Raw genomic sequence first — 42695 nt, 5'->3', positions numbered from 1 at the left:
ACAACCTGGCTCTTGTTGTTTTTGTACATGGCGATAGCCGCCATGCCGTAGGTGATGGAGCTGAATAACAGCAGTGCGGTTTCAACCAGAACGAACGGCAGTTCAAAGATGTCCTTGCCGGTCGGGCCGCCCGCTGTGCCGTTCACCAGAACGGCATAGGTTGCGAACAGACAGCAGAACAGAATGCAGTCGCTCATCAGGTAGATCCAGAAACCGAAGACTTTGGTCGGTCCTGTATCGTGGTGCGCATGCTCATGCGCGTGGGCAGTTGAGTGCGCCAGAGTATCAGTTGCCATTTTTCAGCCCCGCTTTAGAAATCTCGTCGAAATGCTGATTTTCCAGCTTCTCAACTTCACGGACTGGTACGTAGTAGTCCACGTCCTCGTCAAAGCTCTTCACAATCCAGCTGATTACGATGCCGGCGAAGCCAACAATCGCCATCCACCAGATGTGCCAGATCATTGCGAAACCAAATACCGTTGCGAAGGCGGCAATCACGATGCCCGCACCGCTGTTTTTCGGCATGTGGATCTCTTCGTAATGAGCAGGTTGCTTGTACGCTTCACCTTTCTCTTTCATTTCCCAGAATGCGTCACGTTCATGAACCTGCGGCACAATGGCGAAGTTATAGAAAGGAGGTGGAGAAGAGGTCGCCCACTCCAGCGTACGGCCACCCCATGGGTCACCGGTCAGGTCACGGTTCTGATCGCGGTCGCGAATAGACACGTAGAACTGAATCAGCTGAGACGCGATACCACAGGCAATCAGCACGGCACCGCCCGCTGCAACCATCAGCATTGGGTGGAACTGCGGATCGATCTGCTGGCTCAGGCGACGGGTCATACCCATGAAGCCCAGCACGTACAGCGGCATAAATGCTACGAAGAAGCCGATGATCCAGAACCAGAACGCGCGTTTACCCCATTTTTCGTTCAGCGTGAAGCCGAACGCTTTTGGCCACCAGTAGGTTACGCCAGCGAAGCAGCCGAAGACCACGCCACCGATGATAACGTTATGGAAGTGCGCAATCAGGAACAGGCTGTTGTGCAGAACGAAGTCAGCGCCCGGTACCGCCAGCAGTACGCCGGTCATCCCACCTACGGAGAAGGTTACGATGAAGCCGATGGTCCACAGCATCGCTGAGTGGAACACGATACGGCCCTGGTACATGGTGAACAGCCAGTTGAAGATCTTCACCCCGGTAGGGATGGCGATAATCATGGTGGTGATACCGAAGAAGGCGTTTACGTTCGCGCCCGCACCCATGGTGAAGAAGTGGTGCAGCCAAACGATGAACGACAGAACGGTAATACACACGGTTGCCCACACCAGAGAGGTGTAACCAAACAGACGTTTACGCGAGAAGGTTGCCGCGATTTCGGAGAACACACCGAACACAGGCAGAACCAGAATGTACACTTCCGGGTGACCCCAGGCCCAAATCAGGTTGATGTACATCATCATGTTGCCACCCATATCATTCGTGAAGAAATGGGTGCCCAGATAGCGATCCAGGGTCAGCAGCGCGATGGTGACGGTCAGAATTGGGAAGGAGGCAATAATCAGGATGTTGGCGCACAGAGATGCCCAGGTAAATACCGGCATCTTGAACATGGTCATGCCAGGGGCACGCATCTTGATAATGGTCACGAAGAAGTTGATACCGGTCAGGGTTGTACCAACACCGGAGAGCTGAAGCGCCCAAATCCAGTAGTCGACGCCAACGCCAGGACTGTACTCAATTCCTGACAGCGGTGGGTAAGCCAGCCAACCGGTCTGCGCGAATTCGCCCACACCCAGTGACAGGTTAACCAGGATAACGCCGACAACCGTGAACCAGAAGCTCAGGTTGTTCAGGAACGGGAACGCCACGTCGCGCGCGCCGATTTGCAGCGGAACGACAACGTTCATCAGACCGATAACCAGCGGCATCGCCACGAAGAAGATCATGATAACGCCGTGGGCGGTAAAGATCTGATCGTAGTGGTGCGGCGGCAGGAAGCCGGCTTCACCCGCAGAAGCGAGTGCCTGCTGGCTACGCATCATGATCGCATCCGCAAAGCCACGAATTAACATGACGATACCGACGATGCAGTACATGATACCGAGTTTTTTGTGGTCAACCGAAGTCAGCCACTCGTTCCACAGGTAGCTCCACTTACCGAAGTAAGTGATCAGGGCCAGTAAGGCCGCGCCACCAATGATAATTGCAGCCACCGTAACCACGATAATCGGTTCATGGTAGGGCACTGCATCCAGTGTCAATTTTCCGAACATTTTCTTCCTCGGCCCCTTAGTGAGCGGTTTCCGCGTGGCTCATGTCCATGCCTTCCATACCTTCGTGCGCGCTGTGCTCGCCTTCTGGCTGGGTCATGTCCATGCTCTTGCCGTGATCCATAAATTTGCCAATAACATCTTTGAACAAATGAGGTTTCACATTAGAGAAGTACTCCACCTTGTTGTATTCGCTTGGTGCAGCCACTTTTTCGAACGCCGCCATGTCAGACATGGTGTTTGGAGACTGCTTCGCTTTTTCAACCCACTGGTCGAAAGCGGCACGGTCTGGCGTCGCAATAGCTTTGAACTTCATACCTGAGAAGCCCGGGCCGCTATAGCTGGCGGAGATACCATCATAGGTGCCTGCTTCATTCGCGATCAGATGCAGGTTGGTCTGCATACCGGCCATCGCGTAAATCTGGCTACCCAGACGTGGGATGAAGAAGGAGTTCATTACGGAGTTGGAGGTCACTTTGAACTGAACCGGAGTGTTCGCCGGGAAGGCGATTTCATTCACGGTAGCAATACCCTGCTCTGGATAGATGAAGAACCATTTCCAGTCCATGGAGACCACTTCAATGGTAATAGGTTTCTCATCGTGAACCAGCGGTTTGCTTGGCTCAAGTGCGTGAGTGGTTTTCCAGGTCAGCACGGCAAGGAACAGGATGATCAGAATAGGTACCGTCCAGACCACAGCTTCCACTTTATTGGAGTGTGACCAGTTAGGGCTATACTTCGCATCTTTATTGCTCGCACGATACTTCCAGGCGAAACCAACAGCCATCAAAATGGCAGGAATAACCACAATCAACATCAGGCCAAAAGCCGTCAATATCAGTGAACGTTGTTCCAGTCCAATCTGTCCTTTGGGGTCTAGTAGTGCAGAATCACAGCCACTGAGTAATACAGTGCCCGCGAATAATGACAACCATCCCAAACTTTTATTGTATTTCCCGAGTCTCATTTAACGACCTCAATTCCACGGAGTCTGGTGGCGTTTAAAGTGTGCGGGCATTTTACGGGAAGGTTACATTACTGTAAACATCATTAGGCCTGTGTCAGGAAGGTGTTACCGGGTTCTGCCGCACGTGTCACAAGTGTTGCAAATTATGTCGGTTTTTATGACCGAAGCCGCACGGCATGGGCTTTATAACGAAAGGACCCCCAAGCATACCCTAAAAGGGGCAATTGGTATAACCATTGTTGAAAATAAACAAAAAATTAACAATTAATTATCAATAAAAAGACATATAAAAAACGAAAAATCAAACTCTCGTATGCTGAATCGTTTAATGAAAAATAGCGTTTTGGAATAGGAGCCAATAATTTCCAAATCCTATCCCGCACAAAACAACAAATATTTTTTTTGCGCCTGGCGGCTATTTCGTCGTTATAATTTCGGTTAGTGATTACAACGGGAAATAACCTTTCGCATTTTTCTTCAGGTCATCTGCGTTTTACGCAACGCCATGAAATCAAGCAGACCTCCGATCAGGATCCCGGCGATAGCAAGCAGGGCGCCTGCGTCCAGCAGAAGGGCTTCGAAAGGGAGTGCCAGAGAGGTGCTGGCATTGATAATAAGCACCACGAGCCAGAGCGCCAGAGCACTGCAGCCCGCCATTAACAGACGTAACGCAAAACGGTAGGCGCGGTGATATTCGGTGCGCGGCATAAAGTGTTCTGTTCGCTGGGTATATTCCAGCGTCTGACGGCAGACCAGCAGCAATAAAATTCCCGGCACGGCAGCTACGACCGAGAAGAGATAAAATGTTGGCCAGCCGTGGGCTTCCACGAACCAGCCGGCAATCGGGCCAACGTACACTCGGCCAACGGCTGAGAGCGCCGAGAGCAGAGCGAACTGGGTGGCTGAAAACGACTTATTGCACAGGGTCATCAGCAGGGCGACAAACGCCGCAGTGCCCATGCCGCCGCAGAGGTTTTCGAAGAATACCGCTGTGGCCATGCTGATCGTATGTTTGTCGGTAACCGACAGCAGCCAGTAGCCTGCGTTAGAGGCACCCTGAAGGATGCCGAAAATTAGCAGCGCGCGAAACAGGGTCAGACGCTGCATCAGCACGCCGCCATAAAGCGCGCCGACGATGGTCGCAAACAGCCCAAGCGTTTTATTCACCACGCCTACTTCACCGGCGTCAAAACCGACGCCGCGGATCAGGAAGGTGGTGGTCAGGCTCATGGCGAAAGCATCGCCCAGCTTATAAAGGACGATAAGCAACAGGATCAGCCAGGCGTTGTTGCGGCCAAAAAAGTCACGCAGCGGTTCGGCGACGGCCTGCTCCAGCGAGCGGGGTACCGGAATAACGTCACTCGGTTCGGGCGCGAACAGCGTCGCGATAATGCAGGGGACAAGCAGGGCGGCCATCAGCCAGTACATACCCTGCCAGCCGAGGTACCTGTCGGCGAGCCACAGCGCCAGCCCGCCGGAAACCAGCATCCCGAGGCGATAGCCCAGCACGCTGATTGCTGCACCAGCACCGCGCTCTTCTGCAGGTAACACGTCCGTCTTCCAGGCGTCGAACACGATATCCTGAGAGGCGGAACAGAAAGCAATCACTACCGCAAGTGCGGCCATCCAGCGAAGCTGGGTGGTGGGTTCAAGAAGGCCCATACCCGCAATAGCCAGCAGCAGCAGAATCTGCGTCATCACTAACCAGCCGCGCCGACGCCCGAGGAAAGGCGGCGTGTAGCGATCCATGACCGGAGACCACAGGAACTTAAAGACATAGGCCTGGCCGACAAGCGAGAAGAACCCAATGGTTTTAAGATCGATGTTTTCAACCGTCATCCACGCCTGAAGCGTGCCGGAAGTGAGCGCGAGGGGTAAACCCGAGGCAAAGCCGAGGATCAGCAGAATCGCTGATTTCGGTTGCTGGAAAATGCGTAAGTAATGGCTGGACATGTTCTTATAAAACTGACCCGGTGATACACCGGGTCAGCGAGCGGGATTAACGCGCGTTCTGCTTGATGAAGTCGTGAATGCTGGTGTCCTGCGCCATATCGGCGATGGTATCGGTCAGCACGCTGTTAACGGCGTTAGCAATGTTCTGGTTGGAGGCCTGGAACGCACCTTCAACAGAATAGCTGGCGCGGTAGTTTTTGGTCATCTTGTTGCCATTCTTCGCGGTGGCAATGATGGCGATATCCGCTTTGGTCGCGATGTTGTAGCGCACGTTGCCCTGAGACACGTCAGCGTACAGGTTGTTCACGATGATCTGCAGATCGACCGCGCCGCTTGGGCCAATCATATACCCGCGAGCGGTCATCTGTTTCTCCAGCACTTCCTGCAGCAGGAAGCGCAGGTCACGGGACGCGGTGAGGGTAACCTGCTGGTTATCGCGGGTCACTTTAGCCAGCGCCTGATCCTGACGCTGATCGGCGCCGTTAATGCTCACGGTGACGCCCATCAGGCTTGGGTCCTGCTGAGGCAGGGTGATTTTTGGTGAGACATCAATAGTGGTAGGCGGGGTAGCGCAGCCTGCCAGCATAAAAAGGGCTACCAACGGAAAGAAGAGTTTTTTTAACATTTTCGGGTTCTCAACGAATCGTAAGCATTTAAAGAGAAAAATTGTCGTCATCATAACATCGCCAACGGCGAGGGGAAGTGGTCAACGCATGTAAATTCATCGCCTTGTCCGAAAACTGACCAGTTCACCGTTTTTCCCAAACCGTGTATGACAAAACGTATGAGTCTCACAGTGAACTTCATTCGTTTGAATGAGAAAATCAGACGAAAGCTAAATATTTGTTGTCAAGGTGTAATGGAAACGGTAAAAGCGGCTAACATTTAAAGGGATGGGTGACATCCTGGCGTTGTCGGAGGAGTAATTTCATGATGATACGTGAGCATATAGAAGATAAATTAAGGGCAGCGTTCAACCCTGTGTTCCTCGAAGTCGTCGACGAAAGCTATCGTCATAACGTGCCGGCAGGTTCTGAAAGCCACTTTAAAGTGGTTCTGGTTAGCGATCGCTTCACGGGAGAACGTTTCCTGAATCGACACCGCTTGATCTACAGCACCTTGACGGAAGAACTCTCCACGACCGTGCATGCGCTGGCACTGCATACCTACACCATTAAGGAATGGGAAGGTCTGCAGGATACGGTTTTCGCATCGCCACCTTGTCGCGGTGCAGGCACTATCGCCTGATAAATCGGATTTGCAACGGCTGGAGCTTTTCCAGTATGTTGCTTAGAGATTTCCTCAAAACGGCCTCCGGGCCGTTTTGTTTTGTCTGAGTTTTGAGCGGATGGTGCGATTTTAAGGCTAAAAATAGCCTTAAAGTGTGAAAAAAGCCGCAGCAACATGCCCCAACCGTTCTCGACTCACCTAAGTGATGCCGCTATAATGCCGCGTCTTATTGAATGTCTTCGGGATGATTCTGGCGACAGGGAATGTGAATCTGCACTAAGAGAGCATCCCGGTATAACAGACAGATTCAGAGTTGACCGAGCACTGTGATTTTTTTGAGGTAACAAGATGCAAGTTTCAGTTGAAACCACTCAAGGCCTTGGCCGCCGTGTAACGATTACTATCGCTGCTGACAGCATCGAAACTGCTGTGAAAAGCGAGCTGGTCAACGTAGCAAAAAAAGTACGTATTGACGGCTTCCGCAAGGGCAAAGTACCAATGAATGTTGTTGCTCAGCGTTATGGCGCTTCCGTGCGTCAGGATGTGCTGGGTGAACTGATGAGCCGCAACTTTATCGATGCGATCATCAAAGAAAAAATCAATCCGGCCGGTGCGCCGAACTACGTTCCAGGCGAATACAAACTGGGCGAAGACTTCACCTACTCTGTAGAGTTCGAAGTGTACCCGGAAGTTGAGCTGAAAGGTCTGGAATCTATCGAAGTTGAAAAACCAGTTGTTTCCGTGACTGACGAAGACGTTGACGGCATGCTGGATACCCTGCGCAAGCAGCAGGCGAACTGGAAAGAGAAAGAAGGCGCTGTTGACGCTGAAGACCGTGTCACCATCGACTTCACCGGTTCTGTAGACGGCGAAGAGTTCGAAGGCGGTAAAGCGTCTGACTTCGTACTGGCAATGGGCCAGGGTCGTATGATCCCAGGCTTCGAAGACGGTATCAAAGGCCACAAAGCTGGCGAAGAGTTCACCATCGACGTGACCTTCCCGGAAGAATACCACGCTGAAAACCTGAAAGGGAAAGCAGCGAAGTTCGCTATCAACCTGAAGAAAGTTGAAGAGCGCGAACTGCCAGAACTGACTGAAGAATTCATCAAGCGTTTCGGCGTGGAAGATGGTTCTGTAGCGGGTCTGCGTACCGAAGTGCGTAAGAACATGGAACGCGAACTGAACGGCGCGGTGCGTAACCGTGTGAAATCTCAGGCGATCGAAGGTCTGGTTAAAGCCAACGAAATCGACGTTCCAGCTGCCCTGATCGACAGCGAAATCGACGTTCTGCGCCGTCAGGCTGCACAGCGTTTCGGTGGCAACCAGCAGCAAGCGATGGAACTGCCACGCGAGCTGTTCGAAGAGCAAGCGAAACGCCGCGTTGTTGTTGGCCTGCTGCTGGGCGAAGTGATTCGTACCCACGAGCTGAAAGCTGACGAAGAACGTGTGAAAGGCCTGATCGAAGAGATGGCTTCTGCATACGAAGATCCATCAGAAGTGATCGAGTTCTACGGTAAGAACAAAGAACTGATGGACAACATGCGCAACGTTGCCCTGGAAGAGCAGGCTGTTGAAGCGGTACTGGCGAAAGCGAAAGTGACCGAAAAAGCGACCTCTTTCAACGAACTGATGAACCAGCAGGCGTAATTTCGCCCCAACGGTTTAAAGTTTGAACAGAAAACCCGTTGCCTTGCGGCAACGGGTTTTTTTTATCGCAGCTATAGCCCAGGAAGAGTGCTAAAACGCCCTTTCGGTGTTAGCGTAACAACAAAAGGTTGTTATGCTTGAAATAGGGCACTGTAAACCCCATAAGTACGTAATCACGATGAATGAGACTGGCTGATAATCCGTCCGTAAGGTTACAATCAGTACAGCAGGTGTTTTCAATTTTGATCCAGGAGACGGAAATGTCATACAGTGGCGAACGAGATAACTTTGCACCCCATATGGCTCTGGTGCCAATGGTTATTGAACAGACCTCACGTGGTGAGCGTTCTTTTGATATCTATTCCCGTCTGCTCAAGGAACGCGTTATCTTTCTGACTGGCCAGGTGGAAGACCATATGGCTAACCTGATCGTGGCGCAGATGCTGTTTCTGGAAGCGGAAAACCCGGAAAAAGACATTTACCTGTACATTAACTCCCCGGGTGGCGTGATTACAGCAGGGATGTCCATTTATGACACCATGCAATTCATCAAACCTGATGTAAGCACTATCTGTATGGGTCAGGCTGCATCTATGGGCGCGTTCCTGTTAACAGCAGGAGCGAAGGGTAAGCGTTTCTGCTTGCCAAATTCCCGCGTGATGATTCACCAGCCGCTGGGCGGTTATCAGGGGCAGGCGACGGATATCGAAATCCACGCCCGCGAAATTCTGAAAGTAAAAGCGCGCATGAATGAACTTATGGCGCAGCATACGGGTCAACCACTCGAGCAGATCGAGCGCGATACCGAGCGCGATCGCTTCCTCTCTGCTCCAGAGGCAGTTGAGTACGGCTTAGTCGACTCCGTGTTGACCCATCGTAATTGATGCCCGCGACGCGAGTGTGCCGCTATACTAAGGTAGGGCGGCACGCTGCTCATTGCAGCTTGCGTCTTAGAATGGCATTTGCGTCGTCATGTGCGGCACAAAGAACTTAAAAAGAGGTTTGGACTCATGACAGATAAACGCAAAGATGGTTCGGGCAAACTGCTGTACTGCTCTTTTTGCGGCAAAAGCCAGCATGAAGTGCGTAAACTGATTGCCGGGCCGTCCGTGTATATCTGCGACGAATGTGTCGATTTATGTAACGACATTATTCGCGAAGAGATTAAAGAAGTCGCACCGCACCGTGAGCGCAGCGCGCTGCCAACGCCGCATGAAATTCGTCATCACCTTGACGACTACGTCATCGGACAGGAGCAGGCCAAGAAAGTGCTGGCGGTAGCGGTCTATAACCACTACAAACGTCTGCGTAACGGCGACACCAGCAATGGCGTAGAACTGGGTAAAAGTAACATTCTGCTGATCGGCCCAACCGGTTCCGGTAAAACGCTGCTGGCTGAAACCCTGGCGCGTCTGCTCGATGTTCCGTTCACGATGGCGGATGCCACCACCCTGACCGAGGCCGGTTACGTGGGTGAGGACGTTGAAAACATCATTCAGAAACTGCTGCAGAAGTGCGATTACGACGTACAGAAAGCCCAGCGCGGGATTGTTTACATCGATGAGATCGACAAGATCTCCCGTAAATCAGACAACCAGTCCATCACCCGTGACGTATCGGGTGAAGGCGTACAGCAGGCACTGCTGAAACTGATTGAAGGTACGGTTGCCGCCGTTCCGCCACAGGGTGGTCGTAAACATCCGCAGCAGGAGTTCCTGCAGGTTGATACCTCCAAGATCCTGTTCATCTGTGGTGGTGCGTTTGCTGGTCTGGATAAAGTCATCTCCCACCGTGTTGAAACCGGCTCCGGCATTGGTTTTGGCGCAACGGTGAAATCGACGTCCGAAAAACCAAACGAAGGCGAGCTGCTGTCTCAGGTTGAACCGGAAGATCTGATCAAATTCGGTCTGATCCCTGAGTTCATCGGCCGTCTGCCGGTTGTGGCAACGCTGAATGAGCTGAGTGAAGACGCGCTGATCCAGATCCTGAAAGAACCGAAAAATGCGCTGACCAAGCAGTATCAGGCGCTGTTCAATCTGGAAGGCGTTGACCTGGAATTCCGCGACGAAGCGCTGGATGCTATTGCCAAGAAAGCGATGGTCCGTAAAACCGGTGCTCGTGGTCTGCGTTCAATTGTTGAAGCAGCACTGCTCGACACCATGTACGATCTGCCGTCGATGGAAGATGTTGAGAAAGTGGTGATTGACGAGTCCGTTATTAGCGGTCAAACCAAGCCGCTGCTGATTTACGGCAAACCTGAAGCGCAGCAGGCATCTGGCGAATAATTCACCAAACCATACAAGCAGTTAATCAAAAAGGGGGGATTTTATCTCCCCTTTACTTTTTCCGTATTCATAGCGTTGAATGTGTGGGAAACATCCCCATATACTGGATACATGTTAATGGTTATGTGAAGCACAGTGACATGACCAGCTTACCTGGCGGACACTAACTAAGAGAGAGCTCTATGAATCCTGAGCGTTCTGAACGCATTGAAATCCCCGTATTGCCGTTGCGCGATGTGGTGGTTTATCCGCACATGGTCATACCCTTATTTGTAGGGCGGGAAAAATCTATCCGTTGCCTTGAAGCCGCCATGGATCATGATAAAAAAATCATGCTGGTGGCGCAGAAAGAAGCATCAACGGATGAGCCGGGTGTAAACGATCTTTTCACCGTCGGGACCGTGGCCTCTATTTTGCAGATGCTGAAGCTGCCTGACGGCACCGTGAAGGTGCTGGTAGAAGGCCTGCAGCGTGCGCGTATTACCACTCTGTCAGACGACGGCGAACACTTCTCTGCCAAGGCAGAGTACCTTGATTCGCCTGAGCTTGATGAGCGCGAGCAGGAAGTACTGGTTCGCACCGCGATTAGCCAGTTTGAAGGCTACATCAAGCTGAACAAGAAAATCCCACCAGAAGTGCTGACGTCGCTGAACAGCATCGACGATCCTGCGCGCCTGGCGGACACCATCGCTGCACATATGCCGCTGAAGCTGGCTGACAAGCAGTCCGTGCTGGAAATGTCCGACGTTAACGAGCGTCTGGAATACCTGATGGCGATGATGGAGTCTGAAATCGATCTGCTGCAGGTTGAGAAGCGCATTCGCAACCGCGTGAAAAAGCAGATGGAGAAATCTCAGCGTGAGTACTATCTGAATGAGCAAATGAAGGCCATTCAGAAAGAACTGGGCGAGATGGACGACGCGCCGGACGAAAACGAAGCCCTGAAGCGTAAGATCGACGCGGCGAAGATGCCGAAAGAGGCGAAAGAGAAGGCCGAAGCAGAACTGCAGAAGCTGAAAATGATGTCTCCAATGTCGGCTGAAGCGACCGTTGTACGCGGCTACATTGAGTGGATGGTGCAGGTTCCGTGGAACGCCCGCAGCAAGGTCAAAAAAGACCTGCGTCAGGCACAGGAAATCCTGGATACCGACCACTACGGCCTGGAACGCGTGAAAGACCGCATTCTTGAGTACCTCGCGGTACAAAGCCGTGTAAACAAAATTAAAGGGCCAATTCTGTGCCTGGTAGGACCGCCGGGGGTGGGTAAAACCTCTCTGGGTCAGTCCATCGCCAAAGCGACCGGACGTAAATATATCCGTATGGCGCTGGGTGGCGTGCGCGATGAAGCGGAAATCCGCGGTCACCGCCGTACCTACATCGGTTCTATGCCGGGTAAACTGATCCAGAAGATGGCGAAAGTGGGGGTTAAAAACCCGCTGTTCCTGCTCGATGAGATCGACAAAATGTCGTCGGACATGCGTGGCGACCCTGCATCTGCACTGTTGGAAGTGCTTGATCCAGAACAGAACGTGGCGTTCAGCGATCACTACCTGGAAGTGGACTACGACCTGAGCGATGTGATGTTCGTAGCGACCTCCAACTCCATGAACATTCCGGCCCCGCTGCTGGATCGTATGGAAGTGATCCGTCTCTCGGGCTATACCGAAGACGAGAAGCTGAATATTGCTAAGCAGCACCTGCTGCCGAAACAGATTGAGCGTAACGCGCTGAAAGCCAACGAGCTGACCGTTGAGGACAGCGCGATTATCGGCATCATTCGTTACTACACCCGTGAAGCGGGCGTGCGTAGCCTTGAGCGTGAAATCTCAAAGCTGTGTCGTAAAGCGGTGAAACAGCTGCTGCTGGATAAGAGCCTGAAACACATTGTGATTAACGGCGACAATCTGCATGCCTATCTCGGCGTTCAGCGCTTCGACTACGGCCGCGCGGACAACGAAAACCGCGTTGGTCAGGTGACCGGGCTCGCATGGACGGAAGTGGGCGGCGATCTGCTGACCATCGAAACCGCCTGTGTACCGGGTAAAGGCAAACTGACCTACACCGGCTCGCTGGGTGAAGTGATGCAGGAATCCATCCAGGCTGCGCTGACCGTGGTACGCGCGCGTGCGGAGAAACTGGGAATTAACCCTGATTTCTACGAAAAACGCGACATCCACGTGCACGTACCTGAAGGGGCGACGCCAAAAGATGGTCCAAGCGCGGGTATTGCCATGTGTACCGCTCTGGTTTCCTGCCTGACCGGGAACCCGGTGCGTGCCGATGTGGCAATGACCGGTGAAATTACGCTGCGTGGCCAGGTTCTGCCGATTGGTGGTTTAAAAGAAAAACTGCTGGCGGCACACCGCGGTGGGATCAAAACCGTATTGATCCCTTACGAAAACAAACGCGATCTGGAAGAGATTCCGGACAACGTGATTGCCGATCTGCAGATCCATCCTGTTAAGCGAATTGAGGAAGTTCTCAGTCTCGCTTTGCAGAATGAACCCTCCGGAATGCAGGTTGTAACCGCAAAATAGTGACCTCGCGCAAAGAGCGTCAATAAAAACAAGGCTGGTAAGTGATTTCGCACTTGCCAGCCTTTTTTTGTATAGCTAATTTAGATTGCTGATTAGGTCAGCCATCAACAACGGGTGTTGTAAGGTCATGGCAGGCCTGATATAACTGCTGCGCGGTCGCGTTGTGAAGGATTCAGGCGCGATATAAATTATAAAGAGAGGAAGAGAACAGTGAATAAATCTCAACTGATTGACAAAATTGCTGCTGGTGCTGATATTTCTAAAGCTGCAGCTGGACGTGCGTTAGATGCATTAATTGCTTCTGTTACTGAATCTCTGCAGGCTGGGGACGACGTTGCACTGGTAGGCTTCGGTACTTTTGCTGTTAAAGAGCGTGCTGCCCGTACTGGCCGCAACCCTCAGACCGGTAAAGAGATCACCATTGCTGCTGCTAAAGTGCCGGGTTTCCGTGCAGGTAAAGCGCTGAAAGACGCAGTAAACTGATTGCTCTCCCGTTTCAGGGAAGCCGGAAAGTACAAGGGCGCATCATTTGATGTGCCTTTTTTGTTTGTCCAGACCTGATTTGTGCGAGTTTATGCGAGTTGTGGGCTGACAATCGCCCCGTTTTCTTGTCACAATACGCCTTCACGCGCGACGGGCAGGATTTTCCGTCAGCGTCAGGTAACCAGTCACCTACAGCGGAGTGTTGTTACACCATGATGGACAGCTTACGCACGGCTGCTAACAGTCTCGTGCTCAAGATTATTTTCGGTATCATTATCGTGTCGTTCATATTGACCGGCGTGAGCAGTTACCTTATTGGCGGTGGTGCAAACTACGCCGCAAAAGTGAATGGCCAGGAGATCAGCCGCGGTCAGTTCGAGAATGCTTTTGCCGGTGAACGTAACCGTATGCAGCAACAGCTGGGCGACCAATTCTCTGAACTGGCGGCGAACGAAGGGTACATGAAGACTCTGCGCCAACAGACGTTGAACCGTCTTATCGACGAAGCGCTGCTCGATCAGTATGCCAAAAAACTCGGCCTTGGCATTAGTGATGAGCAGGTGAAAAAAGCCATCTTCTCCACCCAGGCCTTCCAGTCTAACGGTAAATTCGACAACGCGCGTTACAACAGTATCGTCAACCAGATGGGGATGACGGCCGATCAGTACGCTCAGGCGCTGCGTAACCAGCTGACCACCCAGCAGCTCATCAATGCTGTCGTGGGCACCGATTTCATGCTCAAAGGTGAAACGGACGAACTGGCCGCGCTGGTGGCACAGCAGCGTGTTGTACGCGAAGCGACCATTGATGTTAACGCCCTGGCGGCGAAACAGCAGGTGAGCGACGCTGACGTTAACGCCTGGTACGAACAGAACAAGAATTCTTTTGTTTCTCCAGAGCAGTTCCGCGTGAGCTATATCAAGCTGGATGCGGCCGCGCTGCAGGAAACCGCGTCTGATGCAGAGATCCAGTCTTACTACGATCAGCATCAGGATCAGTTCACTCAGCCCCAGCGTAACCGCTACAGCGTGATTCAGACGAAAACTGAGGCTGATGCTAAAGCGGCGCTCGATGAGCTGAACAAAGGCGCTGATTTCGCGACCGTTGCGAAAGCGAAATCCACCGACATTATCTCGGCGAAAAACGGCGGTGATATGGGCTGGCTGGAAGACGCGACCACGCCTGACGAGCTGAAAAATGCCGGTCTGAAAGAGAAAGGCCAGCTTTCTGGCGTCATTAAGTCTTCCGTTGGTTTCCTGGTCGTGCGTCTGGACGACATCACCGCGGCGAAAACCAAGCCGCTGGCTGACGTCCGCGATGATATCGCAGCGAAAGTGAAACAGGAAAAAGCGCTGGATGCCTACTACGCGCTGCAGCAGAAGGTTAGCGATGCTGCCAGCAACGACAACGAATCTCTGGCAGGTGCAGAGCAGGCGGCGGGCGTGAAGGCGGTTGAAACTGGCTGGTTTGGTCGTTACAACCTGCCGGAAGAGCTGAACTTCAAGCCGGTTTCTGATGCCATCTTCAACGGTGGTCTGGTGGGCGAGAACGGCACGCCGGGCAGTAACTCTGACATCATTACCGTCGACGGCGATCGTGCATTTGTGTTGCGCGTCAGCGAGCATAAGCCAGAAGCGGTCAAACCGCTGGCGGAAGTGAAGGATCAGGTCGTCGCTCAGGTTAAGCACAACAAAGCGGAACAGCAGGCGAAACTGGATGCTGAGAAGATTCTGTCCGATCTGAAAGCGGGTAAAGAAGACGCGCTGAAAGCGGCTGGCCTGAGCTTCGGTGAAGCGAAAACGCTGAGCCGTACCGGTCAGGACCCTATCAGCCAGGCCGCGTTTGGTCTGACTCTGCCTGCGAAGGACAAGCCAAGCTTCGGTACCACCACCGATGCGCAGGGTAACGTCGTTCTGCTGGCGCTGGATGAAGTGAAAGCCGGCACCTTACCAGAAGCGCAGAAGAAAGCCATGGTTCAGGGAATTACCCAGAACAATGCCCAGATTGCCTTCGAAGCCATGATGAGCAACCTGCGTAAAGAAGCCAAAATCAAGCTGGGTGATGTAATGACTCAGCAGCAGTAATTACGTGTCTGCTCGCAGATTTTCGTAACGCTCTGCAAAAACTAAAGGCCGCTTTCGCGGCCTTTTCCATTTCTGCAATCTGCTGTTTGTGCCGGTTTGAAGTGGCGGCTATCTTGACGTGGCTGTCAACAAACAAGGAGATAACAGCATGAAATGTGGAATCAAAGCACTGTTAATTACGCTGGCTATTGCCACCACCGGGATGAGCGCGGGCGCGATGGCGTCGGCTCCCGCCGCCAAATCACAAACTACCCAGAGCAAGTCCGACGCGGCAGCGCCGGTGCAAGGGCAAACCAAAGCGATTGACGCCGGTAAAAATGCGGATGATGACGGTACGCGGGTCAGTATCAATTCTGCCTCTGCGGAAGATCTGGCCCGCGCGATGAATGGTGTCGGCCTGAAAAAAGCGCAGGCAATCGTCAGCTACCGCGAAGAGTATGGTCCTTTCAAAACGGTCGACGATCTCAAACAGGTGCCGGGCATGGGCAGCGCGCTGGTTGAGCGCAACCTCTCACACCTGACATTGTAATCACGCAATTTCTTGCACTGCGGCAAAATTTTGCCAGGATAAAGAGGTCATACCAGTTATGACCTCTCATCCTACAATAACAGTAAAGGCTATTGCGCTATGCAGACAAAAATCAAAGTACGCGGTTTTCATCTCGACGTTTATCAGCATGTGAACAATGCCCGCTATCTTGAGTTTCTTGAAGAAGCGCGCTGGGACGGGCTGGAAAACAGCGAAAGCTTTCAGTGGCTGACCGCGCACAACATCGCGTTCGTGGTCGTCAATATCAACATCAACTACCGCCGTCCGGCCGTGCTGGGCGATGTGCTCACGGTGACAAGCCAGGTGCAGCAAATCAATGGAAAAAGCGGGGTGTTAAGCCAGGTGGTGACGCTCGATCCAGAAGGGCAGGTGGTGGCTGATGCGCTGATCACCTTTGTCTGTATCGATCTGAAAACGCAGAAAGCGCTGCCGCTCGAAGGTGAGTTGCGTGAAAAGCTGGAGTTGATGATCGCGTAAGACTTGTTAAGGCGTACTCGTGCTGTCGACACCCGTTTTGTGACAGCACGTTCAAGTAGCCCTATTTTAGGCCAGTCTTTTTCTGCATCGCGGCCATCACGCCGGCTTTATCGGCAAGATAGTGGTTCAGTCCGTTCGCGCGAAGATTACAGGCCGCGCACTGGCCGCAACCGTCGCCTTTGATACCGTTATAGCAGGTGAGCGTTTCGCTGCGAACCAGGTCCAGCTTGCCCCAGTAATCCGCCAGCGCCCAGGTTTCGGCTTTATCCAGCCACATGAGCGGAGTTTCAAAGCGCGTCTCTTTCGCCATCCCCAGATTGACGGCGTGGTTTAGCGCTTTCACGAACTCATCACGACAGTCCGGGTAGCCGGAGAAGTCGGTCTCGCAAACGCCCGTAATCACCGCTTCGGCTTTTACCTGGTAGGCGTAGATCGCCGTCAGGGTCAGGAAGAGGATATTACGGCCCGGCACGAAGGTATTCGGAATGCCGCTGGCATCAGGTTCGTAGTCCGGGACGGGAATACTGTCGCGTGTGAGGCTGCTCACGGCCAGTTCATTTAACAGCGTAACGTCCAGCACCTTGTGCGCGCGTGCGCCCAGTTTCAGGGCAAGTTCACGGGCAACGTCGATTTCAGCGCGGTGGCGCTGACCATAATCGAAAGTGACACAGTGAACTTCATCGTACTGATGAAGGGCCTGAACCAGGCAGGTAGTAGAGTCTTGTCCTCCGCTGAACACGACGACGGCACGTTTCATAAATCATCTCGACTGTTACGGTAAAAACGTTATGTTACCGTCTGCCTGTGGCGCCGACCAGCTTCTTCACGATTTAGGGGCGGGAAGCCAGGCTTCGGTAAAGTCAAACCAGCCGCGGGTATTGAGACGTATACCATTCACGCCTGGTGGAGCACTGATTTGGTATTGATAATTAAAGAGTGGTGTCAGCACTGCACTTTCCATTAACCGGTTGAAGATGGCTTGCAGCCCCGCGTGCCTATCCCGCGCCTCTGCCTGCGTCTGTACCGCATCCAGCGTCGCTTGCAAATGGGCGTAAGCCGGTGCGCTAAGAACGTGCGGCCAGAGGGCATCGCAGCGCAGCCACTGTTCCAGCGTATATTCCGGCGCTTCGCCAATAAGCCTGTCGCCCATCATGATGTCTGCATCTGCAAGCTCCAGGCATCCGTCCCACGTCTTGGCGTCGTGAAAGATGACGGTCAGTTCACACCCCTGTAGCGCCAGGTATGCCTTCAACTGGCTGGCCATAGTGTGAAGCTCAACAGGGAGATGATAAACAAGCGTCAATGCTTCAGGGAGGGTTACGCCCGATAAATCAGGCCATTCGGGAATGGTCCAGCCGGGAAGCAGTTCCTGAGTTGGCGTGATGAGCCCTTCGTTTAGTGGAAGGGTGTGGAGAAGCCGGGAGAGATGAATGATATTGATAAGCCGCTTTGCCTGGAGCTCACTCAGGCGTGCGCTCTGTTTTAGCGTAAGGTAACAGAACCCCAGGCTTGTGCTGCTGCTTACCAGCCGCAGACTTTCCAGCTCGTCGGCCTCGCCGATCGCGATTTGCACCGGGTGACGACAGCTGGTACCCAGCCTGTAATCAAAAAGCTGGGGTGTGATCCAATATTCGATGGCTTTGAGCAGCGGATGACTCAGGTGATACTGCTCATGGCTTTCCAGACGAACCAGATCGGGCTCAAAGGCAGCCAGCCGAAAGGGGCCAGAGCCAACCGAAGGATGGTCGGGATGCGCAAGACGGCTACAGTAGGTTGCCAGCCTGTGCGGTAGCCAGTAGTCAGGTTGATGCAGCGTAAACGTCAGACACTGTGGATGCGTTGTCTCAATATTTAAGACGCTCTGTAACAGGGTGCGCAGGGCGGGGAGCGTCAACAGCGCTGTCAGACTTCGCTGGAGTTGCGCCGTTTCTATTTTATCGCCGTTATGCCAGTGCAGGGTGGAGCGAATGTAGAAATGCCAGCGCATGCCGTCAGCAGAGACATCCCAGTGATGCGCCAGATCGCCCGTGGGTTCACTGCTGTTACCGTTAAAACGCGTCAAGCCTGAGAACACCTGTCCTGCCAGATGCTGCTCCGCCCGACCAGGTAAGAACCCCGGCTGCAGCGGCTCCAGGGAGCGATAGTAGGGAATGCGCAGCGTCGGCGTATCGTTTTGCCACTGCCCGCCCAAAAAAGGATGCAGTAATGATCGCAGCGCTTCAGGGGCAAGCTGGGCCAGTTCCAGCGCGTTATGCTGCTGCCCGCTCTTCAGCGCCTCCTCCATCATCGCATTGCGCAGTGACTCCGGCGCGACATGAAACGTCAGCTCACCGCGCTTGCCGCGGCCAGACTGCGCTCGCCAGCTCAGCCAGCCCGCCTCCTGGGCCTGACGCAGCAACGTTCGGACATGCCGCTCGCTGCAAAAACAGCGGGCAGCCAGCTCGCTGATAGTGACCTGTTGCGTTGCACCCAGGGAAGGCTGCCAGAGGCGGTGATACTGATTGAGTCGATTGAGCTGGCGCATAAGAAACCCGGAACAATAATTTTCATCTATTCACTATTACTTCCGTATATCTCACACGATACTGATGCACAAGTTAACCGCATCACATTTCGGGAGTAATCATGGCTCGGCTCGCTGCATTTGATATGGACGGTACGCTGTTAATGCCGGATCACCGTTTAGGGGAAAAAACCCTGAACACGCTGAAACGCCTGCACGAGCGTGATGTTACCCTGACGTTTGCCACTGGCCGCCATGTGCTGGAGATGCGCCATCTGCTTGGTGCGTTTTCCCTTGACGCTTTTCTGATCACCGGCAACGGTACGCGAATTCATTCTATAGAAGGCGATGTACTGCACCGTCAGGATCTCAATCCGGAAGTGGCGGATATCGTACTGCACAGCACCTGGGACACGAAGGCCAGTATCCACGTCTTTAACGATCGGGGTTGGTTTACCGGAAGCGAAATCCCGGAATTATTGCACGCGCATGTATACAGCGGCTTCAGGTACCAGCTTATCGATCTGCGTCGGATCCCCGCCCATGCGGTCACTAAGATCTGTTTCTGTGGCGATCACGACGATCTGTGTCGCTTACGGATTCAGCTGAATGAGGCGCTAGGCGACCGGGCGCATCTGACCTTCTCGGCGGTTGATTGTCTGGAAGTGCTGCCGGTCGGCTGTAACAAAGGTTCCGCTCTGGCGGTTCTGAGCGACCACCTGGGATTAACGCTGCAGGAGTGTATGGCGTTTGGTGATGCCATGAACGACCGCGAAATGCTGGGTAGCGTAGGTCGCGGTCTGATCATGGGGAATGCGATGGCGCAGCTGAAAGCAGAACTTCCCCATCTGCCGGTTATTGGCCACTGCCGCAATGAAGCAGTGTCTCATTTTTTGACTCATTGGCTGGACAACAACAATCTCCCGTATTCCCCCGAATAGTGAGACCCTTCCAGCAAGCCAGACTTCGGTCTGGCTTTTTTTATTTCACCAGTTCTGCAATCTGCGCTTTCCACGGGGCGATATCGCCGATATTGGCCTGCACCCACTCCGCATTGTAGTAAGTTTCAAGGTAGCGCTCTCCGCTGTCGCACAGCAGCGTGACGATGGAACCGGTGCGGCCCTCTTCGCGCATGCGTGCGGCAAGCTGCAGTGCTCCCCACATATTGGTGCCCGTCGATGCGCCCACTTTGCGGCCCAGCTGCGTTTCCAGCCAGTGTGCCGTTGCCACGCTTGCGGCATCCGCCACGCGCATCATCTCGTCCACCACGTCGGGGATGAAAGAGGGCTCCACGCGCGGGCGGCCAATTCCTTCAATTTTACTGCCCACCGGGCTGCGCAGGCCAGCATCGCGGTTTTGCCAGTAGTCGAGGAACACGGAGTTTTGCGGGTCAACCACCATCAGCTGGGTATCGTAGCCCTGACAGCGGATGTAGCGTCCGATCGTGGCTGACGTGCCTCCTGTACCGGCGCTCATGACAATGTATGACGGAACCGGATGTGGTTCGTGGGTCATCTGGCGGAAAATACTGTCGGCAATGTTGTTATTCCCGCGCCAGTCCGTCGCGCGCTCGGCGAAGGTGAACTGGTCCATATAGTGGCCGTTCAGCTCGCGGGCCAGCATTTCAGAAGCGGCGTAGATTTCGCAGGCGCTTTCCACAAAGTGGCAGCGTCCGCCGTAAAATTCGATCTGTTCGATTTTGCGTTTTGCGGTGCAGGACGGCATCACCGCGATAAACGGCAGGCCCAGCAGGCGGGCAAAATAGGCTTCGGACACCGCCGTTGAACCGGAAGAAGATTCAATGATAGTCGTGCCTTCTTTAATCCAGCCGTTACATAAACCGTATAAAAACAGCGAGCGCGCCAGGCGATGCTTCAGGCTGCCGGTAGGATGGGTGCTTTCATCTTTCAGATAGAGCTGAATGCCGTCAAATCCCGGCAGGTAAAGGCGAATCAGGTGCGTATCCGCCGAGCGCTGATAGTCGGCATTGATTTCGCTGATCGCATGTTTAACCCAGGTGCTATTCATCATCGTTATCCGTTTGTCATTTTGTGCCTAGGATAGCGAAAAGCACAGAAAAAATTGTTGCTATCTGGCCTTTAAAATAGAATGAAGGGAGAAAAATTTTCTCTGCGAGGTGGGTATGCTAGATAAAATTGACCGCAAGCTCCTTTCATTGCTGCAAAATGACTGTACCCTCTCTTTGCAGGCGCTGGCAGATGCCGTTAATCTGACCACCACCCCGTGCTGGAAGCGTCTTAAGAAGCTGGAAGATGACGGCATTCTTCTGGGGCGCGTCGCGTTGTTAGATCCCGAAAAGCTGGGGCTGGGGTTGACGGCATTTGTGCTGATAAAAACTCAGCATCACAGCAGCGAGTGGTATTGCCGCTTCGTCACTCAGGTGTCTGAGATGCCCGAGGTGCTCGGTTTCTGGCGTATGGCCGGAGAGTACGATTACCTGATGCGCGTCCAGGTGGCCGACATGAAGCGCTATGATGATTTCTACAAGCGGCTGGTGAACAGCGTACCGGGTTTGTCGGACGTCACCTCAAGCTTCGCCATGGAACAGATTAAATACACCACAGCATTACCCATTGAATAACTTCGTAAAACACCTTCAGGAACAAACCGCGTGCGATTATTTGCCCAATTAAGCTGGTACTTTCGTCGGGAGTGGCAACGCTACCTCGGTGCAGTCGCCCTGCTTATTATCATTGCCATCCTGCAGCTGATCCCGCCTAAAGTGGTGGGCTACGTCGTGGATGGCGTCACCGAACAGCATTACACCACCGCACGGGTGTTGATGTGGGTTGGCACGCTGGTGCTGACGGCGGTCATTGTTTATCTGCTGCGCTACGTCTGGCGCGTGCTGCTGTTTGGTGCGTCCTATCAGCTGGCCGTTGAGCTACGTGAAGATTTTTACTGCCAGCTGAGCCGACAGCATCCCGAATTTTATCTGCGCCATCGCACCGGGGATCTCATCGCCCGCGCGACGAACGACGTCGATCGCGTGGTCTTTGCTGCCGGGGAAGGGGTGCTGACGCTGGTGGACTCGCTGGTGATGGGCTGTGCGGTGCTGATCGTGATGTCTACGCAGATCAGCTGGCAGTTGACCCTGCTGGCCCTGCTGCCGATGCCGCTCATGGCGCTGGCGATTAATCGCTATGGTGAACAGCTACACGAGCGTTTTAAGCTGGCGCAGGCGGCGTTTTCGTCGCTGAACGATCGCACCCAGGAGAGCATGACCAGCATCCGCATGATCAAAGCGTTTGGTCTGGAAGACCGGCAGTCTGCGCTGTTTGCCGCCGATGCCGCGGACACGGGGGCGAAAAACATGCGCGTCGCGCGTATCGACGCCCGTTTCGATCCGACGATTTACATCGCAATCGGCATGGCAAATATGTTGGCCATTGGCGGCGGAAGCTGGATGGTAGTGCAGGGCACGCTTACCCTGGGGCAATTGACCAGCTTTGCGATGTATCTGGGTCTCATGATCTGGCCGATGCTGGCGCTGGCCTGGATGTTTAACATCGTGGAGCGCGGCAGCGCCGCCTACAGCCGCATTCGCGCCATGCTGGCCGAAGCGCCGGTGGTCAATGACGGCAGCGAAGTCGTACCGGAAGGACGCGGCGTCATGCATGTCGACGTCCGCAAGTTTGTCTATCCACAAACGGAGCATCCGGTGCTGGAGAACGTCAGCTTTACGCTTCAGCCGGGCCAGATGCTGGGCATCTGCGGCCCGACGGGATCCGGTAAAAGTACCGTGCTCTCTCTGCTCCAGCGCCACTTTGACGTCACCGAGGGCGATATTCGTTTCCATGATATCCCCCTGACGAATCTGCTGCTTGACGAGTGGCGTGGTCGCCTGGCGGTCGTCAGCCAGACGCCGTTTTTATTTTCGGACACCGTGGCGAACAACATCGCCCTTGGACGCCCTGGGGCGACGCAGGAAGAGATTGAACACGTGGCGCGTCTGGCCAGCGTTCATGATGATATTTTGCGTCTGCCTCAGGGGTACGAGACGGAAGTCGGGGAACGCGGCGTCATGCTGTCCGGCGGGCAAAAACAGCGTATCTCCATTGCCCGCGCGCTGCTGCTGAATGCTGAAATCCTGATTCTGGATGATGCACTTTCCGCCGTGGACGGCCGTACCGAGCATCAAATTCTGCATAACCTGCGCCAGTGGGGCGACGGACGCACGGTCATTATCAGCGCCCACCGTTTGTCTGCGCTAACCGAAGCCAGCGAAATTCTGGTCTTGCAGCACGGGCACATTGCCCAGCGCGGGCAGCATGAAACGCTTGCCGAGCAGCCGGGCTGGTATCGCGATATGTACCGCTATCAACAGCTTGAGGCGGCGCTGGACGATGCGCCGGAAGAAGATGAGGAGGCCGCCAATGCGTAAGCTCGGAACGATGTGGCCGACGCTCAAACGTCTGCTGGCCTACGGCTCGCCGTGGCGTAAACCGCTCTCCGTTGCCGTGCTTTTACTCTGGATTGCGGCGATTGCTGAAGTGAGCGGTCCTTTGCTCATTAGCTACTTCATCGACAATATGGTCGCCAAAAGCTATCTGCCCCTGGGGCTGGTGGCGGGGTTAGGCGTGGCCTACGTTGGCCTTCAGCTGGCGGCGGCAGGGCTGCACTATGCTCAGTCGCTGCTGTTTAACCGTGCTGCCGTGGGCGTTGTTCAGCAGCTGCGTACGGATGTGATGGACGCGGCGCTTCGCCAGCCGCTCAGCGAGTTTGATATCCAGCCGGTTGGGCAGGTAATTTCGCGCGTGACCAACGATACCGAGGTGATCCGCGATCTGTACGTCACCGTTGTGGCGACCGTATTGCGCAGCGCGGCGCTGATTGGCGCGATGCTGGTTGCGATGTTCAGCCTTGACTGGCGTATGGCGCTGGTGGCGATCACCATCTTCCCGGCGGTGTTGATCGTCATGGTGATTTACCAGCGTTACAGCACGCCGATTGTGCGCCGGGTTCGCGCCTATCTGGCCGACATCAACGATGGCTTCAACGAAGTGATTAACGGCATGAGCGTCATCCAGCAGTTCCGCCAGCAGGCCCGCTTTGGCGAACGCATGGGGGAAGCCAGCCGTTCGCACTATATGGCGCGTATGCAGACGCTGCGGCTTGATGGTTTCCTGCTGCGTCCGCTGCTGAGCCTTTTCTCGGCGCTGGTGCTTTGCGGGCTGCTGATGCTCTTTGGGCTGAGCTCAAACGGTACGATTGAGGTGGGCGTGCTGTACGCCTTTATTAGCTATCTGGGACGCCTTAACGAGCCGTTGATCGAGCTCACCACCCAGCAATCGATGTTGCAGCAGGCGGTGGTCGCCGGTGAGCGCGTGTTTGAGCTGATGGACAGGCCGCGTCAGGCCTACGGCAATGACGAGCAACCTCTGCAAAGCGGGACTATCGCCTTTGATAACGTATCGTTTGCCTATCGCGAAGATCGGCTGGTGCTGCAGGACATCACGCTTGACGTTCCGTCGCGCGGTTTCGTGGCGCTGGTGGGGCATACCGGCAGCGGTAAGAGCACGCTAGCCAGCCTGTTGATGGGCTATTACCCGGTCACGCGCGGCGAAATCCGCCTCGACGGGCGCCCGCTCGCGTCTCTCAGCCACACCGTGTTGCGTAAAGGCGTCGCGATGGTGCAACAGGATCCGGTCGTGCTGGCCGATACCTTCTACGCCAACGTGACTCTGGGACGAGACTACACTCAGGGACAGGTCTGGGACGTGCTGGAAAAAGTGCAGCTGGCAGAGCTTGCGCGCGGGTTTAGCGATGGGATAAATACCAGGCTGGGCGAGCAGGGGAATAATCTCTCTGTCGGGCAAAAGCAGCTCCTGGCGCTGGCGCGGGTGCTGATTGAAACGCCGCAGATCCTGATTCTGGATGAAGCCACTGCCAGTATTGACTCCGGCACCGAGCAGGCCATCCAGCAGGCACTCTCCGCCGTACGCGACCATACGACGCTGGTGGTGATTGCCCACCGTCTTTCCACCATCGTCGATGCCGATACCATTCTGGTGCTACATCGCGGACAGGCCGTTGAACGTGGTACCCACCGTGAACTGCTGGAAGCAAAAGGGCGCTACTGGCAGATGTACCAGCTGCAGCTGGCGGGCGAAGAGCTGGCGGCCAGCGTGCGCGATGAAGAGTCGCTTAGCGCCTGATGCACCAAAATGAGGCGGCGCACTAACAGTCATTCCTGTTGGTGCAAAACTGAAACGCACCATGCACCGGCATGGTGCGTTTTTTTTCACCAGTTCGTTTATCAAGGCCGTGTAATGCTCTGTGCGCCGCCGTTCCCCCCCCCGTTTGCATTTCTGGCACATCCCTTGCAATACCTTCTGCGTAAGCTACGGCCATTACCGAATTCTGACTGGAGGGGATCTATGAAGCTGGTTACGGTTGTAATCAAACCATTCAAACTCGAAGACGTGCGTGAAGCGTTGTCTTCAATGGGTATTCAGGGACTGACTGTCACCGAAGTGAAAGGCTTTGGTCGTCAGAAGGGTCATGCCGAGCTTTATCGCGGGGCGGAATACAGCGTTAACTTTCTGCCAAAAGTAAAAATTGATGTCGCGATTGCTGACGATCAGCTTGATGAAGTCATTGATGTCATTAGCAAAGCGGCCTACACCGGCAAAATTGGCGACGGCAAAATTTTCGTTGCCGAACTGCAGCGCGTCATTCGCATCCGTACCGGCGAATCTGACGAAGCGGCATTGTAAATAACGCCTGGCACACAGTGATAGGGATCGAGAAAATGAAGATAGCAACACTTAAAACGGGTCTGGGTTCGCTGGCGCTGCTGCCGGGCCTGGCGCTGGCTGCTGCCCCTGCGGTGGCTGATAAAGCCGATAACGCCTTTATGATGATCAGCACCGCGCTGGTGCTTTTCATGTCCATTCCGGGCATTGCGCTGTTCTACGGCGGCCTGATCCGTGGCAAAAACGTTCTCTCCATGCTGACGCAGGTTGCCGTGACGTTTGCGCTGGTCTGCGTGCTGTGGGTGGTTTACGGTTACTCGCTGGCGTTCGGTACGGGCAACGCGTTCTTTGGTAACTTCGACTGGGTGATGCTGAAAAATATTGAGCTGACCGCGCTGATGGGCAGCTTCTATCAGTATATTCACGTGGCGTTCCAGGGCTCCTTCGCCTGTATTACCGTCGGGCTTATTGTGGGCGCGCTGGCGGAGCGTATTCGTTTCTCTGCTGTTCTGATCTTCGTAGTGGTCTGGATGACGCTCTCCTATGTGCCGATTGCGCACATGGTCTGGGGGGGCGGTCTGCTGGCAACCCATGGTGCGCTGGACTTCGCGGGCGGTACCGTTGTACACATCAACGCCGCGGTAGCGGGTCTGGTGGGGGCCTACCTGATTGGCAAACGCGTGGGCTTCGGTAAAGAAGCGTTTAAACCGCACAACCTGCCGATGGTGTTTACCGGTACTGCGATCCTCTACTTTGGCTGGTTTGGCTTTAACGCCGGCTCTGCGAGTGCGGCCAACGAAATCGCCGCGCTGGCCTTCGTGAACACCGTTGTTGCCACGGCGGGTGCGATTCTCTCCTGGGTGTTTGGCGAGTGGGCGGTACGCGGTAAACCTTCTCTGCTGGGTGCCTGTTCGGGTGCCATCGCCGGTCTGGTCGGTATTACGCCTGCGTGTGGTTATGTCGGTGTCGGCGGTGCGCTGCTGGTTGGCCTGGTCTCGGGTCTGGCGGGTCTGTGGGGCGTGACCGCACTGAAACGTGTGCTGCGCGTCGACGACCCATGCGATGTATTCGGCGTGCACGGCGTGTGCGGCATAGTCGGTTGTATCATGACCGGTATCTTCGCGGCGAAATCGCTCGGTGGCGTGGGTTACGCGGAAGGTGTCACCATGGTTCATCAGGTGCTGGTGCAGCTGGAAAGTATAGCTATCACCGTTGTCTGGTCTGCCGTTGTGGCCTTCATTGGCTATAAGCTGGCGGATATGACGGTGGGTCTGCGCGTACCGGAAGAGCAGGAGCGCGAAGGTCTGGACGTTAACAGCCACGGCGAGAATGCGTATAACGCCTGATAAACAGCAAAACGGCAACCAGAGGTTGCCGTTTTTAATGTGTATTCCCTCTCCCGGTGGGAGAGGGTCAGGGGGAGGGCATCAGGCCGCACACAATCACCCGCGATTACGCATCACCCCTTCCTGCACCGTCGAAGCGACCAGCACGCCGTCCTGAGTATAAAATTCTCCACGCACAAATCCGCGTGCGCTCGACGCTGACGTGCTCTCCACGCTGTAAAGCAGCCACTCATTCATGTTGAACGGACGGTGGAACCACATGGAGTGATCGATCGTCGCGACCTGCATCCCTTTTTCCAGGAAACCAACGCCGTGCGGCTGCAGCGCCACCGGCAGGAAGTTGAAGTCAGACGCATAGCCCAGCAGATACTGATGGACGCGGAAATCTTCCGGCACGGTCTCGTTGGCACGGATCCAAACCTGGCGTTTCGGCTCGGCGGTATGGCCTTTCATCGGGTTGTGGAACTCAACCGGGCGGATCTCCAGCGGCTTATCGCAGAGAAACTTCTCTTTGACCTGAGGGGGAAGCAGATGCGCCAGCGCGCGAGCAATATCCGTCTCTGATTTTAAAGAGTCAGGTGACGGAGCCGGGGGCATCACTTTCTGATGCTCGTAGCCCGGCTCCGGCGCCTGGAAAGAGGCCGTCATGTAAAAGATCGGCTTGCCGCTCTGAATGGCCGCTACGCGGCGCGCGCTGAAGCTGTTGCCGTCTCGCAGAACTTCAACGTCATACACAATCGGTTTTGCGCTATCGCCAGGGCGTAAGAAGTAGCTGTGGAATGAATGCACCAGACGGTCTGCCGGGACAGTCTCCTTTGCTGCGTACAGTGCCTGTCCGACGACTTGCCCCCCGAATACCTGGCGTAAGCCGAGATCTTCGCTCTGTCCGCGAAAGAGTCCTTCCTCAATTTTTTCCAGATTTAGTAATGTCAGCAGATTGTTCAGTGCCTGACTCATAGTTGTCCTCAATAAACGCCGCAGCGAAAGATAGGCAGAGTATAACGCAGAAATGAAAGTGGTCCGATGGGTAGAATAATCTGAATATCGGCACGTTTTCAGGCATAAATCGGTGATCTGTGCCACACTTGAATACGTTATGTGATTGAAACGACATCGGATGGGATCGATCCCGCTGGTGCATTGATAAGGAGACTTCAATGAAACTCGTGCCCATGCTTAGTGGTGTAGCTATTGCGGTGGCGTTGTCCGCCTGTGCCGGTAAGAGCGCCCAGGTGCCGGTTCCAGCTGCAGATCCGAACGGGATTAATACCCTTTCACAGCAGTCCATTCAGCAGCCTAACGTTTCCGGTACAATCTGGATCAAACAGAGAGTCGCTCTGCCACCGGACGCGGTACTAACGGTAACGCTGTCTGATGCTTCCCTGGCCGACGCGCCGTCTAAAGTCGTGGCCCAGCGTGCGGTCCGTACAGAAGGTAAGCAGGCGCCATTTAGCTTCGTGTTGCCGTATAACCCGTCGGACGTGCAGCCTAACGCCCGTATTCTGCTGAGTGCAGCGGTAACCATCAACGGTAAGCTGGTCTTTATCACCGATACGGTTCAGGAAGCAATCAACAATGGTGGGACAAAAATCGACCTGAACCTGGTGCCGGTGCAGCAGACCGAAGTACCGGTCGCACCGCAGACCAATCAGCCGTCTCTGCCAACCCCACCGACTCAGATGTAATTCCTGCATTTCCCCTCTCCTCCGGGAGAGGGGTCAATATATCCAGCGAAACTTCTGCAAATCGATCTGACCCGACCCTGTCACCTGGACACCCTCTGAAAGTAACGCCTGACGCTGACGCTGAAGATCCGGCCCGGTGAGCGAAATGTTCCCATGACGATTCACCACGCGATGCCAGGGCAACGTACTGCCTTCCGGTAGCCGTTTGAGGACTCCTCCAACCTGTCGCGCCGCGCGCGGGGAACCGGCCAGGCGCGCAACATCACCATAGGTAGTGACATAGCCTTCCGGGATTGAGGCCACGATTTGCCATACGCGCTGTGGAAAGGAGTCGTGTTCGTCCATACCTTCACCTGTGGGGGTAGTTTCTGGAACGCTATGGTAAACGAAGATCTTCATGATTGCTGCGCCTGTTTGCGCAAGAAACCAGCATCCGGTTGCTGGTCGCTTGCAATTGGGCTTTAGCACAGGGATAATGCGCCAGCGCGTTGGTTATCAACGCTCTCAATGGGGGCTCTGTTGGTTCTCCCGCAACGCTACTCTGTTCACCAGGTCAGGTCCGGAAGGAAGCAGCCAGGGCAGACGACGTGTGTGCCGGGATGTAGCTGGCAGGGCCCCCACCCATTTGTGCTCCCAATAACTCCTGTTTTCAGTGTTTACCTGGTGCGGCGCAAGTGGCGTATCAATGCCTGCTGGATGTGAGCAGCTTGATGCTGTCGATCACGAGATGCGGTTTCCCACTAACCGTATATTTTTTCATTTATGAGTACTCAGAAATGGATAATTCTCTCAGACGTTTGTCACCTTTATTGAAAAGTGCCGTAGGAACGCCAGGTAAAGCAGGAAACTTTCAGCGCGACGTGATTATCGTGCAATACCTGTTTAATCTCATTAAGCCTATCATCCAGTATGACATCCCAGAAGATGGGATTATTTCCCCGACATTGATCAGAACCATCAGCCAGTTTCAGTCCATTCATTTGCGTTTCCAGCATCCCGATGGGGTTATTGAGCCAGAAGGGAAGACTTTCCGTGGATTAGTTGCTGCTGCGATGAAATATCCCCTTGCGTCTCAACAATCGTCTTTCACGTCTTCATTTTTTAGGCAACCTTCTGCCAATGAAAATAGCGTCCGTCAGCTGGTTAACGATTATCTGAGAAAAGAGCGCTACAACGTAGCAGATGAAACCCTTGAGCGAAGCAAGCTGATAGCGCCTGGAATTGATGGGGCTGTATCGCTGACGGAACAGGACTTTACTGAAGCCTGGGAAAATCTTAATCGTCGGGTAGAACTGAATATCATCAAAGCTTTTTCTATTGTGGAGTCGGGCGGACGATCTGGGTTTAATGCTTTAAATCTACCGATTATTGCGTATGAAGGGCATATTTTCCGTAAATACACCAAAAGGAAATACGATCAAACCCACCCTTTTTTGTCTTATAAATATGTAAAGAAAGCGGGTCCGGAATGGCAAAAAAACAATATCGACCAGCTTTCTGCATGGAATACCCTGGCGAAGGCCTACGCACTTGATGCCGAAGCTGCGATAAAATCGTGTTCATGGGGGATGTTCCAGATTATGGGGTTTAATTACGAATCGTGCGGTTATAAAGATCTCGGCACATTTTTAAAAGATATGAAGTCTAATGCCGGTAAGCAATTAAATGCTTTTTTACATTTGTGCAATAAGAACAGCTCACTACTGTCGGCAATGGTAAATAAGGACTTTTATAATATGGCATTCAACTATAACGGAAGCGATTTCGGTGATTATGACGTTAAAATTCGCAGAACGTATGAAAGCCTGGAGAAGGGGCGGAGATGAAAATTAAAATGATGCGCATAGTTTGCGGTTTTTCAGTCTTAATGGCGGCGTTTTCTTCGTATGCCACGACGCTACAGTCTGGCGTATATGAAGGTTTGTTACTCGCCGTCTCACCGACGGGCAATATCACCGGGTATTACTCTGAATCGGCTGAAGACAGCGTAAAACGTACCTGCACTTTCTTTCTGACAGGCCATGTTTCAGCGCAACAGCCAGACACAATCACTTCATGGTCTTCTTCTGTGCTCGCGGGCCATATTGCCGCGAATACCGCGGGTGTCACATTAGCCATTCCTGATGGGCAAAACCATGCTGGGTGTATGAATGTGCTGATGCCTGAAATTGCGACAGGTCTGGAACTGGAGAGGATGCGGCAGACACAGTGGCAAACGCTGATGAAGGTAAGCAGCCCGCGGGCTTATCTGAGCTCCACGCCTGATGCCGCGACCCGGCGTAAAGCCTGGATCGTTAAAGGAGACGTAGTAGGGGTAATACAAACCCAGGCTGGCTGGGCAGAGGTAGAGTTTGTCGCCCGTAGCGGAAAAATGACGCACGGCTGGGTGAATAGCAATGACGTTCAGCCGTTAACGCCTCCTGCATCCTGATCGGTTTATTTCTCCCCCTGAATTCAATATTGCCGGGCGATGCTTTCGCATCGGCAATCTCATTAAGCTAATCCGTAACGCTATTTTCCCCGCATGACCGCACCCTATGACACTGAAAATAAGAGTTATAGCTAGCCGTCAGGGGCCCACCCATTTGTGCGACAGATATTCCGCTCCCGATCTCACGGTAGATGAGATCGAACCTGCCCGTCGTTTGGCCCTGGCAGGTAAAATTGAAGCGTTCACACAATTTGTGAACTCTTGCCGGAGCGTGATCAAAAACTATGAGCCGCCAGTGTTCAGGTACACAGGGGAAAATGTGGTCGCTTTATCTTCTTGTACGGAGGTATCTTTAAGGACTGCGGTTAGTCGTCCGTATTATGGTTATGTTAAAAAAGCCGTAAAAGATGAACAGCCAGAAGACCTATTTACAGTCAAAGGCAGCAATACGAACCTCCAACCACTGATTGAAGAGGTTGGGCGATCCTACATGGTAGTGGAAAATGTGGCTTAGATGGAGTTTGGTCAAAAGCCATACAAAGCCGGGTCAGCCCCGGTTTTTTTGTGTCTGTCGCATGAGAAAACGGCTTGCCAGTGTATTCTTTTGGTGATACAAAATTATTGCCCCACCGCTTTTTAGTGCATTGAAATACATGGGTTTTATTAGAAAAAGCTTAGCTGGCAGGGCCCCTACCCATTTCCGCCCTCATAAAATCTTCCTGCTTTCACCTCTCACTTTTGACTGCTATCCCACAATAATATTATGCCTATATCGTGTAATATATATTTCATCGCGCTGAAATATTATTGTCATAAACCTGTAATAATAGACTGTCATTTTATAATTGGACGTCTATTTTCTTCCATAACTCGAAAAAATTTATATCTGGATAACATTGTTAACTTCGTGTATTAAATAAAGTACTTATTCCGAAGGGAAGTGACAAACATGGCTACAGCGGTATTAAACGTTAAGATTGATGACGCGCTAAAAGAAAGGCTTCGCCACTATGCGGAACTCAATAACGAGAATTTAAGCGTGACAACAGAGAAACTGCTGCTGCTGGCATTCGAAGCAGTAGAAGAGGCGGGAGTATCGGAAGAGGATATTGATAATCAGCATACGGAAGAAGAGAGTGTTTCTCCTTTTACTCCTAAAGAAATCAAGGCCCTACGTAAACTTCTGAAGAAGAGAAAATGAAACAACAACTGTCAACTGCCAGTGACTACAACGAGGCCTGCGATCTGTTGCGTTCAGGCTACGTGAAGCATGTACGTCTTGGCTGGAATGTTGGAAGCGATGAGTTCTTTCGTATTGCGTCTGACTGGTGTGATACCGGTGCAAAAATAAAGAAAGACGGTGATAATTTCGTTATTTCACTAAAAGGCTTTCCTATTCCTCCTCAGCATTAAACACTGACCAGTGAAAACTGCTGACTGCATATATTACAGTCAGCAGTTTTTATTTTATGATCTGCTTCAAATTTTTTAATATTAAATTACGCTGCGTTTTAACGATGGCACGTTTTTATTCAGGGCGAGCCATAACGGTTTGATCCTCAGTAACGCCTGCTCAAGCTCTGTCGATTCCAGCGAGAAGGGCATACGTAAATAGCGGTCAAACGCCCCTGATAAACCAAATCGCGTCCCGGTTCCAAGGTTAATCCCGATTATTTCTGCCCGTGCGGCAAGCTGTGTCGCCAGCATGCCCGGTAGCTCTATCCAGTAGGAGAGCCCGCCTTCCGCCTCGTGGAATTTCCACTCCGGGAAATGTTCTCGCAGCAGGTCACCGCATCGATCGCGCCGTTCCGCTAGCATTTTCCGGCGTGCGGGCAGAAACGTCTCGCTGTTGTTAATGAGCCACTGCATTGCCAGCTGTTCCAGCAGCGGCGAGCCTAAATCCAGCGTATCCCGCGCCTGAGCAAGCGTGGCGATGGTGCGCGATGAGGCGCGGATCCAGCCTAGACGCAGCCCTCCCCAGAAGCTTTTGCCGGCAGAGCCTAAAGTGATGACGGTGGCCTGCGGGTTGAAGGAGGCCAGCGGTGGTGGGGGAGGCGCATCAAACCAGAGATCCACCATCGTTTCATCCACCACCAGCGCCGTGCGGGTTTGGGCTGCAATATCCGTGATGGCCTGACGGGTGGCAATATCCATACAGCGCCCGGTCGGATTATGAAAATCTGGCATCAGATAGGCCAGACGAGGCGCCGTCTGGGCAAGCGTTGCGGCAAAGCCATCCGTATCCCAACCGGTTTCCGGCAGAGACACCCCGACTGGCCGACACTGCGCGCCCTGAATGGCGGCAATCGCCAGCGGATAGGTGGGATGATCGACCACGACGCGGTCCCCCGGCCCGGCCATCATCCGCAGTACCAGCGCAAAGCCGCTGACGGCGCCATTGACCACCATCACTTCGTCTGCGCGGGTGGGCAGACCACGCGCGGTATAGCGTGCAGCGATGGCTTCCCGCAGCGTCGGCAACCCTAGCTGATCGTAGCCCGTCAGCGAGAGATGCGGGGTAATGGCCGTGAGCGCATGGGTATACGCCTGATGGATCTCCGGCCCGGCATTGAGGGCGGCAGTGGAGAGATCCAGTGCGGCGCTCGCCGCGGAAAGAGTGGGAACGGCGCGCGTATCCGGGAGGATCACGCGTGACCCGCTGCCGTGGCGGCTTTCAAGATATCCCTCTTCGCGCAGGTGGGCGAGCGCGCTGCTGACGGTGGTACGGCTCACGTCCAGCGCCGCGGCCAGCTCACGCTCGCCCGGCAGCCGCGTATTCAGTGCCAGCCGTCCATCAAGGATTAATAAACGCAGCGCGTCGGCCAGCTGTCGCCAGAGCGGGGTTCGGGATGAGGCTTGTTGCCAGTGGCCTAAAAGGCGTACCAGAGACTGACTTCCGAAGCGGCGTGATGACATATGCAGTCCACTATTTGAAAACTGGACATTAATCATAGTGCCATTTTAGGTCAGGATGAAAGCCTGGTTCACTGGAGAAGATAAAAATGGTACGTCGTCTGCTACAACTCTATGTCGGTTTAGGACTGTATGGCCTGTCCACCGCGATGTTTATTCGTTCCGATTTGGGCGTCGACCCCTGGGATGTATTTCACCTTGGGGTGGGGTTACAGCTGGGAATGACTATCGGAACGGTGATTATTGTGACCGGCGCGGCGGTGCTGCTGCTGTGGATCCCGCTGCGCCAGATGCCGGGGCTTGGCACGATCAGTAACGTGATTTGTATCGGTCTGGCGGCGGACGCCAGCATGGCGCTTATACCGGAACTGGAATCGTTACCCGTTCGAATCGCTTTCCTGGTGTCGGGCATCGTGATGAACGCGATTGCGACCAGCATGTACATCGGGGCCGGTTTCGGGCCAGGCCCGCGCGACGGTCTGATGACCGGCATTCACGCCCGGCTGGGGTGGTCCATTCGTAGCGTGCGCACCTCAATTGAAGTGTCCGTCCTGCTGATTGGGTGCGTGCTTGGCGGCACCTTTGGCGTGGGAACCGTACTTTATGCCCTGACCATTGGCCCGCTTATCCAGCTCTGTCTGCCCTGGTTTCGCCAGAAGCCGCGCATTGCGGAAATACCCCAGCCGGAGCGGGTTGTTTAATTTTGCGAAGCGCTCACATGTTTTAACGGCGTCGCTGTGCCACAATAATGGGCCCCGACTCACGCGATGCCACAATGCATGAAAGCTATCACTCTCTATGATGTCGCCCTCCTTGCGGGGGTTTCTTATCAGACCGTTTCCCGCGTCATTAACGACGCGGAGCATGTTTCTGCCCGCACGCGGGAAAAGGTGCAGCAGGCGATGGCGGAGCTGCACTACGTGCCTAACCTGCGGGCACAGCAGCTGGCGGGCAAACGCACCCGCACGCTGGGACTTATCACCACCGATCTGGCCCTGCATGCGCCCTCGCAAATTGTGTCGGCGGTAAAATCCCGCGCGGCGGAACAGGGGGCGAGCGTTCTTATCTCCATGGTGGAACAGCCGCAGCACTGTCAGGTCGCGCTTCAGGCGCTGCTGGCGCAGCGGGTGGACGCGCTGCTGGTGAATGTTCCGCTTGACGATCGTGACGCTGAAGAACTCAGGGCACTGGCGTCGCCCGTCCCGGTGCTATTTCTCGATGTGGCGCCTTCAGCGCGGGTAAACAGCCTTGTGTTTAACGCGGAGCAGGGGGCGCGTCTGGGCGTTGAGCATCTGCTTTCGCTGGGGCATCGACATATTGCTCTGCTGAGCGGGCCGGAAAGCTCGGTCTCTGCTCGGGCGCGTCTGGCGGGGTGGAAAGCCGCTCTGGCCCGCGCGGGGCATGAAGCCGTTGAGGTGGCTTACGGTGACTGGAGCGCCGCCAGCGGCTATGAGAAAGGGCATGTCCTTCTGTCGGGGACGATATTACCGGATGCCATTCTGGTGGCTAACGATCAGATGGCGCTCGGGGTAATGCGCGCCTGCGCGGAAAAAGGGATCGCTATTCCTGGCCAGATGTCGGTGGTCGGGTTTGACGATACGGCCGACAGCGCCTGGTTTTCCCCGCCGCTGACGACCATTCGTCAGGCGTTTCGCGATGCGGGTGAACGCAGCGTGGAATGGCTGCTGGCCCCCACCGGGGAGGAGGCGTGCTGGCAGGTTCAACTGCCGGTGACGCTGGTTACCCGTCATTCAAGCGCACGCCGCAACCCGAAGCAGGCTGAACGCGAGGATCTGGCGGAGCAGCTTAGAAGCCTGGCACTCCTTGCCGAGCAGATTGCCCGCAAATAAAACTTTGTGATCTGACTCGCTACCCGGCGAATGGGCGCTTTACCATCGCCGGGTGCCAGGGCATGTTAACCAAAATTGTGAGCGCTTCGCAAAGAGGTTACTATGTCCACCACTTCACCGCTGACCCTCAGCGCCATTCTGGCCCGTCGGGACTGGGAAAACCCCGGCGTCACACAGTGGAACCGTCTGCCCGCACATGCGCCGTTACACAGCTGGCGCAATGAATCTTCCGCCAGAGATGACGCCGGATCTACCAGCAGGCGCTCTCTCAACGGGCTATGGCGGTTTAGCTATTTTTCAGCGCCGGAGCAGGTTCCTCAAGCATGGGCAATTGAGGATTGCGCGGATGCCGTCGCAATGCCCGTACCGTCGAACTGGCAGATGCAGGGGGTCGACACGCCCATCTACACCAATGTCACCTATCCCATCTCCGTTAACCCACCTTTTGTGCCGCAGGAAAATCCGACAGGTTGTTACTCGCTCGCATTTGAAATGAATGACGCCTGGCTTCAGAGCGGGCAAACCCGCATCATCTTTGACGGTGTGAACTCGGCGTTCCATCTCTGGTGCAACGGGAAGTGGATAGGCTATTCCCAGGACAGTCGGCTGCCCGCCGAATTTGACCTCTCGGCGGCATTACGCCCCGGGCAGAACCGCCTGGCGGTCATGGTATTGCGCTGGTGCGACGGCAGCTATCTTGAAGATCAGGACATGTGGCGCATGAGCGGCATTTTCCGCGATGTGACTTTGCTGCATAAACCCGATACCCGGATTGCCGATTATCACGTGGTGACGGACCTGAATAATGAGCTGGACCGCGCGGTGCTGAAGGTTGATGTCGCGCTGGCAGGCGCTGGCTTTGCAGACTGCGAGGTGGTTTTTACCCTGTGGCGCGCGGAGGAAAAATGCGCCTGCGTTTCCCGGCGTCCAGGGTCAGCCATCGTCGACGAGCGCGGCAGCTGGGCAGAGCGCTTAACGGCGGCGATGCCCGTTGAACAGCCCGCGCTCTGGAGCGCTGAAACGCCAGAACTGTATCGCCTGACGATTGCGCTTATCAACCCGCAGGGTGAAGTGCTTGAGATTGAGGCGTGCGACGTGGGCTTCCGCCGCGTTGATATCAGCAATGGCCTGCTGAAGCTCAACGGTAAACCGCTGCTGATCCGAGGGGTTAACCGGCACGAGCATCACCCGGAAAACGGCCAGGTGATGGACGAAGCGACCATGCGCCGCGATATCGAAATCATGAAGCAGCACAACTTCAACGCCGTGCGCTGCTCGCACTACCCGAACCATCCGCTGTGGTACCGGCTTTGCGATCGCTACGGGCTGTACGTTGTTGATGAAGCCAACATCGAAACCCACGGTATGGTGCCGATGAGCCGCCTTGCAGACGATCCGCGCTGGCTGCCCGCCATGAGCGAGCGCGTGACCCGAATGGTGCAGCGCGATCGTAATCATCCCTCAATTATCATTTGGTCGCTGGGCAATGAGTCCGGGCACGGCGCAAACCACGACGCACTGTATCGCTGGGTGAAATCCACGGATCCGACGCGTCCGGTGCAGTATGAAGGCGGCGGCGCGAACACGACGGCTACCGATATTGTTTGTCCGATGTATGCCCGTGTCGATCAGGATCAGCCCTTCCCGGCGGTGCCTAAATGGTCAATCAAAAAATGGATCGGCATGCCGGACGAAACGCGTCCGCTGATCCTCTGTGAATATGCTCACGCGATGGGGAATAGCTTTGGCGGGTTCGCGAAATACTGGCAGGCGTTTCGCAGCCACCCTCGCCTGCAGGGGGGATTTGTCTGGGACTGGGTCGATCAGGCCCTGACGAAACAGGACGAAGCTGGCAACGCGTTCTGGGCCTACGGGGGAGACTTTGGCGATAAGCCGAACGATCGGCAGTTCTGCCTCAATGGCCTGGTATTCCCCGATCGCACGCCGCACCCGGCGCTGTACGAGGCGCAGCGCGCCCAGCAGTTCTTTACCTTTACGCGGGTCAGCACCTCGCCGCTGGTGATTGAGGTGCAAAGCGGCTACCTGTTCCGCCACACCGATAACGAAGTGCTGAGCTGGACGGTTGCCCGGGACGGGGACGTGCTGGCCGCGGGAGAGGTGACGCTCTCGATGTCGCCTGAAGGTATCCAGCGTCTGGAGATCGACCTGCCGGAGCTGAAAGCCGGGCCGGGTGAGGTCTGGCTGAACGTTGAAGTTCGCCAGCCGCGGGCAACGCCGTGGTCACCGGCTGACCATCGCTGCGCGTGGGAGCAGTGGCCGCTGCCGGCTCCACTCTTTATTGCTCCGCCAGCTCCGGTGGGCGAGCCGCCGGTCTTGACGCAAAACGATCGCGTCAAGGAGATCTCCCATCGTCAACAGCGCTGGCAATTCGATCGCGCAACCGGAAATCTGACCCAGTGGTGGCGAAATGGCGTTGAAACGCTGCTTTCACCTCTGACGGATAACGTCAGCCGCGCGCCGCTGGACAACGACATTGGCGTAAGTGAAGCGACGAAGATCGATCCAAACGCCTGGGTTGAACGCTGGAAAGCGGCGGGCATGTACGATCTCACCTCGCGCGTTCTGTGCTGTGAGGCAGAGCAGCACGCAGACGAAGTAGTGGTCACAACCCAGCTCGTCCTTGAGTATCGCGGCAAAGCCCTGTTCATGAGCCGTAAAGTCTGGAGGGTGGACGAGCGAGGCGTTCTGCATGGCGATATTCAGGTCGATATTGCATCTGATATCCCGGAGCCTGCGCGCGTTGGCCTGAGTGTTCATCTCGCCGAAACGCCGGAAAACGTCTCCTGGCTGGGACTGGGGCCGCATGAAAACTATCCGGACAGAAAGCTGGCGGCACAGCAGGGGCGCTGGACATTACCCCTGGCGGAGATGCACACGCCGTATATCTTCCCGACGGAAAATGGTTTGCGCTGTGATACGCGGGAGCTGACGCTGGGAACGCATCAGCTAAATGGCCAGTTCCACTTCTCGGTGAGCCGCTATAGCCAGCAGCAGCTGCGGGAGACAACCCATCATCATCTGCTGCGGGAAGAGCCGGGATGCTGGCTTAACCTCGATGCGTTCCATATGGGCGTGGGCGGCGACGACTCCTGGAGCCCCAGCGTTTCACCGGAATTCATTCTGCAGACACGTCAGCTGCGCTATACCTTCAGCTGGCAGCAGAACCCTTAACTGACCGTGGAGATGCGGCCACAGAGCGTGGCCGCAGGCTTACGCCAGAATGCCGCTCAGGCCATGCAGGCTCATGTAAATTCCTACCACGGTAATCAGCGCAGCGGAGATCCACGGTGCCTTACGGGAGAATTCGCTAAACCCGGGCCAGCGTTTGGTCGCGTGCTTGAGGCTTAAGGCGGCAATCGCGCCGGAAGCGACCAGCGTTAACGCCAGACCAATACTGAAGCTGAACACCAGCGTCGCGCCGAGGGCGAAATGCTTAAGCTGCAGGCAGATCAGCAGCACGGTGATGGACGCCGGGCAGGGGATAAGTCCGCCGGTCAGGCCAAACATCATAATCTGTCCGGTGGTGACATTTTGACCGCTGAAGCGGCGGTTAATATCCTGCGCGTGAGCGCGCTGGTGGGCGTCCTGCCACTCTTCTTCAATCAGCGTGTGTTCGTGGTGATAATGATCATGATGGTGGTCATGGTCATGGTCATGGTCGTGGTGGTGGTGGTGATGGCGATCATGGTCGTGATGATGATCGTGCGGCTGGCTCTCTTTCCAGGTTCGCCACGCCATCCACAGGGCGATCGCAACGATCAGCACCCCGGAGATCAGCTGGAACCAGGGTTCGGACGTATGCGCATCCCAGCCCCGACCAAACCATAATCCCGCCATCGCAACGAGCCAGACCACCGCCGTATGGGAGAGCGTTGCCGCCAGGCCAAGCAGTACCGCCTGTTTCAGCGTGCCGCGGATGGCAACAATAAAGGCTGCCATCATTGTCTTTGAATGGCCCGGTTCTAGGCCATGCAGCGCACCGAGCAGGATAGCGCTGGGAACAAACAGCCAGGCATTGCCCTGCTGAAGAAGTGAAGCAAAATCGGTCATGGGAAATTCCGGAGTGGAAAGCGTGCGGAGATACTACTCCCCCCCAGTAGCTTAATACTACCCCCCAGTAGAAAAATACTCAGGGGGAGTAGAGCGTGATATGCTTTAAAAGCCAAAAAATTAGGGATACAGAGATGTCACATACCGTTAGAGACCAGAAGATGTTACTGACTCGCCTGAAGAAAATTCAGGGGCAAAGCACCGCGCTGGAAAAAATGCTTAACAGCGATCACGAATGCGCCGAGGTGTTACAGCAGCTGGCGGCGATCCGCGGGGCGGTCAATGGCATGATGATGCAGGTGATCGAAGGGCATTTAACCGATCACGTGGTGAAAGAGCCTGAAGAAGCGCAGCGTGAAGCCGATCTTGGCGTGGTGTTGCGGGTGATCAAATCCTATCTCAAGTAGCGTGCGTGCCGAGGTTATTTTCTGCCCAAAGAATAAATTCCGTTTTTGGCAGTGCCTTGCTGTAGTACCACCCCTGCCCGTACTGCACGCCGTGACGGTGTAGCCAGGCGAGCTGCCCTGCGGTCTCGATGCCCTCCGCCACCATCGCCAGCTTCAACGACTTTGCTATTTCAATGATGTGCGGCGTCACGTTTTTATACTCCAGCGCATCGACGAACGATTTATCAATTTTTAGCGTGTCGACGTCCAGATCCTGCAGATAGCTCAGGCTGGAATAGCCCGTGCCAAAATCATCAATATAGACAGGGTGGCCTGAACGGCGAAACGCTGCGATAGCCGGTGCGCTAATTTTGGGATCGGCAAAGCCGCGCTCGGTGAGCTCAAGGGCGATTTGTCGGGGATGTATTTGCCACTTATTCAGTAGCTGACTCAGTAAAGGTGGCAGGATGCCGGAGGTTAAATCGGCAGGGGCGAGGTTAATGGAGATATGCTGATCGGGATGGCGTTGCAGCCAGTGGCCCATATCTTCAAACACCTTTTCGATGACTAACTGCGTCAGCTGCGAGATGAGCCCCGTTTGCTCGGCAAGGGGGACAAAAATATCCGGCGAGAGGCTGCTTCCGTCTGGCTGCGGCCAGCGCGTCAGCGCTTCTGCGCCCACAATTTTTCCGCTACAGAGCGCCACGATGGGCTGATAGTGAACCACAAAATCCCGGCTGTTAATGGCGTCAAGCAGGCGATTGCGAGGCGACTGGATACGACGCAGGATCCGCAGGACAAACAGCGCGGCGAGCAGACTTATTAACATGCCGAACGGTAACCAGAAAAGAAGCTGCCGGTGCCAGGTTTCAGCCAGCGGTTTGAGCGTTGCCCATGCGACGACGGTAAATCCAAGCTCAGGTACAGACTTCATGACGTACATTGAACCGTTGTACTGCACGCTTTTAACATCCCGCTCCTGGACCATGTCGCGGATGTGAGAATTAAGCTTACTGCTGCTGGCGAATATGCGGTGTGTTGTAGTGCCTACCAGGGCAGCATCAATCGCTATCTCGCCGAAAGGGATAACGTCCACCAGCGAGGCAGGATCGACCATGACAAGGTAGTGACCTTTTCCCAGCACGGCCATGTAGCGGTTAAACCCAAGATCGTTTTGCGTGGTCAGCCATGCGCTGTAACCATCTTCGGTAATGCGCATCGGAGGGGGGAAAGGGGGGGCATGACTGGTTTGCTCGAGGGAGGAGCAGAGCGGCTGAAGGTTATCGATATAAATCACTTCCTGAACATATCGCCACGAGAAAGCGACCCGGCGCATCTCTCTTAACTGCAACGGGCTACACGGCACCCCTTCAAAGGCCTGCAGGTGATCGAGCGCTTCTTTTGCCTGATCCACAACTCTGTCGGTTCTTACCAACACGCGTGACGCATAGTTATCCAGCGCATTGGCAAACTTATCTTCCGCCTGGCGATGGGCCAGCCAGATGCTCAGGCAAATGGGAACCAGCACAGAAAAAATAAGTATGCCAGTCACCAGACTGACCAGATGTCGGGTTTTCATGCTGTCGTGTCCTTCCTCGTATACCCGTTCCTGGGCATTGAGTTCCTTGCCTGAAGAGAAAGATTTTACCGCGAAATGATATAGTTATAGCACGTGGGCAGCCAGGTTTTCATTTTATCTCAGGCAAACGAGAAAATATCGCCCGGCGAGAGGGGGTTGTTTTTTCGAACTGGCCTGGATATTATTTTGTTATGTTATAACAAAACGCAAAGGATTTACGATGAAGCCTGATATCCATCCAGCCTATCGCACCGTGGTATTCCACGACACCAGCGCTAATGAATACTTCAAGGTTGGCTCAACCATTAAGACCGACCGCGAAATTGAACTCGACGGTGAAACGTATCCGTACATCACCATTGAGGTTTCTTCAAAATCGCACCCGTTTTATACCGGCAAGCAGAAAACGTTCTCCACGGACGGTAGCGCCGCGCGCTTCCGCAAGCGTTTTGGCGGTTTTCTCAATGCGAAGCGGGGCTAACCATGCAGGTACTTAACTCATTACGCAGTGCAAAGCAGCGTCACCCGGATTGCCAGATAGTCAAACGCAAGGGACGCTTATACGTGATTTGCAAATCTAATCCGCGCTATAAGGCGGTTCAGGGACGTAAAAAAAGACGCTAGACGCGCGTTTCTCGCCAGCTTTCCAGGGATCTTTTCTGTTTGCCATCGGCAGTAAAATTGTCGGTGGCAAGCCAGCTTTCAAAGGCGCTCGCCAGCGCCGG

Annotated in this window: 40 protein-coding genes, 1 other RNA gene and 1 pseudogene (1 of these 42 running past the window's edge); 28 read left to right on the top strand and 14 right to left on the bottom strand. The window is 54.5% G+C overall.

The window, feature by feature from the left end; genetic code table 11:
* The 5 genes and pseudogenes from ACWYRJ_RS04270 to ACWYRJ_RS04250 all read right to left on the bottom strand — a co-directional run.
* A pseudogene (locus ACWYRJ_RS04270) lies at nucleotides 1-296 on the bottom strand (cytochrome o ubiquinol oxidase subunit III); the annotation flags it as partial.
* Nucleotides 286-2277, bottom strand: coding sequence for a cytochrome o ubiquinol oxidase subunit I (cyoB, locus tag ACWYRJ_RS04265; RefSeq protein WP_014168864.1), 1992 nt, complete (start codon nucleotides 2275-2277; stop codon nucleotides 286-288). The gene cyoB and the pseudogene ACWYRJ_RS04270, both read right to left, overlap by 11 nt.
* 16 nt (nucleotides 2278-2293) lie before the next feature.
* Nucleotides 2294-3241, bottom strand: coding sequence for a cytochrome o ubiquinol oxidase subunit II (gene cyoA, locus ACWYRJ_RS04260; RefSeq protein WP_455507467.1), 948 nt, complete (start codon nucleotides 3239-3241; stop codon nucleotides 2294-2296).
* A gap of 477 nt (nucleotides 3242-3718) precedes the next feature.
* The gene (gene ampG / locus ACWYRJ_RS04255; RefSeq protein ID WP_455507466.1) at nucleotides 3719-5194 is read right to left on the bottom strand and encodes a muropeptide MFS transporter AmpG; all 1476 of its coding nucleotides are present in this window, start codon (nucleotides 5192-5194) and stop codon (nucleotides 3719-3721) included.
* Nucleotides 5195-5240: 46 nt separating this feature from the next.
* Nucleotides 5241-5819, bottom strand: a complete 579-nt coding sequence (locus ACWYRJ_RS04250) for a lipoprotein (RefSeq protein WP_023310568.1) — start codon at nucleotides 5817-5819, stop codon at nucleotides 5241-5243.
* 305 nt (nucleotides 5820-6124) lie between these two features.
* Here ACWYRJ_RS04250 and bolA point away from each other — a divergent pair, with 305 nt between their 5' ends.
* The 9 genes from bolA to ACWYRJ_RS04205 all read left to right on the top strand — a co-directional run bounded on the left by bolA (nucleotide 6125) and on the right by ACWYRJ_RS04205 (nucleotide 16487).
* On the top strand, nucleotides 6125-6442 hold the full coding sequence (gene bolA, locus ACWYRJ_RS04245) for a transcriptional regulator BolA (protein WP_021241655.1): 318 nt from the start codon (nucleotides 6125-6127) through the stop codon (nucleotides 6440-6442).
* Between the two features lie 330 nt (nucleotides 6443-6772).
* Nucleotides 6773-8071, top strand: a complete 1299-nt coding sequence (tig, locus tag ACWYRJ_RS04240; protein WP_023310569.1) for a trigger factor — start codon at nucleotides 6773-6775, stop codon at nucleotides 8069-8071.
* Nucleotides 8072-8331: 260 nt separating this feature from the next.
* Nucleotides 8332-8955, top strand: a complete 624-nt coding sequence (gene clpP, locus ACWYRJ_RS04235; RefSeq protein WP_010428105.1) for an ATP-dependent Clp endopeptidase proteolytic subunit ClpP — start codon at nucleotides 8332-8334, stop codon at nucleotides 8953-8955.
* A 126-nt stretch (nucleotides 8956-9081) separates the two neighbouring features.
* A complete protein-coding gene (gene clpX, locus ACWYRJ_RS04230) occupies nucleotides 9082-10356 on the top strand; it encodes an ATP-dependent protease ATP-binding subunit ClpX (protein ID WP_455507465.1) in 1275 nt (424 codons plus the stop codon).
* A gap of 182 nt (nucleotides 10357-10538) precedes the next feature.
* On the top strand, nucleotides 10539-12893 hold the full coding sequence (lon, locus tag ACWYRJ_RS04225) for an endopeptidase La (RefSeq protein ID WP_023334706.1): 2355 nt from the start codon (nucleotides 10539-10541) through the stop codon (nucleotides 12891-12893).
* Nucleotides 12894-13103: 210 nt separating this feature from the next.
* Nucleotides 13104-13376, top strand: a complete 273-nt coding sequence (gene hupB, locus ACWYRJ_RS04220) for a nucleoid-associated protein HU-beta (RefSeq protein WP_002444653.1) — start codon at nucleotides 13104-13106, stop codon at nucleotides 13374-13376.
* A gap of 212 nt (nucleotides 13377-13588) precedes the next feature.
* Nucleotides 13589-15460 carry a peptidylprolyl isomerase gene (gene ppiD / locus ACWYRJ_RS04215; RefSeq protein ID WP_455507464.1) on the top strand — a complete coding sequence of 624 codons (1872 nt, stop codon included), beginning with the start codon at nucleotides 13589-13591 and terminating at the stop codon, nucleotides 15458-15460.
* Nucleotides 15461-15608: 148 nt separating this feature from the next.
* Nucleotides 15609-15989 carry a helix-hairpin-helix domain-containing protein gene (locus ACWYRJ_RS04210; RefSeq protein WP_133293886.1) on the top strand — a complete coding sequence of 127 codons (381 nt, stop codon included), beginning with the start codon at nucleotides 15609-15611 and terminating at the stop codon, nucleotides 15987-15989.
* Nucleotides 15990-16088: 99 nt separating this feature from the next.
* Nucleotides 16089-16487: a YbgC/FadM family acyl-CoA thioesterase gene (locus ACWYRJ_RS04205; RefSeq protein ID WP_024906822.1), complete on the top strand. Its 399-nt coding sequence runs from the start codon at nucleotides 16089-16091 to the stop codon at nucleotides 16485-16487.
* Between the two features lie 61 nt (nucleotides 16488-16548).
* Here ACWYRJ_RS04205 and queC read toward each other — a convergent pair whose 3' ends face one another.
* Together queC and ACWYRJ_RS04195 are read right to left on the bottom strand one after the other, a co-directional pair.
* Nucleotides 16549-17244 carry a 7-cyano-7-deazaguanine synthase QueC gene (gene queC, locus ACWYRJ_RS04200; RefSeq protein ID WP_008503311.1) on the bottom strand — a complete coding sequence of 232 codons (696 nt, stop codon included), beginning with the start codon at nucleotides 17242-17244 and terminating at the stop codon, nucleotides 16549-16551.
* 66 nt (nucleotides 17245-17310) lie between these two features.
* Entirely contained in the window at nucleotides 17311-19011 is a 1701-nt protein-coding gene (locus ACWYRJ_RS04195; protein ID WP_223581443.1) for an SgrR family transcriptional regulator, read from the bottom strand.
* Nucleotides 19012-19112: 101 nt separating this feature from the next.
* Between ACWYRJ_RS04195 and cof the strand changes: the two genes are divergently transcribed.
* Entirely contained in the window at nucleotides 19113-19931 is an 819-nt protein-coding gene (cof, locus tag ACWYRJ_RS04190; protein WP_115874355.1) for an HMP-PP phosphatase, read from the top strand.
* A gap of 40 nt (nucleotides 19932-19971) precedes the next feature.
* Here cof and ACWYRJ_RS04185 read toward each other — a convergent pair whose 3' ends face one another.
* Nucleotides 19972-21021 carry a PLP-dependent cysteine synthase family protein gene (locus ACWYRJ_RS04185; protein WP_455507463.1) on the bottom strand — a complete coding sequence of 350 codons (1050 nt, stop codon included), beginning with the start codon at nucleotides 21019-21021 and terminating at the stop codon, nucleotides 19972-19974.
* Nucleotides 21022-21133: 112 nt separating this feature from the next.
* Between ACWYRJ_RS04185 and ACWYRJ_RS04180 the strand changes: the two genes are divergently transcribed.
* The 5 genes from ACWYRJ_RS04180 (at nucleotide 21134) to amtB (ending at nucleotide 27055) form a co-directional block, all read left to right on the top strand.
* Entirely contained in the window at nucleotides 21134-21592 is a 459-nt protein-coding gene (locus ACWYRJ_RS04180) for an Lrp/AsnC family transcriptional regulator (RefSeq protein WP_023310581.1), read from the top strand.
* 30 nt (nucleotides 21593-21622) lie between these two features.
* Complete coding sequence (locus ACWYRJ_RS04175) at nucleotides 21623-23395, top strand: SmdA family multidrug ABC transporter permease/ATP-binding protein (RefSeq protein ID WP_455507462.1); 1773 nt, start codon at nucleotides 21623-21625, stop codon at nucleotides 23393-23395.
* Nucleotides 23388-25169: a SmdB family multidrug efflux ABC transporter permease/ATP-binding protein gene (locus ACWYRJ_RS04170; RefSeq protein WP_149366112.1), complete on the top strand. Its 1782-nt coding sequence runs from the start codon at nucleotides 23388-23390 to the stop codon at nucleotides 25167-25169. The genes ACWYRJ_RS04175 and ACWYRJ_RS04170 overlap by 8 nt, the downstream gene beginning before the upstream one ends.
* Nucleotides 25170-25391: 222 nt before the next feature.
* Nucleotides 25392-25730 (top strand): P-II family nitrogen regulator, encoded by a 339-nt coding sequence (glnK, locus tag ACWYRJ_RS04165; protein WP_008503304.1) that lies wholly within the window; start codon nucleotides 25392-25394, stop codon nucleotides 25728-25730.
* A 35-nt stretch (nucleotides 25731-25765) separates the two neighbouring features.
* A complete protein-coding gene (gene amtB, locus ACWYRJ_RS04160) occupies nucleotides 25766-27055 on the top strand; it encodes an ammonium transporter AmtB (protein ID WP_115874359.1) in 1290 nt (429 codons plus the stop codon).
* Nucleotides 27056-27151: 96 nt separating this feature from the next.
* On the opposite strand, the gene tesB is transcribed toward amtB, so the two are convergent.
* Nucleotides 27152-28012, bottom strand: a complete 861-nt coding sequence (gene tesB, locus ACWYRJ_RS04155) for an acyl-CoA thioesterase II (protein WP_455507461.1) — start codon at nucleotides 28010-28012, stop codon at nucleotides 27152-27154.
* A gap of 200 nt (nucleotides 28013-28212) precedes the next feature.
* On the opposite strand from tesB, the gene ACWYRJ_RS04150 reads away from it, so the two are divergent.
* Entirely contained in the window at nucleotides 28213-28740 is a 528-nt protein-coding gene (locus ACWYRJ_RS04150) for a YbaY family lipoprotein (protein ID WP_024906833.1), read from the top strand.
* Between the two features lie 33 nt (nucleotides 28741-28773).
* On the opposite strand, the gene ACWYRJ_RS04145 is transcribed toward ACWYRJ_RS04150, so the two are convergent.
* The gene (locus ACWYRJ_RS04145; protein ID WP_032664021.1) at nucleotides 28774-29085 is read right to left on the bottom strand and encodes an MGMT family protein; all 312 of its coding nucleotides are present in this window, start codon (nucleotides 29083-29085) and stop codon (nucleotides 28774-28776) included.
* A gap of 172 nt (nucleotides 29086-29257) precedes the next feature.
* Here ACWYRJ_RS04145 and ffs point away from each other — a divergent pair.
* From ffs to ACWYRJ_RS04115, 6 genes are all read left to right on the top strand, one after another.
* Nucleotides 29258-29354, top strand: an RNA gene (ffs, locus tag ACWYRJ_RS04140) — signal recognition particle sRNA small type.
* A 162-nt stretch (nucleotides 29355-29516) separates the two neighbouring features.
* Nucleotides 29517-30566 carry an N-acetylmuramidase family protein gene (locus tag ACWYRJ_RS04135; RefSeq protein ID WP_455507460.1) on the top strand — a complete coding sequence of 350 codons (1050 nt, stop codon included), beginning with the start codon at nucleotides 29517-29519 and terminating at the stop codon, nucleotides 30564-30566.
* On the top strand, nucleotides 30563-31171 hold the full coding sequence (locus ACWYRJ_RS04130; protein WP_455507459.1) for a hypothetical protein: 609 nt from the start codon (nucleotides 30563-30565) through the stop codon (nucleotides 31169-31171). Before ACWYRJ_RS04135 ends, ACWYRJ_RS04130 begins: the two co-directional genes overlap by 4 nt.
* A 106-nt stretch (nucleotides 31172-31277) precedes the next feature.
* On the top strand, nucleotides 31278-31685 hold the full coding sequence (locus ACWYRJ_RS04125; protein WP_455507458.1) for a hypothetical protein: 408 nt from the start codon (nucleotides 31278-31280) through the stop codon (nucleotides 31683-31685).
* 435 nt (nucleotides 31686-32120) lie between these two features.
* The gene (locus tag ACWYRJ_RS04120) at nucleotides 32121-32372 is read left to right on the top strand and encodes a hypothetical protein (RefSeq protein ID WP_032638522.1); all 252 of its coding nucleotides are present in this window, start codon (nucleotides 32121-32123) and stop codon (nucleotides 32370-32372) included.
* Nucleotides 32369-32584 carry a hypothetical protein gene (locus tag ACWYRJ_RS04115; RefSeq protein WP_023310588.1) on the top strand — a complete coding sequence of 72 codons (216 nt, stop codon included), beginning with the start codon at nucleotides 32369-32371 and terminating at the stop codon, nucleotides 32582-32584. Before ACWYRJ_RS04120 ends, ACWYRJ_RS04115 begins: the two co-directional genes overlap by 4 nt.
* A gap of 81 nt (nucleotides 32585-32665) precedes the next feature.
* Here ACWYRJ_RS04115 and yczR read toward each other — a convergent pair whose 3' ends face one another.
* Nucleotides 32666-34087 carry a MocR-like transcription factor YczR gene (yczR, locus tag ACWYRJ_RS04110; protein ID WP_149366109.1) on the bottom strand — a complete coding sequence of 474 codons (1422 nt, stop codon included), beginning with the start codon at nucleotides 34085-34087 and terminating at the stop codon, nucleotides 32666-32668.
* Nucleotides 34088-34173: 86 nt separating this feature from the next.
* On the opposite strand from yczR, the gene yczE reads away from it, so the two are divergent.
* The 3 genes from yczE to ACWYRJ_RS04095 all read left to right on the top strand — a co-directional run bounded on the left by yczE (nucleotide 34174) and on the right by ACWYRJ_RS04095 (nucleotide 39126).
* Nucleotides 34174-34785 (top strand): membrane protein YczE, encoded by a 612-nt coding sequence (gene yczE / locus ACWYRJ_RS04105; RefSeq protein ID WP_111963402.1) that lies wholly within the window; start codon nucleotides 34174-34176, stop codon nucleotides 34783-34785.
* A 78-nt stretch (nucleotides 34786-34863) separates the two neighbouring features.
* The gene (locus ACWYRJ_RS04100) at nucleotides 34864-35934 is read left to right on the top strand and encodes a LacI family DNA-binding transcriptional regulator (protein ID WP_111963401.1); all 1071 of its coding nucleotides are present in this window, start codon (nucleotides 34864-34866) and stop codon (nucleotides 35932-35934) included.
* A gap of 102 nt (nucleotides 35935-36036) precedes the next feature.
* Nucleotides 36037-39126, top strand: coding sequence for a beta-galactosidase (locus ACWYRJ_RS04095; RefSeq protein WP_455507457.1), 3090 nt, complete (start codon nucleotides 36037-36039; stop codon nucleotides 39124-39126).
* Nucleotides 39127-39165: 39 nt separating this feature from the next.
* Here ACWYRJ_RS04095 and ACWYRJ_RS04090 read toward each other — a convergent pair whose 3' ends face one another.
* Nucleotides 39166-40005, bottom strand: coding sequence for a nickel/cobalt efflux protein RcnA (locus ACWYRJ_RS04090; RefSeq protein WP_249575786.1), 840 nt, complete (start codon nucleotides 40003-40005; stop codon nucleotides 39166-39168).
* Nucleotides 40006-40139: 134 nt separating this feature from the next.
* On the opposite strand from ACWYRJ_RS04090, the gene ACWYRJ_RS04085 reads away from it, so the two are divergent.
* A complete protein-coding gene (locus ACWYRJ_RS04085; protein ID WP_111963398.1) occupies nucleotides 40140-40412 on the top strand; it encodes a metal-sensing transcriptional repressor in 273 nt (90 codons plus the stop codon).
* Here ACWYRJ_RS04085 and ACWYRJ_RS04080 read toward each other — a convergent pair.
* The gene (locus ACWYRJ_RS04080; RefSeq protein WP_111963397.1) at nucleotides 40405-41970 is read right to left on the bottom strand and encodes an EAL domain-containing protein; all 1566 of its coding nucleotides are present in this window, start codon (nucleotides 41968-41970) and stop codon (nucleotides 40405-40407) included. The two genes, ACWYRJ_RS04085 and ACWYRJ_RS04080, sit on opposite strands and share 8 nt — an antisense overlap.
* Before the next feature lie 220 nt (nucleotides 41971-42190).
* Between ACWYRJ_RS04080 and ACWYRJ_RS04075 the strand changes: the two genes are divergently transcribed.
* Both ACWYRJ_RS04075 and ykgO read left to right on the top strand, forming a co-directional pair.
* On the top strand, nucleotides 42191-42451 hold the full coding sequence (locus tag ACWYRJ_RS04075) for a type B 50S ribosomal protein L31 (protein ID WP_010428154.1): 261 nt from the start codon (nucleotides 42191-42193) through the stop codon (nucleotides 42449-42451).
* Between the two features lie 2 nt (nucleotides 42452-42453).
* Complete coding sequence (ykgO, locus tag ACWYRJ_RS04070; protein WP_111963396.1) at nucleotides 42454-42594, top strand: type B 50S ribosomal protein L36; 141 nt, start codon at nucleotides 42454-42456, stop codon at nucleotides 42592-42594.
* Here the strand turns inward: ykgO and ACWYRJ_RS04065 are convergent.
* On the bottom strand, nucleotides 42591-42695 hold the final stretch of the coding sequence (locus ACWYRJ_RS04065; protein WP_115874370.1) for a GNAT family N-acetyltransferase. The gene runs 606 nt beyond the window's last position; 105 of the gene's 711 nt are visible here — the last part of the coding sequence; its start codon lies off the right edge, out of view — the gene reads right to left on this strand; its stop codon occupies nucleotides 42591-42593. The genes ykgO and ACWYRJ_RS04065 overlap by 4 nt on opposite strands.

Source organism: Enterobacter sp. (assembly GCF_977039595.1).
The sequence above is the reverse complement of the archived record's forward strand: the minus strand, read 5'-3'. Positions and strand labels throughout refer to the sequence as shown.

What these genes read in the sequence shown, in the direction of transcription:
- cyoB (WP_014168864.1), bottom strand. Translation starts at nt 2,277, where the DNA reads ATGTTCGGAAAATTGACACTGGATGCAGTGCCCTACCATGAACCGATT.
- cyoA (WP_455507467.1), bottom strand. Translation starts at nt 3,241, where the DNA reads ATGAGACTCGGGAAATACAATAAAAGTTTGGGATGGTTGTCATTATTC.
- ampG (WP_455507466.1), bottom strand. Translation starts at nt 5,194, where the DNA reads ATGTCCAGCCATTACTTACGCATTTTCCAGCAACCGAAATCAGCGATT.
- ACWYRJ_RS04250 (WP_023310568.1), bottom strand. Translation starts at nt 5,819, where the DNA reads ATGTTAAAAAAACTCTTCTTTCCGTTGGTAGCCCTTTTTATGCTGGCA.
- bolA (WP_021241655.1), top strand. Translation starts at nt 6,125, where the DNA reads ATGATGATACGTGAGCATATAGAAGATAAATTAAGGGCAGCGTTCAAC.
- tig (WP_023310569.1), top strand. Translation starts at nt 6,773, where the DNA reads ATGCAAGTTTCAGTTGAAACCACTCAAGGCCTTGGCCGCCGTGTAACG.
- clpP (WP_010428105.1), top strand. Translation starts at nt 8,332, where the DNA reads ATGTCATACAGTGGCGAACGAGATAACTTTGCACCCCATATGGCTCTG.
- clpX (WP_455507465.1), top strand. Translation starts at nt 9,082, where the DNA reads ATGACAGATAAACGCAAAGATGGTTCGGGCAAACTGCTGTACTGCTCT.
- lon (WP_023334706.1), top strand. Translation starts at nt 10,539, where the DNA reads ATGAATCCTGAGCGTTCTGAACGCATTGAAATCCCCGTATTGCCGTTG.
- ppiD (WP_455507464.1), top strand. Translation starts at nt 13,589, where the DNA reads ATGATGGACAGCTTACGCACGGCTGCTAACAGTCTCGTGCTCAAGATT.
- ACWYRJ_RS04210 (WP_133293886.1), top strand. Translation starts at nt 15,609, where the DNA reads ATGAAATGTGGAATCAAAGCACTGTTAATTACGCTGGCTATTGCCACC.
- ACWYRJ_RS04205 (WP_024906822.1), top strand. Translation starts at nt 16,089, where the DNA reads ATGCAGACAAAAATCAAAGTACGCGGTTTTCATCTCGACGTTTATCAG.
- queC (WP_008503311.1), bottom strand. Translation starts at nt 17,244, where the DNA reads ATGAAACGTGCCGTCGTCGTGTTCAGCGGAGGACAAGACTCTACTACC.
- ACWYRJ_RS04195 (WP_223581443.1), bottom strand. Translation starts at nt 19,011, where the DNA reads ATGCGCCAGCTCAATCGACTCAATCAGTATCACCGCCTCTGGCAGCCT.
- cof (WP_115874355.1), top strand. Translation starts at nt 19,113, where the DNA reads ATGGCTCGGCTCGCTGCATTTGATATGGACGGTACGCTGTTAATGCCG.
- ACWYRJ_RS04185 (WP_455507463.1), bottom strand. Translation starts at nt 21,021, where the DNA reads ATGATGAATAGCACCTGGGTTAAACATGCGATCAGCGAAATCAATGCC.
- ACWYRJ_RS04180 (WP_023310581.1), top strand. Translation starts at nt 21,134, where the DNA reads ATGCTAGATAAAATTGACCGCAAGCTCCTTTCATTGCTGCAAAATGAC.
- ACWYRJ_RS04170 (WP_149366112.1), top strand. Translation starts at nt 23,388, where the DNA reads ATGCGTAAGCTCGGAACGATGTGGCCGACGCTCAAACGTCTGCTGGCC.
- glnK (WP_008503304.1), top strand. Translation starts at nt 25,392, where the DNA reads ATGAAGCTGGTTACGGTTGTAATCAAACCATTCAAACTCGAAGACGTG.
- amtB (WP_115874359.1), top strand. Translation starts at nt 25,766, where the DNA reads ATGAAGATAGCAACACTTAAAACGGGTCTGGGTTCGCTGGCGCTGCTG.
- tesB (WP_455507461.1), bottom strand. Translation starts at nt 28,012, where the DNA reads ATGAGTCAGGCACTGAACAATCTGCTGACATTACTAAATCTGGAAAAA.
- ACWYRJ_RS04150 (WP_024906833.1), top strand. Translation starts at nt 28,213, where the DNA reads ATGAAACTCGTGCCCATGCTTAGTGGTGTAGCTATTGCGGTGGCGTTG.
- ACWYRJ_RS04145 (WP_032664021.1), bottom strand. Translation starts at nt 29,085, where the DNA reads ATGGACGAACACGACTCCTTTCCACAGCGCGTATGGCAAATCGTGGCC.
- ACWYRJ_RS04135 (WP_455507460.1), top strand. Translation starts at nt 29,517, where the DNA reads ATGGATAATTCTCTCAGACGTTTGTCACCTTTATTGAAAAGTGCCGTA.
- ACWYRJ_RS04130 (WP_455507459.1), top strand. Translation starts at nt 30,563, where the DNA reads ATGAAAATTAAAATGATGCGCATAGTTTGCGGTTTTTCAGTCTTAATG.
- ACWYRJ_RS04125 (WP_455507458.1), top strand. Translation starts at nt 31,278, where the DNA reads ATGACACTGAAAATAAGAGTTATAGCTAGCCGTCAGGGGCCCACCCAT.
- ACWYRJ_RS04120 (WP_032638522.1), top strand. Translation starts at nt 32,121, where the DNA reads ATGGCTACAGCGGTATTAAACGTTAAGATTGATGACGCGCTAAAAGAA.
- ACWYRJ_RS04115 (WP_023310588.1), top strand. Translation starts at nt 32,369, where the DNA reads ATGAAACAACAACTGTCAACTGCCAGTGACTACAACGAGGCCTGCGAT.
- yczR (WP_149366109.1), bottom strand. Translation starts at nt 34,087, where the DNA reads ATGTCATCACGCCGCTTCGGAAGTCAGTCTCTGGTACGCCTTTTAGGC.
- yczE (WP_111963402.1), top strand. Translation starts at nt 34,174, where the DNA reads ATGGTACGTCGTCTGCTACAACTCTATGTCGGTTTAGGACTGTATGGC.
- ACWYRJ_RS04100 (WP_111963401.1), top strand. Translation starts at nt 34,864, where the DNA reads ATGAAAGCTATCACTCTCTATGATGTCGCCCTCCTTGCGGGGGTTTCT.
- ACWYRJ_RS04095 (WP_455507457.1), top strand. Translation starts at nt 36,037, where the DNA reads ATGTCCACCACTTCACCGCTGACCCTCAGCGCCATTCTGGCCCGTCGG.
- ACWYRJ_RS04090 (WP_249575786.1), bottom strand. Translation starts at nt 40,005, where the DNA reads ATGACCGATTTTGCTTCACTTCTTCAGCAGGGCAATGCCTGGCTGTTT.
- ACWYRJ_RS04085 (WP_111963398.1), top strand. Translation starts at nt 40,140, where the DNA reads ATGTCACATACCGTTAGAGACCAGAAGATGTTACTGACTCGCCTGAAG.
- ACWYRJ_RS04080 (WP_111963397.1), bottom strand. Translation starts at nt 41,970, where the DNA reads ATGAAAACCCGACATCTGGTCAGTCTGGTGACTGGCATACTTATTTTT.
- ACWYRJ_RS04075 (WP_010428154.1), top strand. Translation starts at nt 42,191, where the DNA reads ATGAAGCCTGATATCCATCCAGCCTATCGCACCGTGGTATTCCACGAC.
- ykgO (WP_111963396.1), top strand. Translation starts at nt 42,454, where the DNA reads ATGCAGGTACTTAACTCATTACGCAGTGCAAAGCAGCGTCACCCGGAT.